Origin of the sequence: Nostoc sp. KVJ20 (genome assembly GCF_001712795.1) — a bacterium.
Taxonomy (GTDB): domain Bacteria; phylum Cyanobacteriota; class Cyanobacteriia; order Cyanobacteriales; family Nostocaceae; genus Nostoc.
The window spans coordinates 57,672-115,342 of sequence record NZ_KV757572.1; the positions used below are offsets into that span (position 1 = coordinate 57,672).

The 57,671-nt window shown below is 39.7% G+C and carries 49 protein-coding genes and 1 pseudogene (2 of these 50 cut by a window edge); 29 read left to right on the plus strand and 21 right to left on the minus strand.

The window, feature by feature from the left end; translation table 11 throughout:
* From A4S05_RS06430 to A4S05_RS06465, 8 genes are all read right to left on the minus strand, one after another.
* Positions 1 to 500, minus strand: the start of a protein-coding gene (locus tag A4S05_RS06430) for a PQQ-dependent sugar dehydrogenase (RefSeq protein WP_069068996.1). The gene continues 844 nt to the left of window position 1, outside the view; only the first 500 of its 1,344 coding nucleotides appear in the window; the start codon lies at positions 498 to 500; its stop codon lies beyond the left edge, outside the window.
* Between the two features lie 243 nt (positions 501 to 743).
* Positions 744 to 1,955, minus strand: a complete 1,212-nt coding sequence (locus tag A4S05_RS06435) for an EAL domain-containing response regulator (RefSeq protein ID WP_069068997.1) — start codon at positions 1,953 to 1,955, stop codon at positions 744 to 746.
* Positions 1,956 to 1,981: 26 nt separating this feature from the next.
* Positions 1,982 to 3,145 carry an ATP-binding protein gene (locus tag A4S05_RS06440; protein WP_084227011.1) on the minus strand — a complete coding sequence of 388 codons (1,164 nt, stop codon included), beginning with the start codon at positions 3,143 to 3,145 and terminating at the stop codon, positions 1,982 to 1,984.
* Between the two features lie 280 nt (positions 3,146 to 3,425).
* Entirely contained in the window at positions 3,426 to 6,194 is a 2,769-nt protein-coding gene (locus tag A4S05_RS06445) for a family 10 glycosylhydrolase (protein ID WP_141699654.1), read from the minus strand.
* Between the two features lie 233 nt (positions 6,195 to 6,427).
* Positions 6,428 to 7,561 (minus strand): mechanosensitive ion channel family protein, encoded by a 1,134-nt coding sequence (locus tag A4S05_RS06450; RefSeq protein WP_069069000.1) that lies wholly within the window; start codon positions 7,559 to 7,561, stop codon positions 6,428 to 6,430.
* 5 nt (positions 7,562 to 7,566) lie between these two features.
* Positions 7,567 to 8,664: a mechanosensitive ion channel family protein gene (locus A4S05_RS06455; RefSeq protein WP_069069059.1), complete on the minus strand. Its 1,098-nt coding sequence runs from the start codon at positions 8,662 to 8,664 to the stop codon at positions 7,567 to 7,569.
* A gap of 1,140 nt (positions 8,665 to 9,804) precedes the next feature.
* Positions 9,805 to 11,130, minus strand: a complete 1,326-nt coding sequence (locus A4S05_RS06460; protein ID WP_069069060.1) for a TIGR03279 family radical SAM protein — start codon at positions 11,128 to 11,130, stop codon at positions 9,805 to 9,807.
* Positions 11,131 to 11,220: 90 nt separating this feature from the next.
* Positions 11,221 to 12,045 (minus strand): undecaprenyl-diphosphate phosphatase, encoded by an 825-nt coding sequence (locus A4S05_RS06465; RefSeq protein WP_069069001.1) that lies wholly within the window; start codon positions 12,043 to 12,045, stop codon positions 11,221 to 11,223.
* A gap of 452 nt (positions 12,046 to 12,497) precedes the next feature.
* Between A4S05_RS06465 and A4S05_RS06470 the strand changes: the two genes are divergently transcribed.
* The 3 genes from A4S05_RS06470 to nadB all read left to right on the plus strand — a co-directional run bounded on the left by A4S05_RS06470 (position 12,498) and on the right by nadB (position 16,294).
* Entirely contained in the window at positions 12,498 to 13,277 is a 780-nt protein-coding gene (locus A4S05_RS06470; protein WP_176726934.1) for a DUF3120 domain-containing protein, read from the plus strand.
* 717 nt (positions 13,278 to 13,994) lie between these two features.
* Complete coding sequence (psbU, locus tag A4S05_RS06475; RefSeq protein WP_069069002.1) at positions 13,995 to 14,423, plus strand: photosystem II complex extrinsic protein PsbU; 429 nt, start codon at positions 13,995 to 13,997, stop codon at positions 14,421 to 14,423.
* A gap of 200 nt (positions 14,424 to 14,623) precedes the next feature.
* Entirely contained in the window at positions 14,624 to 16,294 is a 1,671-nt protein-coding gene (gene nadB / locus A4S05_RS06480; protein WP_069069003.1) for an L-aspartate oxidase, read from the plus strand.
* Positions 16,295 to 16,376: 82 nt separating this feature from the next.
* Here the strand turns inward: nadB and A4S05_RS06485 are convergent, their stop codons facing one another.
* The 4 genes from A4S05_RS06485 to btpA form a co-directional block, all read right to left on the minus strand.
* Positions 16,377 to 16,616, minus strand: a complete 240-nt coding sequence (locus A4S05_RS06485) for a hypothetical protein (RefSeq protein WP_069069004.1) — start codon at positions 16,614 to 16,616, stop codon at positions 16,377 to 16,379.
* Between the two features lie 546 nt (positions 16,617 to 17,162).
* Positions 17,163 to 19,367, minus strand: a complete 2,205-nt coding sequence (locus A4S05_RS06490; protein ID WP_069069062.1) for a CHASE2 domain-containing protein — start codon at positions 19,365 to 19,367, stop codon at positions 17,163 to 17,165.
* Between the two features lie 681 nt (positions 19,368 to 20,048).
* Positions 20,049 to 21,032 (minus strand): vitamin K epoxide reductase family protein, encoded by a 984-nt coding sequence (locus A4S05_RS06495; RefSeq protein WP_069069005.1) that lies wholly within the window; start codon positions 21,030 to 21,032, stop codon positions 20,049 to 20,051.
* Positions 21,033 to 21,203: 171 nt separating this feature from the next.
* Positions 21,204 to 22,052: a photosystem I biogenesis protein BtpA gene (gene btpA, locus A4S05_RS06500; RefSeq protein WP_069069006.1), complete on the minus strand. Its 849-nt coding sequence runs from the start codon at positions 22,050 to 22,052 to the stop codon at positions 21,204 to 21,206.
* 758 nt (positions 22,053 to 22,810) lie between these two features.
* On the opposite strand from btpA, the gene rimO reads away from it, so the two are divergent.
* The 3 genes from rimO (at position 22,811) to A4S05_RS06515 (ending at position 26,934) form a co-directional block, all read left to right on the plus strand.
* The gene (rimO, locus tag A4S05_RS06505; protein ID WP_069069007.1) at positions 22,811 to 24,130 is read left to right on the plus strand and encodes a 30S ribosomal protein S12 methylthiotransferase RimO; all 1,320 of its coding nucleotides are present in this window, start codon (positions 22,811 to 22,813) and stop codon (positions 24,128 to 24,130) included.
* 275 nt (positions 24,131 to 24,405) lie between these two features.
* Entirely contained in the window at positions 24,406 to 25,938 is a 1,533-nt protein-coding gene (locus A4S05_RS06510) for a DEAD/DEAH box helicase (protein WP_069069063.1), read from the plus strand.
* A 417-nt stretch (positions 25,939 to 26,355) separates the two neighbouring features.
* A complete protein-coding gene (locus tag A4S05_RS06515) occupies positions 26,356 to 26,934 on the plus strand; it encodes a Uma2 family endonuclease (protein ID WP_069069008.1) in 579 nt (192 codons plus the stop codon).
* Positions 26,935 to 26,944: 10 nt separating this feature from the next.
* On the opposite strand, the gene A4S05_RS06520 is transcribed toward A4S05_RS06515, so the two are convergent.
* From A4S05_RS06520 to A4S05_RS06525, 3 genes are read right to left on the minus strand one after another with little or no spacing between them, the layout of a single operon-like run.
* Complete coding sequence (locus tag A4S05_RS06520; protein ID WP_069069009.1) at positions 26,945 to 27,892, minus strand: aldo/keto reductase; 948 nt, start codon at positions 27,890 to 27,892, stop codon at positions 26,945 to 26,947.
* 49 nt (positions 27,893 to 27,941) lie between these two features.
* On the minus strand, positions 27,942 to 28,100 hold the full coding sequence (locus tag A4S05_RS41385) for a hypothetical protein (RefSeq protein WP_176726935.1): 159 nt from the start codon (positions 28,098 to 28,100) through the stop codon (positions 27,942 to 27,944).
* A gap of 49 nt (positions 28,101 to 28,149) precedes the next feature.
* Positions 28,150 to 28,374, minus strand: a complete 225-nt coding sequence (locus tag A4S05_RS06525) for a hypothetical protein (protein WP_069069010.1) — start codon at positions 28,372 to 28,374, stop codon at positions 28,150 to 28,152.
* A gap of 342 nt (positions 28,375 to 28,716) precedes the next feature.
* On the opposite strand from A4S05_RS06525, the gene A4S05_RS06530 reads away from it, so the two are divergent.
* Both A4S05_RS06530 and A4S05_RS06535 read left to right on the plus strand, forming a co-directional pair.
* The gene (locus A4S05_RS06530; protein WP_069069011.1) at positions 28,717 to 28,947 is read left to right on the plus strand and encodes a hypothetical protein; all 231 of its coding nucleotides are present in this window, start codon (positions 28,717 to 28,719) and stop codon (positions 28,945 to 28,947) included.
* A gap of 231 nt (positions 28,948 to 29,178) precedes the next feature.
* Positions 29,179 to 29,889 (plus strand): AbiU2 domain-containing protein, encoded by a 711-nt coding sequence (locus A4S05_RS06535; RefSeq protein ID WP_069069012.1) that lies wholly within the window; start codon positions 29,179 to 29,181, stop codon positions 29,887 to 29,889.
* 327 nt (positions 29,890 to 30,216) lie between these two features.
* Here A4S05_RS06535 and A4S05_RS06540 read toward each other — a convergent pair whose 3' ends face one another.
* Both A4S05_RS06540 and A4S05_RS38595 read right to left on the minus strand, forming a co-directional pair.
* Positions 30,217 to 30,423 (minus strand): hypothetical protein, encoded by a 207-nt coding sequence (locus A4S05_RS06540; protein WP_069069013.1) that lies wholly within the window; start codon positions 30,421 to 30,423, stop codon positions 30,217 to 30,219.
* Positions 30,424 to 30,441: 18 nt separating this feature from the next.
* A pseudogene (locus A4S05_RS38595) lies at positions 30,442 to 31,239 on the minus strand (Rpn family recombination-promoting nuclease/putative transposase).
* A gap of 272 nt (positions 31,240 to 31,511) precedes the next feature.
* On the opposite strand from A4S05_RS38595, the gene A4S05_RS06555 reads away from it, so the two are divergent.
* The 4 genes from A4S05_RS06555 (at position 31,512) to A4S05_RS06570 (ending at position 35,820) form a co-directional block, all read left to right on the plus strand.
* A complete protein-coding gene (locus A4S05_RS06555) occupies positions 31,512 to 32,945 on the plus strand; it encodes a BCD family MFS transporter (RefSeq protein ID WP_069069016.1) in 1,434 nt (477 codons plus the stop codon).
* A 77-nt stretch (positions 32,946 to 33,022) separates the two neighbouring features.
* On the plus strand, positions 33,023 to 33,829 hold the full coding sequence (locus tag A4S05_RS06560) for an inositol monophosphatase family protein (RefSeq protein ID WP_069069017.1): 807 nt from the start codon (positions 33,023 to 33,025) through the stop codon (positions 33,827 to 33,829).
* 216 nt (positions 33,830 to 34,045) lie between these two features.
* Positions 34,046 to 34,618: a hypothetical protein gene (locus tag A4S05_RS06565; RefSeq protein ID WP_069069018.1), complete on the plus strand. Its 573-nt coding sequence runs from the start codon at positions 34,046 to 34,048 to the stop codon at positions 34,616 to 34,618.
* Positions 34,619 to 34,863: 245 nt separating this feature from the next.
* A complete protein-coding gene (locus A4S05_RS06570; RefSeq protein ID WP_069069019.1) occupies positions 34,864 to 35,820 on the plus strand; it encodes an MDR/zinc-dependent alcohol dehydrogenase-like family protein in 957 nt (318 codons plus the stop codon).
* 106 nt (positions 35,821 to 35,926) lie between these two features.
* Here the strand turns inward: A4S05_RS06570 and A4S05_RS06575 are convergent, their stop codons facing one another.
* The 4 genes from A4S05_RS06575 to A4S05_RS06590 all read right to left on the minus strand — a co-directional run bounded on the left by A4S05_RS06575 (position 35,927) and on the right by A4S05_RS06590 (position 38,840).
* Complete coding sequence (locus tag A4S05_RS06575; protein WP_069069020.1) at positions 35,927 to 36,214, minus strand: hypothetical protein; 288 nt, start codon at positions 36,212 to 36,214, stop codon at positions 35,927 to 35,929.
* Positions 36,215 to 36,297: 83 nt separating this feature from the next.
* Complete coding sequence (chlG, locus tag A4S05_RS06580) at positions 36,298 to 37,335, minus strand: chlorophyll synthase ChlG (RefSeq protein ID WP_069069021.1); 1,038 nt, start codon at positions 37,333 to 37,335, stop codon at positions 36,298 to 36,300.
* Between the two features lie 92 nt (positions 37,336 to 37,427).
* Positions 37,428 to 38,528, minus strand: coding sequence for a Get3/ArsA fold putative tail anchor-mediating ATPase NosAFP (locus A4S05_RS06585; protein WP_069069022.1), 1,101 nt, complete (start codon positions 38,526 to 38,528; stop codon positions 37,428 to 37,430).
* A 120-nt stretch (positions 38,529 to 38,648) separates the two neighbouring features.
* On the minus strand, positions 38,649 to 38,840 hold the full coding sequence (locus A4S05_RS06590; RefSeq protein WP_069069023.1) for a cytochrome b6f subunit PetP: 192 nt from the start codon (positions 38,838 to 38,840) through the stop codon (positions 38,649 to 38,651).
* A 169-nt stretch (positions 38,841 to 39,009) separates the two neighbouring features.
* Here A4S05_RS06590 and A4S05_RS43025 point away from each other — a divergent pair, with 169 nt between their 5' ends.
* From A4S05_RS43025 to A4S05_RS06670, 17 genes are all read left to right on the plus strand, one after another.
* Complete coding sequence (locus A4S05_RS43025; protein ID WP_256090848.1) at positions 39,010 to 39,132, plus strand: hypothetical protein; 123 nt, start codon at positions 39,010 to 39,012, stop codon at positions 39,130 to 39,132.
* 18 nt (positions 39,133 to 39,150) lie between these two features.
* Positions 39,151 to 39,969 carry a Uma2 family endonuclease gene (locus tag A4S05_RS06595; RefSeq protein WP_069069024.1) on the plus strand — a complete coding sequence of 273 codons (819 nt, stop codon included), beginning with the start codon at positions 39,151 to 39,153 and terminating at the stop codon, positions 39,967 to 39,969.
* Positions 39,970 to 40,130: 161 nt separating this feature from the next.
* Positions 40,131 to 40,976: an ABC transporter permease gene (locus A4S05_RS06600; RefSeq protein WP_069069025.1), complete on the plus strand. Its 846-nt coding sequence runs from the start codon at positions 40,131 to 40,133 to the stop codon at positions 40,974 to 40,976.
* A 49-nt stretch (positions 40,977 to 41,025) separates the two neighbouring features.
* Positions 41,026 to 42,408 (plus strand): ABC transporter ATP-binding protein, encoded by a 1,383-nt coding sequence (locus A4S05_RS06605; protein ID WP_069069026.1) that lies wholly within the window; start codon positions 41,026 to 41,028, stop codon positions 42,406 to 42,408.
* A 28-nt stretch (positions 42,409 to 42,436) separates the two neighbouring features.
* Positions 42,437 to 43,186 (plus strand): class I SAM-dependent methyltransferase, encoded by a 750-nt coding sequence (locus A4S05_RS06610; protein WP_069069027.1) that lies wholly within the window; start codon positions 42,437 to 42,439, stop codon positions 43,184 to 43,186.
* 8 nt (positions 43,187 to 43,194) lie between these two features.
* On the plus strand, positions 43,195 to 43,878 hold the full coding sequence (locus tag A4S05_RS06615) for an acetyltransferase (RefSeq protein ID WP_218107932.1): 684 nt from the start codon (positions 43,195 to 43,197) through the stop codon (positions 43,876 to 43,878).
* A gap of 4 nt (positions 43,879 to 43,882) precedes the next feature.
* Complete coding sequence (locus A4S05_RS06620; RefSeq protein ID WP_069069028.1) at positions 43,883 to 44,797, plus strand: glycoside hydrolase family protein; 915 nt, start codon at positions 43,883 to 43,885, stop codon at positions 44,795 to 44,797.
* Positions 44,798 to 44,810: 13 nt separating this feature from the next.
* Complete coding sequence (locus tag A4S05_RS06625) at positions 44,811 to 45,806, plus strand: GNAT family N-acetyltransferase (RefSeq protein WP_084227012.1); 996 nt, start codon at positions 44,811 to 44,813, stop codon at positions 45,804 to 45,806.
* Between the two features lie 7 nt (positions 45,807 to 45,813).
* A complete protein-coding gene (locus A4S05_RS06630; RefSeq protein WP_069069029.1) occupies positions 45,814 to 46,227 on the plus strand; it encodes a sugar 3,4-ketoisomerase in 414 nt (137 codons plus the stop codon).
* Positions 46,227 to 47,327 (plus strand): DegT/DnrJ/EryC1/StrS family aminotransferase, encoded by a 1,101-nt coding sequence (locus tag A4S05_RS06635; protein WP_069069030.1) that lies wholly within the window; start codon positions 46,227 to 46,229, stop codon positions 47,325 to 47,327. The genes A4S05_RS06630 and A4S05_RS06635 overlap by 1 nt, the downstream gene beginning before the upstream one ends.
* A 1-nt stretch (position 47,328) precedes the next feature.
* Positions 47,329 to 47,796 carry a hypothetical protein gene (locus A4S05_RS06640; protein WP_069069031.1) on the plus strand — a complete coding sequence of 156 codons (468 nt, stop codon included), beginning with the start codon at positions 47,329 to 47,331 and terminating at the stop codon, positions 47,794 to 47,796.
* A 5-nt stretch (positions 47,797 to 47,801) separates the two neighbouring features.
* Positions 47,802 to 50,888 carry a glycosyltransferase gene (locus A4S05_RS06645; RefSeq protein ID WP_069069032.1) on the plus strand — a complete coding sequence of 1,029 codons (3,087 nt, stop codon included), beginning with the start codon at positions 47,802 to 47,804 and terminating at the stop codon, positions 50,886 to 50,888.
* Positions 50,885 to 52,234, plus strand: coding sequence for a glycosyltransferase family 4 protein (locus A4S05_RS06650; protein ID WP_069069033.1), 1,350 nt, complete (start codon positions 50,885 to 50,887; stop codon positions 52,232 to 52,234). The genes A4S05_RS06645 and A4S05_RS06650 overlap by 4 nt, the downstream gene beginning before the upstream one ends.
* Positions 52,225 to 53,565 carry a glycosyltransferase family 4 protein gene (locus A4S05_RS06655; RefSeq protein ID WP_069069034.1) on the plus strand — a complete coding sequence of 447 codons (1,341 nt, stop codon included), beginning with the start codon at positions 52,225 to 52,227 and terminating at the stop codon, positions 53,563 to 53,565. Before A4S05_RS06650 ends, A4S05_RS06655 begins: the two co-directional genes overlap by 10 nt.
* A 411-nt stretch (positions 53,566 to 53,976) precedes the next feature.
* Entirely contained in the window at positions 53,977 to 56,172 is a 2,196-nt protein-coding gene (locus tag A4S05_RS06660; RefSeq protein WP_069069035.1) for a hypothetical protein, read from the plus strand.
* Positions 56,173 to 56,205: 33 nt separating this feature from the next.
* Positions 56,206 to 56,964 (plus strand): class I SAM-dependent methyltransferase, encoded by a 759-nt coding sequence (locus tag A4S05_RS06665; RefSeq protein WP_069069036.1) that lies wholly within the window; start codon positions 56,206 to 56,208, stop codon positions 56,962 to 56,964.
* Between the two features lie 3 nt (positions 56,965 to 56,967).
* On the plus strand, positions 56,968 to 57,671 hold the 5' portion of the coding sequence (locus A4S05_RS06670) for a class I SAM-dependent methyltransferase (RefSeq protein WP_069069037.1). Its footprint extends 34 nt past the window's final position; only the first 704 of its 738 coding nucleotides appear in the window; the start codon lies at positions 56,968 to 56,970; the stop codon falls past the right edge of the window.

The window sequence follows — 57,671 nt, forward strand, 5'->3', positions numbered from 1 at the left end:
TCTACAAAAGCCATACCAAAGGGTCTATTGAGTCCGTTTTCCCCACTAGCAAAGGTTTCTCGAACGTCGGCTATACCATCGCCATTGCTGTCACGTAACAGACGAATCCGATTTTGCCCGGTTTCAGTCACCAATACATCCCCACTGGGGGTTAAAGCTAGCCAGCGTGGCGCATCTAAACCTTCGGCAAAAACGTTTACTTTAAATCCTGGCGGTACACGCAGCACCGGGTTTTGCGGAATCGGTACAACCTCTGGCCGCTTAGAGGCACTTTCTGTTGCGAAGGGTGCTGGTAAATTCTTCAGATTGATGCGGATGGGTGTAGGTGAAAGTGCTTCAGTACGGACAATATTTTTTGGCTGTGTAGGATTCTGTGTCAGTTGGGCAGAAGGTACAGATTTTTGAGGTGTAGGATTATCTGAGTTAGCGCGAGTCTGATTACAGGCCGCTGCCAAGGTCAGTAAAAAAACTGGCAGCAAGAAACGCGCAAGGACTTTCATGGCGGTAGAAACTATACACAATTTTTTTACTTTAGACTTGAGATTAATAATTGTCGCCAGTCTAAAGTTTGATTTTTCTTAATTAGTTAAGGTACTAGAGACTGGGGATTGAGGACTGTGAAGATGAGGGGGACATGGGGAATGGGGAAGAAGCAAGGGAGCAGGGAGCAGGGAGTAAGGGAGAAGAGTTCTCCCCTCTGCTAAAAGCACCCCGCCCCTCTGCCTCTTTTCAATGCCCAATGTTTAAACATATAAACATTTGTTAGTTAACAAAAAATTTTCAAACTCTGCTGCTGGTAAGGGACGACTAAATAGAAAACCTTGCATAGAATTACAGTTGTGTTGGCGTAAAAAAGCCAGTTCTGCTTCCGTCTCTACACCTTCGGCAACTACATCTAGATTGAGATTGTGAGCCATTTGAATTAATGCTTTAGTAATGGCTGACTTCTGTGGATCGTTAGCAACATTATGGATGAAATAACGATCGATTTTTAAGGTGTTAATTGGTAAATTTTTTAGATAAATTAAAGAAGAGTAGCCAGTTCCAAAATCATCGATCGCAACTTTCACACCCAAAGATTGCAATTTGCTCATAGTAGCGATCGCACTATTTACATCTTGCATAATCATACTTTCAGTGAGTTCTAGTTCTAAGTAATGTGCTTCCAACTCATTGACAGCTATCAAATTGATAATGTTATGAATAAAATCTGGTTGATTAAATTCAATTACTGACAGATTTACAGCAAAGATCAAGGAATTTATTCCGATATCACGCCAGCTTTTAATTTGTTGGCAGACCCTTTTTAATACCCATTTACCAATAGGAACAATTAAACCTGTAGACTCTGCTAACGGAACAAACTCTGTTGGGTAAATCATCCCCAACTCTGGACTTTGCCAGCGCAATAAACTTTCAGCAGCTACTATCTTCCCAGAAGCAATATCAACTATTGGTTGATAATAAATTTCAAACTCTTGAAATTTATGTTGCTTGATAGCCCGATGTAAGCTAATTTCTAACAACTGCATCTTTGGAGACAAGTTGTTAATTACAGTCTGAGGAGATAAATACCTTTTTAAGGTAGCGTATTTTTCCAGCCTGTTCATGATGGCACTTAATAACTCAGCCCTAGTGAATGGCTTAGTTATATAGTCATCAGCACCCATATCCATACCTTGACGGAAGTCAGATTTTGCAGATTTGGCGGTTAGAAAAATGAAGGGAATTGTTGCCGTTGATGGATCTTGACGCAACGCTGTTAGCACGCCATAACCGTCAATTTCTGGCATCATCATATCACAGAGAATTAAATCGGGAACTTCGGAAATAGCCAAATTTACACCGATTCTGCCATTAGCCGCAGCAATAGTTTCAAAATCTTCAGCTTCTAGCAAATCTAAAATGTTTTCACGGACTGCTTCCTCATCTTCTATTATTAAAATTCTTGGCATAATTACCTCAATTTATATTTTATTTTTTAATGGGAAAATGACAGTAAACTTGTACCAAATTCCAGTTTACTTATTATAAAAATAAGCCTTTGTAGATATCTGTACACGTTTTTTAAAACTGCTATTCCTAATTCACTACTTAGTATATTACCGATATTACTAGCGCGATTAAAGGATTCAAAGAGATATGGTATGTCTTCTGGAATACCAATTCCCCAATATTGAATTTCAAATACTGCTTGCCCATGCTGACAAAGGAGACTAAACTTGACAATGCTATCATCTGAGGAATATTTAATCGCATTTGAGAGCAAGTTAGTCAAAATGCGTCCCAGCAGTTTTTCATCCATGCAGCAGGTTACAGAGTTATATTGACTGGTAAAATAAATCAAACGCCGATAGCCCAGATTCATCTGTACTTTTTCTAGTAATTGTCGGCTGTATTCGACCAAGTTGAAGGATGTTGGTCTATACTCTAATTTTCCCGCTTCTGACTTACCGATAATCAACACATCATTCAATATCTCACTCATGATTATGTGATAGTTGGGTGCATTCGTCTGCATCACCCTGGTATCACACTTACAATAGAAGTCCAAATCCTCCTTAGAAACTCCAATTAGGCGAACAAGTTTGCCTGTCGTATCTTTACGTACTATAGCGCGTGCTAGTAACCATTTGTACTTGAGTAATTGTCTCTCAAAGAGAATCTGATGTTCTACCTCAAAGGAACCAATACTAGGTTTGTCTCTAGTTTTCTCTATTTTTTGTGCTAATCCTTGAGAGATACTTTCAGGGGTAATATTACCAAAAATCTGACCTTGGTTATCTGTAACTGGCAATAGATCACACTGCTGCTGGCGCAAACGTGAAAATATTGAGGCTATCTCCGAAAATTCTGACACGTCCAATGTCATGACCGAGGTATGCATAACTTCAAAAATATTGGCTGTTTTCAAGCTAGTTCCAGAAGCTACAAGCAGTACCATCTCATGCTTGGTGAAGCACCCCACTATCTGCGAAGATGAAGAAATCAAGACACTCTTGCCCCGCGCTACCATCAGTGGGTAGGCGTAGCCCCTCGTAGATATTGCATCTAATAGTGATGTTTCCGGTACAACTATTGGCAACGAACAGTCAATTATTGACTCTAAGCTTTGTAGGCCGATAAGCTGAGGTAAAGCTTGCATAAATTTTTACGATAGCTATTATCAAACAATAGTTATCTAAAGCTGGTTATCTAAGTATTTTCTAATATTTTGACGCTAAATAAGTAGTAATATTCGGGATAAAAACACTACAAAAAGTGTGTTAAGAATTACAAACCAGCTTATATCCAGCTAGTTGAAAATGGGAATTGGGAATGGGGCATGGGGCATGGGGCATGGGGCATAGAGAAGAGACAAGGAAGAGACTTGTTTGATACATTCCCCCTCTCCCTCATCCACTCCCCTGCTCCCTGTCTCTTGACTAAGGACGCAGCTGCACTCGTCGTTCGCCGTAACGTAATAGCCTTTCTATGGTTACAAGCCGATTTTCCCAAGCTTTCACTTGATAGGAATTCGACTTAAGTTCTTGGCTCATCAATACCCGAAATTGAGACTGGAAACGACTTAAAGAGGCTCTCGCCACCAGTAACTTACTAGGAGAAGGGGAAGCGGCAAGCTGATTTAAAGCACTGCGTAAAACTTCTGCCTGGTTGTTAAAATCTGATATTTTCTGAGCAGGCCTTTGTACTTGGTCATTTTGGAAAATAAATTTCCATTCTCGTTGCAGCGCACTGTAACGGATGGCAGCAGTTTGAAAAGGTTGGCGGTGAGGAATCGGTTCACTTTTTGTGGATTGAACCCTACCTTGGGTACTACTAAAAACTTTTTGTAGATCGTTGTTAAAATTCTCTGCGGCAAAAAGTGCATAACCACTAACTGGCAAATCCCTTACCAATTGGAGTTGATCGAATGCCCCGATTGTTGGCAAAGAAAGTAAGCGAATTCCCGGCACTAATAAGGTAGCTCCCAATTGTTTAGATGCAATCCAGGGTTGGGCCAGTCGTTGGAAGCGAGAAGTGTCTAGAGCATAAGTCATGGGAACAATTAAATCTACATCCCCACGCCTTGCCCAAGTTTCCCAGTTTTGTTGAATTTTCTGAATCCGTTCTGCTTCCTGCAAAGGAAATACTGCAACCGACAAAATTAAATTCGGCTGCTTTTGCCGTAACTGTTGTGATGCTTGGGCGACAAAACTATCAACTTGCTCGGTGCGAAATTTTGTCCACTTTTGCCACAAATCGGCTTGGCTAGGGGAAATATTCACTGGATCTACGCCAGTAAGTTGCTGAAATTGCGCTCTTGCAGCTTTGCCATAGCCATAGATTCGACCTGCTGATGGGTCTTGGAAAGGATAGCGAATGTAGTCTAGCTGTAGACCATCCACTTTATATTTAGTGACAATTTCCTCATACAGTTTGAGCAAGTACTGCCGTACTTCGGGGTTGGCTGGATCGAAAAATGGCTTACCCTGACCAACGGGAATCATGTTGCCAAGGTTATCGTAGTTTGCCCAATCGGGATGAGCCGCCAGTACTGGCCCTGGATAATTAGGATTAATGTTGAGAATTTCATTGTGACGTTGGTTCCCAGCAGCAAAAGTCCAAACCCAAGCGTGTAATTCCATGTCTCGCTCATGGGCTAATTTCACCGCCTCTTCCAATGGGTCCCAGCCACGAATTAATGGGTTTTGCTCTTTTGCAACTTGGCTCGGATAAATGGTATAGCCAGCGTTAACAGTTTCAAAGAAGACGGTATTAATTCCAGCTTGGGCGAGGCGATCAAAAATCTGTGCCAGTCCCGCCTTGCTACCAGCACGAACAATTGTCCCTCGATCTAACCAAACTGCGCGAATTTCTGGTTGAGCTAGTTTCCGATCAACAGGAAACTGCTGCCACAAGGTCGTTTTAGCGACTAGCCACTGCTGACGAGCTAGAGCGTAGTTTTTTTGAGCAATCAATTGGGGTAAGTTTTTGGCAATTAGCCTTGCTTGTGCCAAGGCTTGCTCTTTACTCGTGCCTAGCGATCGCAGTTGGGTTGAAGCCAATTGTAACGGTTGCTCTTTGACACTTGAAGACTGCTTTTCCTCAGATATCGTTTCGCCAACATTGGCTGCATCGGCTAACACTGCTAAATGGGCACTTTCCACTCGACCAATGAGATTTTCTAGCTCTTGCTGGAGGGCGATCGCTTGGTTGTTGTCAATCGGCTCATTGGAGTTGGGTACCACATCTAAACGCACTGCTTCTTCCAATTGATCAATAGCCTCTTGGGAAGCCGGGGGTTTGACCATAGGAAGCGCTCTAGGGATGGGAGCAGTGGCAGTTTTAGGAGGAGGAGATGAGGGAGGTAAATTGCTCCTTTGCCCCCCTGACTCCCTGACCCCCTGCTCCCTCGGCGCAGCTGCCACAGTCGTAGAGCAATTTTGGGAACCTCCGGCTATTTTTTTCATACGATTTGATGGTGCTGGCGCTGTCAGATAGTGATTGACAGCAGCTTTTAACCAGGCATTATCTAACTCGGCGGCTGAGGCTGTATCTGTTCCCCAACGCCAGCCCAAAAAGGTGGAACGCTCAGTTGTCACGACTGCGGCCGGATTATCTTTGGAATTCCAAACAGCAGGAGATTGAGTACCCATATCGTTAGGAATCACAACGCCGCCGCGCACTTTGCCAAAGAGTTCAGTTTGATTTGCCCATACTGGGATCTTGGTTTTTGCAGCTTGAATCTGTTCTGTTTCACTGAGGCTGAATCCCCAATAACCTCCCAATAGCGATCGCAATAACTGTCGTACTCCTGGCGATGACAAACTACCTATGGGGCCACTAGCAATCAGGCGTCCTCCCTTACTCATCCATTCTTCTAGAGCGATCGCTTGGGTTGGTGTTAATGTCTCGACATTTGGCAAAAACAATACCCGGCGATCGCCCCAATCTGCCATACTCTTGACGTCATTTAGGGGGATTACACAATATTTCACCCCTATTGCCTCTAAGCGATCGCTGATCCCTGTCCATTGATTTGCATTTTCTTGGCCATACACTACGCTTAATATGGGTTCTTCGGTTGCTGCCGTTACTGGCAAAATACTCAAAAAATTTAAAATTACAATTTCACAACTTAAAATAAATAATCTTCTAGCTTCTTTAATTTTTAAACTTATATCTTTTTGGTTTTCTTGATGCCTCACCAGTCACTCCTCATTTTATTATTAATTAATTGAGTTATTAGTCAGAATTCATTAGTACATAATCTAGGACTCTGGCTTGATTCCTGGTAAGTTTACTGATCCTATAGCCTGAATTCCGTAAACCTACTATTGGTCTGGCTTCTCCCAGATCAAATAGAATTCCTATAGAAGTACTTAGTGAGTTACTTTCATCAATCTAGCCTATCAAAACCAATAAAAAATGCCAAGATTGATACTCAAATTGTCACAGGCGATTCTACATAAATTGTTGGCTCTTGCAGCGTGAATTTAATTCCATTAGTAACTAGCTTTTTAGAAATTTTTTCATTTGCTAATTCCAACAAGCGTTTTCTTAACTGCAAAGAGTTCTCACTGGAACCCAAAATAAAAAATGTCACTCTTGTTCTAGTGATCTGTTTTTCTGCATTGTTGTGGGTTAAAAAAGTAATACTGGTGCTGCCTGGATCGATACCAAATAGCGAATTACTACTTTCGACAATTACCTGTTGAACCAGAGCTTGTTCTCGGTCTTGCAGCAAGTCTAAAAAATCGAGGTAGAGCAGCACCATAACTTTCTTGCCTCGTGTAATATTTTCAATTTCTAAGTTTGCCAATATTGAATTGGGAATAATAAACAACGTACTTTTAGCCGCAGCACGAATTTTGGTTGAACGGATGCCAATTGACTCAACTCGCCCAAATAAACCTTCAGGAATTTGTTGAGATTTCTGTAACCGAATATATTCTCCAGGGACAAAGGGGCGATCTAAATACAACACAATTGTTCCCAACAACTGCTCTAGGGTTTTTTGAGCCGCAAAAGCTACAGCTAATCCACCAATTCCTAATCCAGTTAATAATCCAACTAAATTAAATTGTTGACTTTGGGCAAATGCCAAAACAGCAATAAATCCGATAATTACATTTGCAAAAGTTTCAAATACTAAAAGTAATTCATCTACTTCTCGACCAAATTTACGTAATATTTCAATTCCATATACTCGAATAAACTGCCGGAATAAACGAGAATATAGCCAAGCAATACTGACAATAACAGCTAAATCAACGATGGGAGAAATAAATCTGTAGATAGATTCATATTCCACAATCCACGCTAAAGATAATGAAATGAGAATTAAACTACCTGTGATTCTAAATAAGTTTCTAATTGGGTCAATTAAATTGTTATAAATACTGGCTACTTGCTGCGGTGCAAAACGTCGAATAATAATTCGTAAGAATGTAGGAGTATATCGTCCTATCAGTAAAGACAGCAAAATAAAAACTAGAAAGACTCCAAGTCTAGATAGGGCTGATATTGTGCTATCACGTTGAAGAAATTCTAGAATAATCCGTGAAATATTCGTCATTATCTCTAAATTGTAATGGGTGAATCAACATAAATTGTTGGTTCTTCTATATCAAAAGCAATACCATATTCTTTTAAACACTGCGTCATGCTTTCGGTTGCCATATTTAGCAGTTGACGACGTAATTCCATCGATACATCTCCAGAACCTAAGATAAAGAAAGCAACTTGTGCCTGGGTTTTATCTGGTTCGATGGAATTATTGACACTCTTAAAAGTCACTTCTGTATTCCGATAATCAATCCCAAAAATACCATTTGTACTGTCTAGAATAACTTGGCGAATTAAGGCTCTATCTTCACTACTGAGTGTTCGGTAGAAGGTCAAATACAGAATAGACATGACTTTCTTTGCACCAGTAAAATTTTCAATATTTACTTGAGTCAGGGAACTGTTGGGAACTATCATCACAGTTCCCTTACCGGATGTTCTAATTCGGGTGGATCTTAATCCTATAGATTCAACTCGTCCAAAAGTCCCATCGGGAAGACCAATATAATCATCAATCACGAAAGGGCGATCAAGATAAAGAACAATACCACCCAAAACTTGTTCTAGGGTTTTTTGAGCAGCAAAGGCTACTGCTAAACCACCAATTCCTAAACTAGCTAGCAATCCTAAAAGATTAATTTGATGTGTTTGAGCATAGGTAAGAATCGCTAAAAAGATAATGATGAGATTGGCAACCCATTTGAAGAGAATGAGTAACTCACTGCTGATTTTTTGCCCAGTTTTGAAAGCAGCATTTAATAAATAGAAATCAAAGAAGTTTTGAAATAATTTAGAGGCTAACCAACTGACTGCGATCGCCAGAGTTAAACTCACAATAATTTCTAATGAGTTTGTCCACTGATTTCTAGGTAAAAAAGATGTAACAACCTCAAAAATTCCAATTACAGCTACCACAATTAATAAGTCTTCATTTGGCTTAATTAACTTTTGGTAAACATCAGTAATTTGGATAAAACCCAAACGTTTCCAGAGTAAGTTTGTCAATGAAACCATGAAACGACCAACTATGAAAATAAAAAGTCCGGCTACTAGCCCTAGTAACCCAATTTGTAAGTCTCTATTTGTAAAAATTTCTGACGAAAAAATATCCATTTCGGAAATTAATGTACAAGTTGCTATCAAGAGCATCCCAAATTGGTAAATCTACTTTCAATCTCTCTACGACACTCTGTCACCAGTTGCTAAGTTCAAACACATTCAGAAAACACGATTAATCATCAGGATTGTTGACCGCTGACCATTGAAAATCAACAGGGAACAAGCTACATGATTAAATATGCAATCTTTTATGCGTAACAGCTTACAAGCTTGGTAACAAAAGCAAAGACAAAAAATATTGATGGTGGAGATTTATTCGTGTTTTTCCAAAATTGGGATGCTCCCTTGCTATCTGGCTGAACTCCTGGTATAAGTTTTCTCTAGCTGCCTTTTCCTGAGATATCCGCCCTATTTCTTGACAGATTAGATTATTAAATGATATGATTATCTTTGGTCTTAAAGACAAACTTATCACTTAAACTGTCCAAACTACTAAAATATTCTTTGGAGTGAATCTTTTAGCAGTTATTTTAATCGTTTGAATCCTGAGATAAAGATATCCAAAAATAGATGCTGGATAGATATGCTACTGCTATGATGCAGATATTTCGGATAAGGTTAAAATCAGTCATGAGATTTAATTAAGTGTAATAGTGAACAAGAAGCTTACAAATCAAAATTTGTAAACTTTGTATGTTACATCCCAATGTATGGATGCCAAAAATTTTTAGCCCAAAGAGTTGGACTAGGTAAAGTTAATTTGGTCGCTGAATCGATGAAACTTCGTATCTAGGCTATGAGCTAAATATGACTAACCTTAGAAGCTATCTATCTAAAAATTGACCACACAAACACGTGCAGTTTGTGGATTGCCCTCAATTCTATTGGGACAGTTGGCTAAAAATGGTAAGGATTTAAATTTCCCTTGTTTTTGATCAGCTTTTTGCCAGAGCTATTTTTATGTTGCTAACCCTAAACTGCTGTACATACCAGCAGCAATGCCCAGTTAGCTAGCATTGGTTAGCTGATTAGCCTAATTGCCTGCACGCTATCGCTACATTTACCTGCTGATTTTCAGTCTACACCATAAGGGATCAAAAAACTAGGTTAAAAATGCGTTCTCCCAAGCACTAAGCAAGAAGGTATTGCAGAACGTAGTTAAATTGTATAGACTAAAGAGTTAACAGAATCAGTTCAAAAAATACAGGTATTGATTAAATCTTCAACTCCTGCTACTGGTAAGATTTTTGTATCTAATTTACACGCTAATTCTTCAATACTCATATCATCTAAAAATACCAATTCACCATGTTTGAGCATTACATTTGGCAGTAAAATTCCTTCTCCCAAATCTTGCCCTTGTAAGTTCAACAACAAATCATGACCAGTTAATAATCCCGTGACAGTGATACTTTGTCCCCAATAATCACTACATAAAGCACGCATATTTACTTCTAAACCTTCAACAGAATTTAAACGTTTCAAGATAGGTTGAAATGCGTTTTCTACTGCGTTGCCTACTACCCAAGTTAATTTTCTCTGAGGATAAACCTTTGGCGGTAGTAATTCTGTTGCGGCGGCTGCAAATTGCTTGATAAACAATTGAATGGAACCAACACCATTATCAATTTGAGGATACTCTTCATACTCAGATTCAGTTGGCAATTCCTCACCTGCAATCAAAAACCACTCATCGGCTAACCAAGCAACGCTGGAACCAAATTTTTGGCGAAATTGCCCTGATAGTGTTTTGACTTGAGAAATCACTTCTTTAGCTTTTTCCCTGGTTACAGGTATGAGTTCGTCTTCTTGGGGACGGAACCGTGTTAATCCGACTGGCACAACTGCCACCGATGCCACAGTAGGCACTTCACCAGTATGAAAGGATGCTAAATCTTTGAGAGTTTGCTCCAGATGTTTGCCATCATTTATACCAGGACAAACAACTACTTGAGCATGAATTTGTAGCCGCCTTTTTTTAAACCACTTGAGTTGCTCTAAGATTTGTCCCGCACGCTGATTTTTCAGCAGTCTAATTCTAACTTCGGGTTCTGTGGCATGAACAGAAACATATAAGGGAGACAAGCGCATTTGTTCAATCCGCTGCCATTCTCTTTCTGGCAAGTTGGTGAGGGTAAGATAAGAACCGTACAAAAAGCTTAGGCGGTAATCGTCGTCTTTAAAATACAAGCTGGTGCGCTTACCTGGTGGTTGTTGGTCGATAAAGCAAAATGGACAGCGGTTATTGCATTGAATTAAGCCATCAAATAAGGCTGTTTCAAATTCTAGCCCCAAGTCTTGGTCGTAATCTTTTTCGATTTCCAGACTATGAGTTTTACCAGCAGCGTCTAAAACTTCTAGTTCCAAGACTTCATCTGCACACAAAAACTGATAATCAATTAAATCGCGGGGACGTGTACCATTAATAGCAACGATCGCATCCCCGGCTTCAAAGCCAATCTCTGCGGCTATTGAGTCTGGAAGAACCTTAGTAATTCGGGCAGGATTAATTGTATTCATTGGGAATTGGGCATGGGGCATTGGGCATGGGGCATTAGTCATTTAGTTTGGACAAATGACCAATGACTAATGACTAATGACTAATAACTATTATCCTTTCCAACCTGCTGCGATCGCAGCTAAAATAGCGCTACCGAATGCTAATCTATACCAAACAAAAATCAAAGTGTTTTTGGTTTGTAAGTATTTGATCAAAAATGCAATTGATAGGTAGGAAAAAATAAAGGTTGAAATAATCCCGACAATTAACAATCCAACAATGTTATCTGGCAACTGTTGGGCTTGAAATAAATTGAATATTTTTAGGCTTTTATACAGGGTAGCAATGGTAAGAGTTGGAAACCCTAATAAAAATGAAAATTTCGCCGCTGTATCGCGTTCTAATCCTAAAAATAAGGCAGTTGTCAACGTTGAACCAGAACGAGAAACACCGGGAATCAAAGCAAGTGTTTGTCCCAGTCCAACTAAAATACCATCCCGAATCTGCAATGAATCGAAACCTCGCTTGCGAGTGCCAATTTTTTCTGCTAACCCTAGTAAAATTGCCATAATAATTGACATAATGGCAATTATTAATGCACTCTCCGGTAGAATATCTTTTAAAATAAAACCGGTAATTAAAGCAGGTATTGTTCCTACTGCAATACCAACAAGAATTTTCCATTCCTCACGTTGCCAGTCTTTCTCTTTCAGCGCTTCGATTCCACCTTTGACAATACTAGAAATTAGTGACCAAAAATACCAAACAATAGCTATAACACTACCAAATTGAATTGCATCAACAAAATCTTTAGAACCTAGCTCTTTCCAACCAAATACCTTTGTCACAATCAGAAGATGTGCAGTGCTGCTGATGGGCAAAAACTCTGTAATACCTTGAACAATACCCAAAATAAAAGCTTGAATAAACTCCATATGCAATTAATACCTTTTTTCTGTTATATACATAATTATTTAGATGATGATGTTCTTTTATATACTCTCAATAGCACCTAGTCTTGTAGAAAAGTCAATTTGACTGAATCAATAACATCATCGAAGACGCTGACTATGTTCTTACACCCATCTCAATAAGTCAACGCAATTTCGGAAATTCATCAAACTTTAATATTTAGTGGACTCATGACAGTTCACTTTTTAATTTTCAAATTTTACCGCTCATCTTTCAGTAATCGCTCATTCACAATGCACTACAGAGGAGTTCTGTAAATAGTACAACTTTGAATAAATTAAGTATGGCGCAGGACGTTTTGTTTCGTTTATGCCAGCGCTCCCCGAAATTTCAGTATAATTACAATGCCCTAGGGGGGGATTTTAAAGTGTGATATCTTAAATAAGATAAAGTTTAGTAACAAATATTAAAAACATTGATTAATAATACACTGTCCTCCTACACTGCTTCTACCCCTTCTATTGATACCGAGTTGGATTTGGCTGATACTGGGCAGAATAGTATCAGGCAATTGGAATCTACACTCTCTTTTTCTCCCTCTCTCCCTTTATCTACTTCTGAGCGACAAACTTGGTTGGTGTTTGCGGCAGCCGTGTTTTTGGTAACAGTGCCAGTATTTATAGAAGCGCCAATAGTGCGATCGCTACCAAATCTGAGTTTAGCGCTTACAGCATTTTGGGTGTGGCTAAGTTTTAGCTTAATGTCACGGACTGCAACCTACGTCTGGGGAGATTTACTCTTAGGATTTAGCGGGAGTTGGTTAGCAGGGGCGATTTACTGGGGCTGGTTACGTTGGGAACCTTTATGGCATCTGCCAGTGGAATCTATAGGTTTACCGTTTGCTTGCTGGTGTCTAATGAAGAATTGGGGCAAGGTAGGTAGCTGGTTTTATTTAGGTTCTTTACTCGGTACAGCTTTAACAGATGTATATTTTTATCTAGTAGATTTGATGCCCTATTGGCGGCAAATTATGAGAGTAGATGCAGATGTAGCACCGCAAATCTTACAAAATGCCCTCATGCAAGTACAAACACCCTGGGGACAAAGTTGGGCAATAATTCTTGCCTTAGTGCTACTAACAGTCGGGATTTTCGCTTTAGGTCGAAATCAAAGGCACTGGTATGCCTTTGGTGGCGCAGTTTTAAGCACAATTTTGGTAGATAGCCTATTTTTGTTAGCGGCGATCGCAGCCTGAAAAAGGCCGGAGGTTGTAATCATCGTCTAGCCTTCTCTTACCGAAACTTTTTCCAGCCCAGTCTACTAGTCTGGCAAATTCATATTGACCGAAGAAAGGCAGGAGGCAGGAGGAAGAAAATATATTTTTGCCCTCTGCCACTTTCTTTCCAAGCCCCTAAATTTATTTATGGGGATCACCTCCTGCCTCCTGCCTCCGTCCTCCTGCCTCCTTAAGCACTACTACGGCACATCAAAAATGAGGCTGTAGATAATTAATTGGTTAAGAAATATTACATAACAGTTCATCACCATCAAGCCTTCTTACTAGGGTTTTCGGTATTAGATATCTGACGGTTTTGTGTCTGCTTGGCAGGTAGAATCAGCCACACCGAAAAGATTTCGTCTAGCTGGGAATGCTACCAGGATGATGGATAGAAGGCGATTGTAGCTATGCAAGCACTCTGACCACGATGAATATTTTTGGCAAAATTCCAGTCAAACCCAGTAACAGTAAATATTGTGGATATTAATACGCTGTATATTAGTTTCTGATGACTGCTGTGTTAATTAAGCTATCAGCTTTTGTCCTTTGTCCTTTATCCTTTGTTCTTAGCGCTCTCACGTAGACGCATTAGCGACTTCCCGCAGAGTATGACTAACGACTAATGACTAATGACTAATGACCACTGTTAGCTTAAAAATTTTATTGCTGTTTGATGGAAAGAGGTAGAAAATCGTGAAAGGATTAGCGCGTTTATTAACAGTGTTTAGTTTGTTACTTGGTTGCTGGGGATGGTTGGGAACAACTCAGATAGCCCAAGCTGCTAGTTTCAACAGTTTTGCTTTTCCCCAAGTCCCAGTTCTGGCAATTGAGCGGCAGAATCGGGCAGATAAGAAGCTAGGAACGGAATTTGGTAAAAAAATTGATTTGAATAATACCAACGTCCGAGCTTTTCAACAATTTCCAGGACTTTATCCCACCCTGGCTAAGAAAATCATCATAAATGCTCCCTACAAAAATGTAGAGGATGTATTGGATCTTCCAGGATTGAGCGATCGCCAAAAACAAACCCTGCAAGCTAACTTGGATAATTTCACCGTGACAGAACTAGAGCCTGCCTTTAACGAGGGAGACGATCGCTTTAACAACGGCATCTACAGATAACTGTATATGCAGTAAATGTAGCAAATAGCAGCCCACTTCTGATTCTAAGAAGTGGGACATGATATGAGTTAGGAGTTAGGAGTTATGAGTTAGGAGTTATGAGTTATGAGTTATGAGTTAAAAATTCAAAACTCCTCACTTCTAACTCCTCACTTTTAACTCCTCACTCCTCACTTTTAACTCCTAACTTCCCCATTACCTTGTCTCAGATAGATATTCCTAGCCAATTTGATGTCTTAGTAGTCGGCGCTGGTGCCGCCGGACTATACACAGCCCTGTGTCTGCCAGAATCCTTGCGAGTCGGCTTGATTACTAAAGAAACTGTTACTTTGTCCGCCAGTGATTGGGCACAAGGTGGCATTGCCGCAGCGGTAGCCCCAGAAGATTCTCCGACGCTGCACATTGAAGATACGATCCAGGCTGGTGCTGGTTTATGCGATCGCACTGCTGTCGAATTTCTCGCCCAACACGCCCCTAGCTGCATTCAATCCCTAGTTAACTTGGGGGTAGCTTTTGACCGTCAAGGTCAAGCTTTGGCTTTAACTTTAGAAGCCGCCCATTCTCGCCGCCGTGTACTCCACGCTGCGGACACCACAGGGAGGGAAGTTACCACCACTCTCACCACCCAAGTATTACGTCGCCAGAATATTCAAGTCATTCAGCAAGCTTTAGCTTTGAGTTTGTGGATTGAACCTGAAACTGGTCGCACTCAGGGAATTAGCCTGTTTTATCAAGGTAAAATCACATGGGTAAAAGCTGGTGCTGTGGTACTAGCAACTGGTGGCGGCGGTCAGGTATTTGCCCAAACTACTAACCCGGCTGTGAGTACGGGTGATGGAGTAGCGATCGCATATCGGGCTGGGGCCATCCTCCGCGATTTAGAATTTGTTCAATTTCACCCCACAGCCCTCACGAAACCTGGTGCTGATCGTTTCCTAATTAGTGAAGCGGTACGCGGCGAGGGGGCACATCTTATCGATAATGAAGGGCGGCGTTTTGCCTTTGACTACCACCCTGCGGGTGAACTCGCACCCAGAGATGTGGTTAGTAGAGCAATTTTCAGCCATTTACAACGCACTGCCCTTGATCTGGCAACTGCTCATGTCTGGTTGGATATGCGCCCCATCCCCGCCGACAAAATTCGTCACCGCTTTCCCAACATCATCAAAGTTTGTCAACATTGGGGCATTGATGTCTTCCATGAACCAATTCCAGTAGCACCAGCGGCCCATTATTGGATGGGTGGAATTGTCGCGGATCTGATGAATCGCACAAATGTCCCCGGTTTGTATGCAGTGGGTGAAACTGCTAGTACGGGAGTACATGGGGCAAATCGCCTTGCTAGTAATTCTCTGTTGGAATGTATTGTGTTTGGCGCACAGATGGGCCAAATTGAGTTGGAAAATATTGGGCTGCCGTCAGAAACACCAGTGCTACCATTACAGAAATTTAGTCCTGATGCCAGTGAGTGGCAGATCCAGCAAGCACAGCTAGAAGCACTCAGAGAGAAATTACCACGTCTAGTGTGGGAAAGTGCTGGTATTTGTCGGGAACAATCAAAGTTGGAAAGTGCGATCGCTACTATTGAATCTTGGCAGCAAGATTTTGCTACTTTGCCTTTAAGTCAATTCTTGCTTGCTTTACATCCAGCAGAACCAGCTAGTTTTGACCTACCGGATGTTGAACGGCAATTGGGACTTTGGGCAGAAACCCGCAATTTATTAGATGTAGCTGATTTAATTCTCAAAAGTGCTGCTTTTAGAACCGAAAGCCGAGGCGGGCACTACCGTTCAGATTATCCGCAATCAGACCCAAATTGGCAAGTCCACACACTTGTACAAACACATCATTGGTGGAAATCTACTATATAAAAACTAGACAGGTCTGGGTACTGAATTTGTCTAAGTACTGTTTCTACATCAACACTCCACAATCTAAAATCTAGAATTGCCATCAGCGAGTGCCGCTACCATGCTGACTATCTGGTCCACCATAATTTGGTGGAATATATGTGTCTTGTGTGTCTTGTGAATTTACTTTGTGGGCGATTAAGGTGTTGCTACTACTAGTAGTGGCAAAAGTATTAGCACTTGCAGTACTGAATACACCTGTGCAAACGGCAATTTTCGGTATAAGAATGTAAGCACCTATACAGAATATCATCAACTTTGTGATTCGGAAGTTAGTTTTCATCGCTGTCAGTAAATTTACTAATTTTTCATTTCAAATTTATTTTTCTTGTCTATCGTATATTTACTGATGTTTTTGAAAAAAATATTTTAACTTTATGAGATTATTACTGTTGTGTACAAGTAATTATGGTATCTACTTGTAGATTCACTTTAAATAACTGGTATTAAATAGTCTCTATACTTAAGTAGTATGATTAATGAGCCGTTTTTACATCAGTCTAAAGTTAGATATGTTGATAGATTACTGTGAGCATTTTACCAAATTCATGATTTATTAATATTGCCTTTATGTTTGTTAAGTATAAGCACGATGTTTACCAAATCACTGCTTCAGGCAAATATTAAATAATACTTATTTTATTGTATAGCTCTAATTTGATTAGAGTAAAGAACTATAAAGATAAAACAAGATAGTTAGCATATTATAAGGATTTTTAAAATATGGAACAAAGAAACACCGCTATATTCCGATCCCGTAGAAGTATATTTTTTATCAGTAAAAATATTAACCAGAGTAAAAATCTAGTGGCTTGTAATTCTTAATTAATTAAGCAAACTCGTAGCGATTTTTACCCAGACGCTTGGCACGGTACATTGCTGCATCTGCCTGTTTCATCAAGGTTTCACTGTCTTGACTGTTGTACGGGTAAACACTAATGCCAATACTGGCAGAGACTCGGATTGTATAGCCGTCCAAAACAATTGGCTTGGTAATACTGCTTAAAATTTTCTCAGCGACTTTAGCAGCGATTTGAACATTAGGAATTGCCCGTAAAATCACAGTAAATTCATCGCCACCCAAACGAGAAACTGTATCACTAGCGCGTAAAGAGTTGCTCAGTCGTCCAGCGATAGTCATTAGCAAGCGATCGCCAGTCTCGTGCCCCAGAGTATCATTGACTTGCTTAAAGCCATCTAGATCAATAAACAGCAGTCCCAGTAACAAGTTGTTGTGTTGCGCCCAATGTAATGACTCGTAAAGTTGTTCAGCAAAAAATTTGCGATTAGATAAACCGGTGAGGGGGTCGTGATACGCTAAATAACGTAAGTGGTCTTCTTTGAGTTTTAATTCATTGTTAGAGCGAAATAGTTCAGCAGCAGTACGCTTCAGCTGCTCCTCCATCAGCTTACGCTGAGTAATATCTCGGATCACCCCAACTAAAAAGAAATTGCCAGCTGAGTCTTTGTGGAGCGATCGCTTAGTGGCAATTTGATGAGTCTTTCCATCTGCATTTGTAAATTCTTCTTCATGTTCCTGGGGTTGCTGAGTCCGAAAAACCAGATCATCCTGTTGTCGAAACACATCAGCTTCCTGTTTAGAGAAAAAGTCATAGTCTGACTTTTCAATTAATAACTTCTTCGGATAACCGATAAATCGACAATATGCCTCATTTAAAACAATCCACTGGTGTTGTTCATTTTTCACAAAAATTGGATCAGGAATCGTGTTGATGACGTGATGCAAAAATTCCTTAGAACGTTTCCACTCTTCCTGCATGTGGGCAATATGACTGATCATCCAAATAGCTGAACTGCCAAAGCAAAACAGTGAGGGAATGAGTGGTAGCCACCAACCATACAAGAAAGCAACGTATGCACTTAGGGTAAATACAAAGCAAGAAACTAGGATACTAAGCAGGCTCCTAGTTGCATGTTGCATCCGCCATGTCGTCACGGCTCCTAGATAAGACCAGACAAAAATCCACAAGTATTCCACCAAGTCAGTCCAGACTTTGAGTAATGGTCTTCCATCAACAGCAGCAGAGATTAACTCACTAATAAAATAAGCTTGCAGTTGAATACCAGGTACAGGCTTTGCCGTACCCATTAGACTGCTGGAGTAAGGAATGAATACAAAATCCTGAAGACTGGGTGCGGTGGAGCCAATAAGTATAATCCGATCTTTGATTAAGTTTTCTTGGACTTTATCTGCCAGTACATCTTTCATCGATACCTGGCGAAAACTACAAAATTCTCCAGATGAACTTTGACATTCAGGTTTGGGAAAATTAGTCAAAATTTGGTAGCCTCTAGCATTAGCTCCCACATAAGCACCATCATTAGCCTCAAAACGAGTAAATGCTGCCTTACCCAATTGCAAATACTCAGGATTACTTTTTGCTTTGCTAGGAGTAATATCTTCTGACTCTAAATACAACAAAGCCAGCTTCAGGGCAAAACTTTCGTGTACTTTATTATTGATATGCCAATATAACAAGCTGCGACGGATCTTACCATCAGGGTCATACAGTACGTTATTAAAACCCACTTGGTGGCGACTCAGCCCAGGTGGAGGTAAAACTCCAATGCTTTTATTTTTATCATTTGCCAGTAATTCAATCCCAACCAAGTTAGGCATTGACTTATAAGCATTACGCAGTTCCTTATTCCCAGGCTCCACTGGCAAATTTCTGTAGATATCTAAGCCAATAGCACGGGGTTTGTGGACATTTAATTTTTGCAACAACAGGGCAATCTTCGCATCTGGAATCGGCCATGAACCTACTTCGTCTAAATAGGCTTCATCAATCACTACAATCGTAATACGTTCTTCTGGTGGTTCATTTGGACGTAAGTGAAAAAATTGATCCAAAGCTGCCAACTCCAAAGATTGCAATAATCCGATGGAGCGCAAAAGTAGGACGCAGACTGCAACGCTGGCCGCAGTAATCAATTCTCTGTGTCCTCGACTAAGCGATTGTTTCAGTTCAAAGATTAACTTTACAAAACGCTTGCCTAGCTGCTGATTCATTCCCATTACCTAGTAGGCAGAAATATTCTCTATCTCCTCTAGCTATTAACTATCGGACTAACATAGCTCAAAGGGGAGCTAAATAGAGTTTCTAAGAGTTTTTTCAACTCAGCAAGGTTATTTAAGACATCGTAGTATTTGTGATGTAACACCATACATTGAGGCCAATTATCTGACCAAAGGGCAACCGGGACTTTTATGGCGATCAGCACAGATTAATAAATGCCGAAAACCTTGTCTGGTTAAGCTTACTCAATTAAAATTGCACATTTGTGATCAATTAGGTATTTTCCTGAGAATTATGGTAACTCCCAACAGATACACCTTTGGGTTCGGCGCTGACATGATTACATCCCAAGGTGGCTCCCAAGTGCTGTAAAAAGAAATTAAAGTATACATTGTTTTAAAGTAAAAATACTTGATTAATTTCCCTTAGCGTCAGGTGTTTGCAAATAAAAGCCGTAGGAAAATTGATAATTGAGTATCGGACAACGCTTATTATAAGAGAAACCAGGTGGGAAGAAGTAGGAATAAACTCTTACCAAAAACAAAAAAGCCAACTGGAAACAGACTTTGCTGTATTCATCCAGTTGACTATTAGATGTAAACTACACCGTACAGCTAGGTTGGTGTAGGCTACTTAATGGATTAAAAACCGCAGATGAAGTATCTGCAAGTCAATTATTTGAAATACTTGAAGTTACGAGGCCCTGTGTAGGCAGAAACTTTCGCTAGTTCCTCTAAGTTTTGAACTCCGCTATAGCTTTTACCATTGATAATCCAAGTGGGAAAGCCTTCAATTTTTGCGGCTTGACAAACTTCGGGTTGAGCTTTGAGTCCATCGGCGGCGCACTCTACCTTAATATCATTGTTGACTATTTCCTCAGCTTCTTTACCAAAAAGCAGCTTTTGTTCATGACAGTGAGGACACCAGTAAGCACTGTATTGCTTCGCGCCTACTTTCGCTAGATGGCTTGCTAAAGCTATTTCTGCTTCACCAGAAGTAGTGGTAATTTCCCAACCAAATGCTGGGTTAGGTTTGACATTGGGAGTAAAGGAAATTTTTACAGGTTGTCCAGGAGTTCCGGGTGTAACCTGTGATTGATTCACACCAGCATAGACGCCTAAAGTACCAATCAGTGTCACCATGCCGACAATCAGAGCGGTAAATAAGATTTGTCCAATATCTTCCCAAGTCCGGCCGAGAATCGTCAGTACCAAAAGACTGAGGGAGAACAAAGCTGAACCGATACAGTAAGGACAAACAGCTTTGATTTGAGATGCCAGCACGTACATTAAGTAGCCGCTAAAGACAGACATAGCGATCGCACCCACCAACAGCAACCACCATGTCCAATTTTCCAATTGTTTACGGCTATTGTTTTCCCCCGATTTAAATACCAAGGGAGCCAAAGCGAATACCACCATACTGATGTATGCCAAAAATCCAAACAAAGCTAACGGCTGACCAAAAACCGTTGCCCAAGGACTGGAAAGCACATCATTACAGCCCTTAGCACCAGCCTGTGCCACACAAGCGGCAGTGCCTCCGGTTAACTTTTCTATGGTGAGATAACCTGTGATCAGGGCACCACATCCAGCGATCGCGGCAATCAATGGACGTGACCATTTATGAATCCAAGGAGTAGAACGACGGCGAATCATAAATTGCTATTGGTTAATGGGCATTGGGCATTGGGCATTGGGCATTGGGCATTGAAAAGAGGCAGAGGGGCGGGGTGCTCTTAGCAGAGGGGAAAACTCTTCTCCCTTACTCCCTGCTCCCTGCTCCCTTGCTTCTTTCCCATTCCCCATTCCCCATTCCCCATTCCCCAATTAAGAATGTAACTTCACTTGTTCTGCTGATTTGCTTTCACCTTTGGAGTTCCAATTGCGACGGGCGGCTTCCACAAATTGACTGACGCGAATAGGGTCAATTGGTTGCTCTATCCGTCCGTGACGTTTCAGGGAACTGGAAACGATTACACCATCTGCTGCCTGCATCAATGTATCAATATTTTCCCAATTGGCCCCGCTACCGATGAACACTGGTGTGCCGTTTGCTGCGCCACAAGCTAGTTCCAAATCTTCTAGGTTAGGAGGACTACCAGTAGCCCAACCAGATAAAATCACTGCGTCTGCTAAACCTCTTTCAATGGTGTCTTTCACGGCGACTGTGAGATTTGGAGAACTCAAAGGACGGGCGTGTTTCACCAACACATCGGCCAGGATTTTAACATCAGAACCTAACTCCCGTCGATAACGGAGTAACTGATGGGCTTCTCCCTCAATTAATCCTTGGTCGGTTGCCATCACCCCTGTGAGGACATTGACGCGGATAAATTGCGCTTGCACACAGCTAGCGATCGCCATTGCACTTTTGCCATCGTTTCGCAAAACATTTAAGCCTATAGGCAAAGTCACCAAATTCTGTATCCGCTGCACCACAATGGTCATGGCACTCACAACCACTGGATCAACTTGGTTTTTGGTAAATGGCGCATCGAAAAAATTCTCGACAATCAGCCCGTCAACCCCTCCACTTGCTAAGGCTGCGGCTTCTTGTTCGGCACGATCAATCACTGCTTTTAGGCTACCTCCCCAACGGGGTGAGGTAGGCAGTGGTAGCAGGTGAACCACGCCAATAATTGGTGAGCGAGTTTTAAATATCTGATATAAGTCCACGTCTTTAATCCGCCTCGCGGAGTCCAGAGTCCAGAATTTTTTGACTATTGAACGCCAGTTCAACACCACTCCCCTGAACAGAGAAAATCTCTATCGGGAGGTGGCTCTTCAACGGGGAAAACCCCGCACGTGACTGGCTCCTCTTGACCCTTGACTCTTGACTTTTCATTAACTAGTCAAATGTGTTTTATGATAGTCGGTTTACTGCCTCCTTCCTAAGATGGAAATTGGCGTGAAACCTCCCATAAGATATGTTAAGATAAAACCTGGCTACAAGAGGAGTTTGCCACTCACTAGACGCAAGGCAGCTTTCCGTGGTTTAGGCGTCTCGTCCGCGCATTGTCGTAGGACTTGCCAATCGCCAGGTTAGCATTACTGCTTTATAGGCGTAGTCGCTTTCGTCGATTTCCCTGAGGGTAGCGACTTCTCACAACAAGCCCTTTGGGCGGCTTCCCGATGGGTAAATTAACAACGCACACGCTGTGGTAATGTAAAATACCAATAGGCGAATTGTTAAAAAAGATTACAAGTGTCAAATGTACCCAAAGACACTTCAATTTACCCTGGGGAACAGATTGATAAAAATATCATAACATGGCCTCTATTTTTATTTATTAATAGGGTCATAAGTCCACGGACAATTACTGACAGTGGAAATCTACTGCGTACTGTTATCTGAAGGATAGTGATAGAAAAAAGCGGAATTAGCGCTGCAATGTTTGACTACAAGAAGAAAAAAATGAAGATATTTTCAAAATATGGGTGATAAGCCAACAATTGCCATTTCTCACCTGGGCTGCGAGAAAAATCGAATTGATACAGAACACATGCTGGGAATGCTCGTAGAAGCAGGCTACGGCGTAGATACAAATGAAGAGTTAGCAGATTACGTTATTGTTAATACTTGTAGTTTTATTGAAGCTGCGCGGCAAGAATCTGTCAGAACTTTGGTAGAACTGGCAGAGGCAAATAAAAAGATCGTAATCACTGGCTGTATGGCGCAACACTTCCAAGAACAACTTTTGGAAGAGTTACCCGAAGCAGTAGCCGTAGTGGGTACTGGCGATTATCACAAAATTGTAAATGTAATTGAGCGTGTTGAACTTGGCGAGCGGGTCAAACAGGTTAGTATCGAACCAACCTACATTGCCGATGAGACTACACCGCGCTATCGTACTACAACCGAGGGCGTAGCTTATCTACGGGTTGCAGAAGGATGTGATTATCGTTGTGCATTTTGTATCATTCCTCATCTTCGAGGGAACCAGCGATCGCGTACTATTGAATCTATCGTCGCCGAAGCAGAGCAGTTAGTTAGTCAAGGGGTAAAGGAAATTATTCTAATTTCCCAAATCACCACTAATTACGGTTTGGATATTTACGGTCAACCAAAATTAGCGGAATTGCTTCGCGCTTTGGGGAAAGTAGATATACCGTGGATCAGAATGCACTATGCTTATCCCACGGGACTAACCCCAGATGTGATTGCGGCGATCCAAGAAACACCCAACGTCTTGCCTTACCTGGATTTGCCCTTGCAGCATTCCCATCCAGATGTTCTCCGCGCCATGAATCGTCCTTGGCAAGGGCGCGTAAATGATGGGATTATAGATCGCATTAAAACGGCGCTACCAACAGCCGTAATGCGGACAACATTTATTGTTGGTTTCCCAGGAGAAACAAGCGAGCATTTTGAGCATCTACTAGAGTTCGTTCAGCGGCATGAATTCGATCATGTTGGTGTCTTCACCTTTTCCTCTGAGGAAGGAACCCCAGCTTACAAACTACCAAATCACTTGCCCCAAGAAGTGATGGACGATCGCCGATACCAACTGATGGAACTCCAGCAACCGATTTCTCAAAAGAAAAATCAACAGGAAGTAGGCAAAATAGTCGATGTCCTGATTGAGCAAGAAAATCCTGAAAGTGGTGAATTAATCGGTCGTTCAGGTAGATTTTCCCCAGAGGTTGATGGTCTGGTGTATGTCAAAGGCCAGGCAAGATTAGGAACCATCGTGCCAATAGCGATTCACCACGCTGATACATACGACCTCTATGGTCAAGTAGTCAATAACTAAATTGTCATTTGTCTTTTGTCCAAAGTCCATTTGTTAAATGACCCTTACAGATTCATCCTTATATTAAGGTCAATGCTGCATTAATAGCAGTTTTCATGAGGGTTTACCTGAAGTTCGGAGACTCACTCGTGAGCATAGTTTCTCCAAAAATTGAGGCTTTGCTATCGCCCTTGGCTCACTAACTAGCCAATAACTAATGACTAATGACTAATGACTAAATGACTAATGACTAAATGACTAATCCAAAAATCCTTACAAAAAATTTAGGAGAATTAATGACTCTTTCATTCCAAGAACTAGGCATTTCCCAAGAACGTGTCGCACAACTAGAAAAAATCGGTTTTACCGAACCCACCAACATTCAAGTCCAAGCAATTCCCCAATTGCTGAATGGTCGTGATGTAGTCGGTCAATCTCAAACTGGAACAGGCAAAACGGCAGCATTTTCACTGCCAATTTTAGAGCGGCTAGATATTAATCAAAGAGCCGTACAAGCCATAGTTTTAACACCAACTCGTGAATTAGCAATGCAAGTTCACGATGCGATCGCCCAATTCATCGGTAATGAAGGATTGCGGGTGTTAGCAATCTACGGTGGTCAATCAATTGACCGTCAAATGTTACAACTCAAACGTGGCGTTCACATGGTCGTGGGTACTCCAGGACGGGTGATCGATTTGCTAGATCGCGGCTGTTTAAAGCTCGATCAAGTGAAGTGGTTTGTGTTGGATGAAGCTGATGAAATGTTGAGCATGGGCTTTATCGACGATGTGATCAAAATCCTCTCGCAAGCGCCCGTAGATCGCCAAACAGCTTTATTCTCGGCGACAATGCCACCATCGATTCGGATGTTGGTGAACAAGTTCTTGCGATCGCCTGCAACTGTCACCGTTGAGCAGCCAAAAGCCGCTCCCAACAAGATTAATCAAGTAGCTTACTTGATCCCCCGCCACTGGACAAAAGCCAAAGCTTTACAGCCAATTCTGGAAATGGAAGATCCAGAAACAGCTTTAATCTTTGTCCGCACCAGACGTACAGCCGCCGAACTCACCAGTCAGTTGCAAGGCGCTGGTCACAGTGTCGATGAATACCACGGTGACTTGTCCCAACAAGCGCGGGAACGGTTATTAATCAGATTCCGTAACCGTCAAGTTCGCTGGGTGGTAGCAACTGACATTGCAGCACGAGGGTTAGATGTCGATCAACTCTCCCATGTAATCAACTTCGACTTACCCGATAGCGTAGAAACTTACGTTCACCGCATTGGTCGTACTGGTCGTGCTGGTAAAGAAGGAACAGCAATTTCTTTAGTACAACCATTTGAGCGCCGCAAACAGCAAACATTTGAACGTCATAACCGCCAAAGTTGGCAAGTGCTGACGATTCCCACACGCGCCCAGATTGAAGCAAAACACATTCTGAAATTGCAAGAACTGGTGCGGGAAGCTTTGACAGGTGAGCGTTTGGCTTCATTCTTGCCCATTGTCAGCGAATTGATTGAAGAATACGATGCTCAAGCGATCGCCGCAGCTGCACTACAAATCGCTTACGATCAAACTCGTCCCGCTTGGTTGAGTTCAGACGTGGAAATTCCCCAAGAAGAATCCTCTGCTCCCAAACCCAGACTTGGCAAGCGTCGTGAATCATCTTCTAGCGATCGCCCCCGTGCTGCGTGGAAATCAGATAGTAACAATGGTGAAGAAAGACATTCTTCTCCCAAACCAAAACTGCGGACAAGTGGACAGGATTCTTCTGCATCCCCTAGTAAAAAGATAGGTTCACCTATAGCTAGAGAATCAGCTTCTTAGTCAACAGTTAGAAGTTAATCAATTTTGGATTTTAGATTTTTAGATTTTTTCTTCAATCCAAAATCCAAACCTAAAATTGGAGAGTTGAGAGTTAGGAGTCAAAATTTTGACTTTGGCTCTTGACTTTTTGGCTTTTTGGGTAATTTTTTCTACTAGTTTGTAGGAAGATAAAAGAGGAGTCAGAATTCAGAATTCAGAATTGGTGAATACTCTACCCATAAAGGGATAAAGCAATAATCAAGGAAAAATATTTAATACTAGTTTCGCCCACCAGGGGCGTTAGCGTAGCGGGACGTTCGCGGTAGCGTCTCGTAGAGAAGTACGGTTTTAAACCAATATTCATAGAATTCATGCTGAATTCTGACTCCTGAGTTCTGAATTATTCTTATAAATTACAGATGCATTCTTAGTGGTCTTATGTTCACTATTCCAGACTTAGAGCAATTACAAGCAGAGCATCCAGAATGGCAGATGGAGCTAGTAGACGGAAATATATTTCTTGTGGGGCCATCAGATTATGAGTCAGAGGAAATTGGTGCTGAGTTAGTTAGACTACTCGGCAACTGGGTACGCCCACAAAGACTAGGACGGGTAACAGGTTCTAGCGCTGGCTTCATTTTGCCTACATTAGAAACTGAAAACGGGAAAGAAGCTGATAACGAAAAACGAAATCTCCGCGCTCCCGATGTGTCTTTTGTTCGTGCTGATAGACTGAAAACAAGCAAGCGCGACTTTGTAGAACTCGTACCTGACTTGATGGTAGAGATAAAATCTAAGTCAGACCGGATCAAACCACTGGTAGAAAAGATTCAGCTATTCTTACAACTCGGATCTACAGTTGGTATCCTGATTGATCCTGACAAATTGACGCTTACAGTTTATCGACTCAACCAAGAACCAATAGTTTTGCAGGATAACGATGAACTGACACTACCAGACTTATTACCAGGTTGGGAGCTAGTAGTGTCAGAAATTTGGCCTCCTGTGTTTGAGTAGTTCAAAAATACTACAGCCAAGGACGACTAACTAGTTCTAACTCTGCAACTTCATCGTCGCTCAATTTCCAGCCTAAAGCACCAGCATTTTGTCGCACGTGTTCGGCCGTTTTCACCCCAGCAATGGGAATAACGTTCCCCTGAGCAATTAACCAGTTGAGAGCAACTTGGGCAGGGGTGCGATCGTATTTTTCCCCGAAATTGCGTAGCAAAGATATCACTGGGGCAATTTTTTGCAGACCTTCTTTCTTAAATCGCGGGTCTATTTTCCTCGCACCAGTGGGGGTTTCAATACTCTCAATGCTGTACTTTCCAGTGAGTAATCCTTGTGCTAAAGGACTATAAGCCAAGATAGTCACACCCAACTCACGCGCAGTTGTGATAATACCTTGGCTTTCAACTTGACGACTGAGTAAAGAATAGCGCACTTGGTTCACAGCCAAAGGCACTCCACGGGTAGCTAATATTTGATGCGCGTCTCGCATTTGCTCTGCGGAGTAATTACTTACACCGACTGCGGCAATTCTGCCCCGCTTTACTTCATCTGCTAGGGCATTCATCAAAGTTTCTTGACTTAAAAAGAAGGCAAAAGGCCAATGCACTTGATACAGGGCGATTCGCTCTAATTGCAAGCGTTTGAGGCTGGCTGTTAAAGCATCAGAGACGGATTGGGCTGTAAATCGCCACGGTAGAGGGCCAAATTTTGTGGCAATTTCTACAGATTGTTGTGTCTGTTGCAGAAATTCTCCCAAAAATTTCTCTGATAATCCCATTCCGTAGACTTCAGCTGTATCAAAGAAGGTAATACCAGCTTCTAAGGCTGCGGTAAAGGCCTCTTGTAACTGTTCTGGGCCATAGCGATCGCCATAATTCCAAAATAGTTTATCACCCCAAGCCCAAGTGCCGATGCACAAGGGTGTAACAGATGGGCCATTTTGCCCCAATGTGATGTTTTCCACGGTTGCAAAATTTGATTTATTTACATTTCTTTACTTTTATAGTGTATCGTTATAGACAAGATTGGGTGCGATCGCCACCACTTGGACGCAACTCTTGTTGTGCGTAGTCGTAGACATCGCGCCTTGCATAAAAATTTAAAACCTGAATCAAACGTGCATAAACAAGATCCCCGACTTCTCGAAGAAGTCGGGGATCTGCGACCTGCAATTCTCACAAATCAAATAGGATTGCTATAGTTGAGTGTATTTACTTGTATTTATGAATTAGATGATTTATCCTGCTTGGGTTTTTTGATTAATTCCATGTAGACATTAATCTCACTAATTTCGATATCATGCTCAACTCTAGTTACTTTCCATTTCTCCTTTTTTAGGTAAACTTCCTCTCCTACTCTGGGAGTAAATTGGAGATCATAGAACTTTTTGAGAAAATCTTTTTGATTTTCTTCCCATAATATTACTTTGACTGGTTCTTTACTCATTGCTTATGCCTTTTTGATTACTAGATGAAGGTAGGTAGTTCGATGACATACATACAGCAAGTTTATCTTACTAATTCAATGGAATAGCGTAGTTAAAACCACATTTTAATATTGATATTTTTATGTGGCTTGATTGTGTGCGATAAAGTTACAGCGCAATACCAGAACTTTAATAAATATTACTATCTCAATGTTGCAATCAGTCTTTGTTCAAGCTTTTTGACTTTTATAGTGCATCTAGTGTAATTCTGAAATGTAATTAAGTAAGTAAAAGTACGGTATTTATATTTACTAAGTCAATTTAGTATAGAGTTTATCACTAGGTTGAACAAGCAAGTAAAAATGAATCCGCAACAAATAGATCAATTCATAGATCAAATAGATCAATTATTAGATAATGATGAAGTTAGTTTTGTATATTTACTTGACGTACTGGCTAATTATTGTATGAGACAATCCCAAAAATGTGATGCACCTGAGTCATCCGTAAGTGAAAAATATAGATACGGCTATTGGAACCGTTCTAAGGAAACACTAAGAGAGATAAAAGGAAAATTTCAATCAATGGAATAGAGCTAAAAGCTTGCAGTAATGGTTAATAGAACTGGTTCTCAGAACCATTGATATAGGTTATTTACTAATGCATTTCACAAAGAATAAAGACAGGGAAAAACGAATTTTTTAAAAATATTTGATATTGATGGGATAATTCTGATAAATAGTGGTATAAGATGGAATTTTCTTAGATAATCAAGTTAGAGTTTGGTCTAATAATAAGTAATTAATCTCGTACTTAGTAATAACATGAATTGTAGTAGAGCGGATTTTGAATCAAAAGTAATTGCTCTTGGAAACATTCTGGAGCAGTCATCTTCACATTTAAAACTTTCTAAATGGATAAGATATACATATACTAACAAGTCTTTAGAAGATTATCCATCTTTTTATCATTTGTCATACATAGCTAATTATGAAATTGGATTATTAAAACTCTCTACAGTATACGATGAAGATGAGGACTGTCTAAGTCTTTTAAAATGCTTGAAAATTTTTGATAGTCATTATAAAAAATGGGGCTTAACAAATGTTGACAGATCAATTTTAGAGCAAGACAAAAATGATATATCAAGTAAAAATAATCCTTTAATTAACCGCCTAAAACATCTAAGAGATAAAACTCTTGCCCATACAGACAATAAGCTATACCCATCACCATTAATAAAAGATTTAAATTATGTATGTGAAAATCTTACTGAGGGTGGAGATAAATTAATTTGGGTAGAGGATCGTATTACTACAAAACGAATAGAAGAATTGCCTACTCTTGAGAAAGAAATACGTTTAAAACAAATAAGTATGAAAATTAATGAAGCTTGGGATAAAGATGATAGCAAACTTTTAGGAAAGGATATTTTAAAATTAAATGAAATTGATCATTTGATAGAGAAAGCTGTCAATATTTGTAATAGATATAGGAAAATTTTATCCATTTATCCCATAGAATTAAAACTTTAATAAATTGATTACTTAAAAGTAAAAATTCCTACAAAAATTATTTAATACATTCTTACTTAAAATAAATTTGTTTTTCTTTCAAACCACAACAGCCTCACAAGAAAGGTGAGCAGCACACGGCTATCATAAGCATTGATATCGTTGGGCTGTACCAACTATCGGCAAGAAATGCTGTGGAAAAGTTTCTTACTTTAGTCTTTGTTCGAGCTTTTTTATCATTTGCTGCTTTGAGATGATCGCTCTGGAAACCATAAAAGGGCAATTGAGGATTTTAATCAAGCTCTCCTCATTTTGCAAAAATATGACAACAGACATGAAATATCAATTCTATGTATTTTGCTGTGCGGCAAGTTGGACAGCTTCTATATCAACATTGAGATGTTGAGCAATCTGCTCCACACTCATCCCTGTTTTTAGTAACAGAGGGACGGTAAGTTTCAACATTTCAGCTTCCCGTTCTTCTCGACCCTCTTCCCGACCCTCGGCTTTCGCTTCCTGATAAACTCTTGTTTGCTCCAAAGTCAATCCCAGCATAGCTTCCACTTCCTCATTCTATGTGCCTGACTGTGCGGCAATCTGGACAGCTTCTATATCAACATTGAGGTGTTGAGCAATCTGCTCCACACTCATCCCTGTTTTTAGTAACAAAGGCACGGTAAGTTTCAACATTTCAGCTTTTTGTTCTTCTCGACCCTCGGCTTTCGCTTCCTGATAAACCCTTGTTTGCTCTAAAGTCAATCCCAGCATAGCTTCAACTTCCTCTCTACTCAAGGTCGAAAACTTATAAACGGCGATTGTGGTGATGATGTCTAGTATTTCGTTTTGCGGCAGTGTGTCCGTTTCCTATAATTTTACCCGCTCAATCAATTGCTTCGCTTGCTCGGCCATCACTTCATCCGATGCTAGAGTCAACTGCATCAAGTTGATGCCTATTGGCTGCTGATTAGTCGCGCCTAACTCATCTAAATAGATTCGCTGCACTTGGTCGCTGTTGAGAAATATTCTATGAGTTTTTTGATCCCTTGGCTCCAAAGAGCGTGATGAAAAAATTACTACACAGAACCAGTCATCGTACTGAGAGCGATTTCGGTTCAGCTACATCAGCGACTCGGTAAAGAACCGATGATAGAGGGCTTCATCTCTTTGGAATTGAACTTCAGCAAAAAAGATCACTTTGGATGTTGCATTCTCTGGAGGTAAAAATACACCATCGATGCGAAAAGCGGTTTCTTTGACTTCAAGTGATTCAAATCGATAGTTTTGCCCTTGCAGAGGAGGATTATCAACCAGTTCAAAGAGTAACCGAGGAAAGCGCTTAAAAATTTGATAGTAAATGGAGTCTCGTTTCACTACTTCATCCTAAAATTCTCTCGTTATGCGTAGGCGTAGCCCGTCGTAGACATCGCAGATTACAACCAAGCTCTAAAGATTAATCCTAACTTGGCTGAAGTTTATGCTAATTGAGGTGTATAGTTATTTGCCAAATAACTGCGATCGATCGCCTCTGGCGGCGCAACGCCATCGCAACTTCCATTTTTCATTCGCTGATTTCGAGCGGGTAGGGTTTATCTTTATTAAAAGAGAGAGAGATTAAATCCTATAAACTATACGAAAAAGTAGCTATGGCAAGCGGTGAAGTATTTGATACCAAAACAAAATCCCTATCTGTGCCAAGAGTAAACCTGCTGACCATGTTCCGCCTGGGTTTATTTCAGATGGGGTTGAGCATGATGTCAATCTTGACTCTGGGGGTACTCAACAGAGTCATGATTCAAGAAATAGCAATTCCGGCGACGCTGGTATCAGTAGTTTTAGCACTGCCTTTATTTGTTGCTCCTTCACGGATCTGGTTTGGCCAGATTTCCGATGCTAAACCTTTATGGGGATACCACCGCACAGCCTACGTTTGGGTAGGCGCAGCAATATTTGCGATCGCAGCATTTTTAGCTGTACAAGTAATGTGGCAGATGAATCTTGCTGGAAATAGTGCAGGTAGTTGGGTATGGACAACCCAAACAATGGGCTGGACAGGACTTTTGGCTTTAGTTTTCGCTATATACGGTCTAGGAATTTGTGCTAGCGGTACTGCCTTTGCTGCTTTATTGGTGGATATATCTGAAGAAGATAACCGTTCTAAAGTAGTCGGTGTGGTTTGGTCGATGCTCATGGTGGGGATTATTGTTGGGGCGATTATTAGTGCCAGCTTGCTGAAACAATTAACACCAGAAGCAACTGTAGAAACCTTACAGCCAGCAATCAACAGATTATTTACTATCGTCCCAGCAATTGTATTTGGTTTAGCGATCGCAGCAACATTTGGCGTAGAAAAAAAGTACTCCCAATACTCAACCCGTTCCACACTGGTGAACCGGGAAGATAGCATTACTCTGGGCAATGCTTGGAAAATCTTGACAGCTAGCCCACAAACAGGTATATTCTTCGCCTTTTTATTGGTGATGACTATCAGTTTGTTTATGCAAGACCCAATTTTGGAACCGTATGCGGGTCAAGTGTTTAAAATGCCCCTAGCGGAAAGTACCAAATTAAATATTTTTTATGGAACGGGTCTACTGATTGCTTACGGCGTTACGGGCTTTTTCATAGTCCCGCGTTTGGGTAAGCGCAGAACTGCACGTTTAGGCTGTATGTTGGTGGCATTCTGTGCAATATTGCTCGGCATATCAGGATTTACGGCTAATGCAGCAGTTCTCAAACTAGGTTTGGTCTTATTCGGTTTAGCCACAGGTTTCTTAACAACGGCTGCAATTAGCTTGATGTTGGATCTTACCGCAGCGGAAGCCGCAGGTACATTCATTGGGGCATGGGGATTAGCGCAGTCCCTTTCTAGAGGTGTGGCGGTAGTAATCGGAGGTACAGTTTTGGATATTGGACGCCAGCTGTTACCTAGCCCAGAGTTAGCTTATGGACTGGTATTTGCTCTAGAAGCCTTGGGAATGGTGGCATCGATTTGGTTTCTGAATCGGGTGAACGTCACAGAATTTCAAACAAGTGCCAAACAAGCGATCGCATCTGTTTTAGAAAGCGATTTAGACTAAACTGTATAGGGCATGGGGCATGGGGCATGGGGCATAGGACAAATGACAAATGACAAATGACAAATGACAAATAACCAATGAATGATTTTTGGACAACAATTCTGGATTTTGCCCAAACTACCACTACTAGGGTGGGCAAGCAGCTAATGCAAGATTTTGGGAAAGTACAGGCTGACCAAAAAGCTGATGGTAGTTTGGTGACGCAAGCAGATAAATGGGCAGATCAGGAAATTCGAGATGCGATCGCTTCTAATTTTTCTGGTTATGGCATTTTGAGCGAAGAGAGTGATCAGTCGTTTCCCGGTACTGAGTGGTGCTGGGTAATTGATCCTCTCGACGGTACAACCAACTTCACACGCGGCATTCCTCTCTGGACAATATCTCTGGGTTTACTGTATCGAGGCACACCCATTTTTGGGTATGTTTACGCACCAACCTTGAATCAAGCTTTTCATGGTTTCTGGGCAGGTTCATCTGGTTTGGCAACACCAACAGGAGCATTTCTCAACCACCACCCCATCCACACAAGTGTTGATAGTCCCAGCAATAATCACTTTTTTAACCTCTGTTCTCGCAGCACCGCAGTTATCAAAAACGGCTTTCCCTGTAAAATTCGGATGTTGGGTGTAGCTAGCTATAACTTTTTGACAGTTGCTACTGGGGCTACTCTCGGTGGGATTGAGGCGACACCAAAAGTTTGGGATATAGCGGGGGCTTGGGTAATTGTTCAGGCTGCTGGTGGGGTATGGTCATCGCTGAAGTCAGAACCGTTTCCGTTGTCACCAGGAGAAGATTATAGCGATCGCTCTTTTCCTACCCTTGTGGTTAGTCGTCCCGAATTAGTTCCGGTATTTCAACCTTTTCTCGAAGGTGTAAAAATTTAATTTGCTGCCTCAATATTTGAAAAGAGTAATTTTGTCAACCAGCCTAGTGGATAATAGCATACTCGATATTAAACTTAACAAAACCCTAGTTCAACAAAGAATTGAGTATAAATAAAGCTGGTAATAATCCTGATTTAAGTGCAAAACCAGTGTAGTTATTAATTTAAGTAGTGTTGTGACTTTCATTACACTGGTTAATTTAGTATAAAAAATTTTATGTTGTCTAATCTAGATTTAATTCGAGAGTTTGTGCAAAACTCTATTCAAAAAAAAGATATTTTGTTGTCAAATCCTGCTTTGACAGCGCAAACAGTGTATAAAATCAACCAACTGACAGCAAAATCTGAAGGCGTAATTGCCACTGTTCAACTATCTAACACCTTATCTGAATTCTCGATTTCTCCAAAATCAACCCAGTGGGAATTGATCAATCAGGCATTAGCAGAATATAGTTATATCCTCAAAGGAGAAGTAGATAGTCGGGGTTTCTATCAGTATCAATACTGCGAAGTTCCCAAAGGCTATCAGATGAACTGTACTAAATGTGTCATTCTATGGCGAGCCTGGTGGAAATATTGCAAGCATAGTTCAAGATCAGGGATTCCGTTAGAACTTCTGATTAGAACACGAGATTCATGGTATCCAATTAGAGATTTAATTATCAGTGACGGACTTCTCTATATCAAAACCTTGGGAAGTGAGATTGCACTTGGCTCAGAAGACTTAGTTACTTGGTTAAGCAAAGTTGATGTAACCAAAATTAAAGAAATACCTTCTACAGAGACATAGGTATGGGTATATCAGTACAAATGTTTGCCCTTATATTTGTAAACATTTTTCAAAGTGATTATGACAACATAATTAGGCAAAGGATTTGACATACTCACCGACCTAAAGGCGCTCTTAAGAAGGAGTAATGAGTAATAAGTAATAAGTAATGAGTGAATACCCATTTTTCATCCACGATGAAACTCATTACTTTAAAGCATTGCGTGAAGCTTTAGGATTCAGACCCAAATATGTGGTGAAAAAGAATGAAAGGACTTTGGCTCGAAAATAATCAGTTGCAATTACGTACAGATATTCCCGTTCCTGAACCGCCACCAGGAGAAGCTTTAGTACGCGTCTTGCGTGCCGGTATCTGTAACACTGACCTGGAATTACTCAGAGGCTACTATCCTTACACTGGTATTTTGGGGCATGAATTTGTCGGCGTCGTTGAACAAGGGCCAGAACACTTAGTTAATAAACGCGTAGTTGGAGAAATCAACGCTGTGTGTGGGCATTGTCGCTTTTGTTGCAGCGGACAATCAACTCACTGCGAAAATCGTACAGTTTTGGGTATTGTCAACCGGAATGGAGCCTTTGGTGAATATCTCTGTTTGCCGATAGAGAATCTGCATCTCGTACCTGAGAATGTGCCAACAGAAGTAGCAACATTTACTGAACCTGTAGCAGCAGCTTTAGAAATTCAGCAGCAAGTGCCGTTACATCCAAATAATCGGGTGCTAGTGGTTGGAGATGGCAAACTAGGGCAGTTGGTAGCCCAGACATTAGCCTTAACCGGCTGTGAACTCTTAGCTGTGGGGCGTCATCAAGACAAACTGGCTAACTTAGAGACACGGGGGATTAAAACTGGTTTAGCTAATGCTGTGAAAGATGGATATTTCGATATCTCAGTAGAATGTACTGGTAATCCAGAAGGATTTGCGATCGCTCGCCGCGCCCTACGTCCCCGTGGTACGCTTGTACTGAAAAGTACTTATTCTGGCAAACTCAGCCTGGATGCTTCTTCTTTAGTAGTAGATGAAATCACCCTCATCGGCTCCCGTTGTGGCCCTTTTGCCCCGGCCCTTCAGCTACTAGCCACAGGAAAAGTTGACGTGCAACCCCTGATTCATGCCACTTACCCTCTTATTGAAGGGCTTGCAGCTTTTGAACACGCTCAGAGTCGGGGTGTTTTGAAAATATTGTTAGATATTAGTCATTAGTCATTTGTCATTGGGCATTGGGCATTGGGCATTGGGCATTGGGCATTGGGCATTGGGCATTGGTTATTAATTCTTCTTCCCCTGCTCCCTCTGCTCCCTCTGCTCCCTAATAGAGATAAGGATTAGTCTTCGGTTGATAGTCAGAACAATCGATCGCTTCTTCTGTATTGGCAATATATGGGCGTACAGTACATTTAAGACGATAATTGTCGGTAAAAAATTGGCAACCAGTACAAGGAATTTGATGCATTTGCTTGGCTGTTGTCAAACTATCTCGCGCCGCCGCACAAAGACTCCAAACAACGAGAATAATTACAGTCCAAGCTACAACAAAGCAAATCGGGACTAACAAAGGCTCAATCCCATGAATGAGGAAAGATATCAGTTTAAACACGGCATGTCCTGATACAAATTAGGAGTTAGAAGTATATTACCTCCTAACTCCTAATTTCTAACTTCTCACTATAGAAGTAGAAGTTAAACGCCAGCATGACCCAGCGCTAAACCAGTGACGAGCATTCCTAGAACAAGGAAAGGTTGGGCGCTGGCTTGGTACTTAACATCATTCTTAACGGGGTCGCGCAAGAAATACATATCCTGCAAAGTGATTTGCGGGATGATTAACAGTACTAGTATTGCTGCATACAAATTCTCATGAATGCTGACGAGATAAGCTGCAATCAATCCTTGAAAAACATCAATTGTCACTACACAAATCCAAGATGCGGCGGTGATGCCAAACATTACAGGTAGTGAATTTAATCCTAACTGGCGATCGCCTTCTACACTCTTAAAATCATTCACAATAGCAATGCCCAATCCAGCCAAGCTGTAGAACATTGTCAAAATCACAATTGTGGAATTCAGTTCGCCAAACAAAGCGTGTCCTGTAGACCAAGGTAGGGTGATATAACTTGCACCCAAGGCATAGCTACCTAGCCAGCCGTTTTGTTTGAGTTTCAGGGGAGGTGCAGAATAAATGTAGGCGATGAAAGAACCGATAATTGCGATCGCTGTAATTGTCGGGAATTCATGACCAGACCACACATCCAGCACAAATGCTAAACCATAGCCAGCAATCAGTAATACCCAAATCTGAATAATTACCTGGGGTAGGGGAATTGCGCCAGAGGGAATGGGGCGATAGGGTTCATTGATGGCATCGATTTCGCGATCGTAGTAATCATTGAGGATTTGGGTGTAACCTGTCATCAATGGCCCAGCCAGTAACATACAGGCTGCTACCTTCAATACATTTTCCAGTGTCCAAGTATAGTTACCCGAAGAAGCCGCACCACAGACTACACCCCAAATTAGGGGAATCCAGGTAATCGGCTTCATGAGCTGCAAACGGATTTTCCAAATTGAGGTTTCCCCAGCAGATGCACCTTTCATCCCCAGTAGTTGCCTAGTTTTCGCACTGCGATCGCTAGATGCTATTACTTGCTCACTGGGATTATTTGCTAATGCCTCAGATGGGTTTGGGTCTGGGGTAATGGGAGTTGATTCTGACATAATGCCTATTTTTTTTAGAGTGAGGAGTTAAGAGTTAGGAGTTATGAATTATTGTTTTATTCCTAACTCTTCACTCCTAACTCCTAACTAAATTAAAACGAAATTATCAAATAATTATTCTGAAACTTTGCTCCAGCAACGGGTCTGCCACTCAGAGCCGGGGGTAAGGGGATATTGCGTCGCTGATCTCCTGCTTCCACAGTGACTTCTGGCCCATATTGAGTAAGCTTGACCTGCTTTTTGTCAAATCCTGGCAAGAATAGGCGTACCTGACGATTGTGGATGTCTATTTCAATTGGTTTAGGAGCTTGTAGCGCTTGTGCTTCAAAGTTGGGTAGGGCGTCTATCAATGGTTGCCAGTCACCTGTTGGCGAGTCGGGAACGACGCTCACAGGTAGAGGTATAAATTCCTCTGACAGGTTGACATTCGTTTCAGTAGACACAAGCAGAACACCACCGACAGTTAAACCGATTTGTTGAGCGCTACCCCACAAATAACGAGCATTTGCTACCTCAAGGGGATCTCCTGTAGTCACTAAGAAAGCAGCGAGACGCTTAGGATCGGCAAGAGCGGCTCTCCCTTTTTCTAAGAAATTATTGACTTGGTTAGTGGGCGCTGCAAAGTTATCTGCTGTCCAATTTACATTGAAAAAACTGCTAATCAGCGGTTGAATCAAGGGCGATTCAGTAATCGTCTTCCCCAAATCGGAGTTGACAAACAATTGCCGAAATCGCCGGACATACCAACTCAGAGATTCTGGCAAGCCCAACATTCGCAAGGTTAAAGAGTCACCCGTGCCATCGTAGACGATCGCATCATATTTGCCACTGGCATCATATTCGCGGATAGCATTCAGTACCAGGGCGTTGTCCATCCCTGGTAATACCACCAGTTCTTGACCAAAAACCTCTTTGAAGATGGGGGTGCGGAGATATTGCGCCTCAAGCTTCTTTACTTCGTCCCAGTTGCGCTCAAGCAGTACAGATGCTTGAAACTGTACCGCCTGTAACTTGGGAGCGATTTCTTGAGGATCGGCAGCAATGGGAGTACCCAACAGGATTGACAATGTTGGTTCTGCTTGTCCTGCTAGGAGTACACGCTTGCCTTGACTTGCCAATAATTTGGCGGCGGCGATCGCAATTTTGGTACGAGCGGTGCCGCCTTTGCCCAAAAATGTCAATATTAGAGCCATTACTTGATTCCTATTTTCACCGCCGAGCTTTTCAATTCCAACTTAGCACTCAACAAAGACTCTCAACCTGTGCTTTAAAATTCAGATGCCAAGAAAAACCCGGCTCTAAGTTTTTCACAACTACACAGGTTTGATTTCATCTTCAAAAAACCAAGTGGAATAATTATCGTCAAAGAGCACCACTACACCGATTCCACCACCATCGGTGACTTTGTAGCCTTGGATGATACCCACTTGTCCGAGTTTTTTCACAACTGGGGGAGAAACGCGATCGCGCAAACGATAGACTTTAACCTTTTGTCCGATTTCCATGCCTGATTACAATGCAATAAACCAAGTCTCAGTGTAGCGGAAACCGTGACTCTGCTCTCACAAATTCAGTAGAGATGAGGGAGATGAAGAAGAAAATTCCCAATTCTTGACTTCTAACTCCTGACCTAACAGCTTAAAATTAAATCAACAACCAAGCAGGTCGATACCCATGTTTGTCACAGTGCAAGAGGCATTGGAAGCGCAATTGTCCTTGAAACAAGAACAGATGCGATCGCAACGGTTGGCGGAACATTTGCGATCGTTAGGAGTTAATCCAGATAGCTTGAGTTAAGCAACGAAGGTAGTAGTCATGTATCAAACAGATCCACCGCGTCCGCCACAGGAAACCATGCCTACGATGTATGATTTACCCAGTGAATTAGTTGGGGAATCAGGTTTGCCAGATGAATTTCACCGAATTCAGGCTGATTTACTCAGTGAAACTTGTCAGCCTTTGACTTATCCATCTGAGGAAATTTTACTTGCTAGCGACTTAAATCTTTACTATGATCCCCGCCATACTTTGTGGTACAAGCGTCCTGACTGGTATATGGTTTTAGGATTACCTAGTGCTAGCCAACAGCAAGACCTACGCTTAAGTTACGTAATTTGGCAAGAAGGAATTGATCCATTTTTAATAGTTGAATTACTTTCACCAGGTACAGAACAAGAAGATTTAGGAAAAACACTGCGGGAAGTAAACCGACCTCCAACCAAGTGGGAAGTATACGAACGCATTTTGAGGGTTCCTTACTACATTGTCTATGATCGCTATAAAAATCATTTGCGTGCCTTTAAACTCACAGGCACTCGCTATGAAGCAATATCTTTACCAGAGAACCGCTTATGGTTGGAAGAGTTAGAACTCGGATTGGGTCTTTGGCAAGGTTCTTATCAACAGACAACAGGTTTGTGGCTGCGTTGGTATAATTCAGCCGGTTGGGTGTCTACGCGAAAAGAACAAGCAGAACAAGAACGTCAACGGGCTGAACAAGAACGCCAACGGGCTGAACAAGAACGCCAACGGGCTGAACAAGAATATCAACGGGCTGAACAAGAATATCAACGGGCAGAGCGATTGGCAGAATATTTGCGATCGCAGGGAATTAATCCAGATAGCTTGAGTTAAGCAAAAAAAGAAAGCAGCGTTGCCAACATAATTTCGGTACGATTTTATAGTTAATGATGTATTCTCCAAAGAAGACAAGGTTACTCTCATGGCTATGAAGCCTTATAAAGAGAAATTGGGTGTATGAGTAGTGAACAAGGAAGCAGGATTTATTACAAACAATGCAAGGATTTGTACGTAAAGCAGCAAGACTGAAGCGCATACTGCCAGTCAATCCAAAGTGGTGGACAAAGTTTGACTTGCTGAGAACTTTGGTTAGGCGAGATTTAGAATCACGATACAAGGGTTCTATTTTAGGAAATTTGTGGCCTTTGCTAAATCAACTCTCACAATTGTTAATTTACACTTATGTATTTTCAGTTGTGCTGAAGGTAAAGTTGAGTATCAAAAGCTTACCAGAAAATAACTTCACCTTTGGGTTATGGCTGTTTGCAGGTTTACTTCCTTGGCTTGCTTTTTCAGGGGGTTTAACACAGTCTGCTAGTTCAGTAGTAAAACAGCATAATTTAGTCAAGAAGGTGGTATTTCCCCTAGCTTTGCTACCATTAGTACCAATTTTATCAACGTTTGTTGAAAGTACTTTTGGTTTAATAATGTTGATTTTTTTTGTAGCAATAAATGCTCATACTTTACATCCTACCTTGGCATTATTACCCTTGATCTGGCTCACACAGTTATTATTAACAGCAGGTTTAGGCTATTTAACAGCAGGACTAACGGTATTTTTGCGAGATATTCCCCAGACTTTAGCAGTAGTTTTAAATATTTGGATGTATTTGACACCGATTATTTATCCGGCATCGTCAATTCCAGAGGAATGGCGAAGTATGGTATTTTGGCTCAATCCCATGACAGCCATAGTTGAAGTTTATCGTGATTTAATTTTAGTTGGAAAGGTTGAACATTGGGGTGAATGGGGAGTGGCCTCAATAATTGCATTTGTGACGTTTTGTAGCGGATTTTATGTGTATAAACGTTTGCGAACAGCATTTGCTGATGTATTGTGAAACATTGGTGCTTTAATAACTAGAAATTGTGAGGATTGATAATAAAACTATGGGAGAAGAAATTGCAATTTCCCTCAACAATGTCTCGAAATGCTACAAGCGATATACTCGACCAGCTGATCGGTTAAAAGAAATTTTATTACCAGAAAGAACCTATGCTCAAGAGTTTTGGGCATTGCAAGATGTTTCCTTCCAGGTGATGAAGGGTGAAACTATAGGCATCATTGGACGTAATGGTGCAGGTAAATCCACTCTGCTCCAAATGATTTGCGGTACTTTAACCCCCAGCAGTGGAGTAGTTCAAGTGAATGGACGTGTTGCTGCCCTGCTGGAATTGGGCGCTGGCTTCAACCCAGAATTCACGGGACGAGAAAACGTCTATATGAATGGGGCAATCATGGGGCTTTCCAGACAAGAGGTGGATAAGCGCTTCCATCAAATTGCTGCTTTTGCTGATATTGGAGATTTTATCGACCAGGCTGTTAAAACCTATTCCAGTGGTATGTATGTCCGGTTGGCTTTTGCCTCAGCGATTCACGTTGACCCAGATATCCTAATTGTGGATGAGGCTTTGGCTGTAGGGGATATGTTTTTTCAGGCGAAGTGCATGGCACGAATGCGGCAGATGATGGAAACAGGGGTAACGGTGCTGTTTGTTAGCCATGATACTAGTTCAGTTAAAAGCCTTTGTCAGCGATGTGCGTTTCTCGAAAAAGGAAAACTGCTGAAAATTGGTAAAGCTTCAGAGGTGGTAGATACTTATATAAGTATTATTAACAGTGAAATGAATCAGGAGTTGAAGCAACAAGTCGAACTAATAAATAAGAATATTCTAGCTATTACTCAAAATGAAAAAGCAACGCAAGATAATACTTTAGATCGGCAATCTACTGTATCTGAAATATTTGTATCTACTGTTCAGGAAGGCAAGTTTGCTGAAGGTGCTCACCGCTACGGTGATGAAAGTGCAAAAATATTGGATATTAAGCTGCTCAACAGCAAGTATCGTCCCACTGAACAACTTGACTTTAAAGAAGACTTTACTATTCAGGTTTCTATTCTCTTTAAAAAAGACCTACCCTCATTTTGTGTTGGGTATTCATTGAGAGATTTAAAAGGACAAATGCTGATTGCTTATGTTACCACAGCTAAGAGAATAGAAATGCCTTCAGCAAAAGCAGGAGAGGTTTATGTTATCGAAATAAAAGGTACAAATATTTTAAACTGCGGAGTATATACTATTACAATTGGCATAGAATTACCTGTATTTATCAATCAACAACATATTTTTATAGATATTATAGAAAATGCTCTTGTTTTTCAATCCAATTTAGCACAAGATCCACTAGATCGTTTTCCAGGTATGGTGTATGCAAATGTAGAATTTGATTTTTTAAAAATAACCAATCCTTTGAATTACACTCACTCATGATCAATTCATAATATTAAATTACTCAAACATGAATGATTACAATAGATTTGCTAATTTGTCATTTGGCGATTTTCGGAAAATGGCAAAAGATGATTCTTTAAGCTGCTATGAAAAAATAGGTTTTCCTAACTCTTATCGACAAGGTAAAGAGCATTTTATATTTGAGGATATTATTAGCAAATTGCCCTTGTTATATACACAGAATAAAGTGGTTCTTGATATTGGGCCTGGTTGTAGTGAATTACCTCTCATGCTGATTGATTTATGTCGAAAAAATGAACACACTTTGATTCTAATTGATTCAGATGAAATGCTATCTCATTTACCAAATGAACCATTTATAAAAAAAATTATTGGTTATTACCCTGATTGTAATGATTTATTTAATAAATATAGAGGTAAAGTGGATGTCATATTAACTTATAGCGTACTACATTATATCTTTGTTGAGTCAAATATATGGAATTTTTTGGATAGCTCCCTTGAATTAATGTCTGATGGCGGGGAGATGCTAATAGGAGATATACCCAATATATCTAAAAGGAAGCGTTTTTTTAGTAGCCAAAATGGAATTAAATTTCACCAAAATTTTACAGGTAAAGAAGAATTGCCAGAAGTATCATTTAATAAAATTGAGCACCATCTAATTGATGACTCCGTAATTTTAGCTTTAGTTACTAGAGCGAGAAATCAAGGCTTTGATACCTATATTTTACCTCAAAAATCAGATTTACCGATGGCAAATAGGCGGGAAGATATTCTCATTAGAAAACCTTGATTTAAGTTATGAAAATAAATAAAAATCGCAAATTAATAATTGTGGGTGACAGTGCTTTTGCTGAAGTTGCTTATGAGCATTTTACTTATGATTCAGAATACGAAGTAGTAGCATTTAGCGTAGAAAAAGATTATCTCAAGAAAAATAGTTTATTTGGAATACCTGTAGTTCCCTTTGAATCCATAGAAGAAGTTTATAGTCCCCGTGAATATGAGATATTTGTAGCCATTGTCTATACCCAGTTAAATCGGTTAAGAACTAGGCTATGCAAGCAGGCTAAAGATAAAGGATATAGCCTAGCAAGCTACATCAGCAGCAAAGCTTTTATCTGGAGAAATGTCAAATTAGGGGAGCATTGTTTTATATTTGAAAATAATGTTGTTCAAGCATTTGTGCAATTAGGAAATAATGTGATTCTCTGGAGTGGAAATCATATTGGGCATCATTCAATTATTCAAGATAATTGTTTTTTTTCCTCCCATGTCGTGATTTCTGGTTTTGTTGAGGTGGGAAAAAATTGTTTTTTCGGTGTAAATTCAACCATCAGCAACAATCTCAAAATTGAGAGAGATTGCTGGATTGGGCCTAATGTGACTATAACTAAAGATACAAAATTAGGAGAAATTTACCGTATACCACATATAGAACCTGCAAAGCTAACCACTTATCGCTTCTTCAAACTACCGGAGTAGGTTAATGATTTGGAAAAAACTGGGATTAGTCTATGTAGCTAACGGGGAAAAGGACTGGGCTATTTCCCATGCTTATATTCCTACTTCCATGATGCTAGATGAGGAAAGGATCAGAGTTTATGTAGCATTTTTAGATAGTCATAAAGTTGGACGTGTTGGATTTGTCGATCTTGAAGCAAGAAACCCACTTCAGATATTACAAGTTTCTGATAAACCTGTGTTAGATATTGGTCAACCAGGTACCTTTGATGATAATGGTGTTACACCTATTTGCTTATTAAAATATCAAGAGCGCTTGTATTTATATTATGTAGGCTGGCAATTAGGTATAAAAGTTCGCTACTTCTTGTTGATGGGTTTAGCAATTAGTGAGGATAATGGTGAAAGTTTTCAAAGATATTCCCAAGTACCAATTTTGGAGAGAAGCGATCGCGAACTTTTTGTACGTACAGCAGCTCATGTTCATCTTGAAGATGGACATTGGAAAATGTGGTATATAGCTGGTAGCAAATGGATTGATGTTAATGGTAAACAAGTTCCTAGCTACAATATGCGCTACCTAGAATCGAAAAATCAAACCGACTGGGAGAAACAAGGTACTGTCTGTCTAGATTTAGCTAATGAAGATGAATATGGATTTGGTAGGCCGTTTGTAATTAAAGAAGATGGTCAATACAAAATGTGGTATTCCATCCGTTATATCAGCAAGGGCTATCGATTAGGATATGCTGAATCCCAAGATGGTAAAACCTGGCTGCGTAAAGATCAGCAAGTTGGTATTGATGTGTCTGATAGTGGTTGGGATTCACAAATGATTAGTATGGCGTGCATCCAAAAAACAAAATACGGCACTTATATGTTTTACAACGGAAATAACTACGGAGAAACAGGATTTGGAGTTGCAATCTTACAGGAGTGAGAGACAAATTACTATGGATATAGCTGAGGAGTATGTAGCAGACAATAGTTCTCTAAAAATTTTCCCTTACTCCGAAGATAACTTTGCTATGTGGGATGAATTTTTAGCTACCGCACCAATGGCTACATTCCTCCAAACTCGTCGCTATCTTTCCTACCATGCTGATCGATTTCAGGATGTATCCTTAATTATTAAGGATGAGAAAAATCGACTAGTCGGTTTATTTCCAGCAGCGATAGATCCATCTAATAGTAAAAGAGTAGTTAGTCATCCTGGCATAACTTACGGTGGTTTGTTGCATACAGGTAGTTTACGCGGTGCAAATATGCTTGAGGCTTTTAAAGCACTGCGGCATTACTATGCTAGTCATGGATTTGAAGCACTTAGATATAAGGTAGTGCCAAACATTTACCATCAAGTACCATCTGCTGATGATTTGTATGCACTTTTTCGTATGGGCGCAGTGCGCTATCGTTGCGATCTTTCCTGTGCTATTGATCTGACTAATCAACCAGAGCCAAGCCTACGACGAAAGCGAGGACTCAAGAAAGCTCAAAAAAACGAAATTAAAGTAGATTTTGGCTTTGAATTGGCTGGGCATCTTTGGTCAGTTATAGAAGATAATTTAGCTAAAAGATATGGGGTGCAGCCTGTTCATTCAGCCAAAGAAATTATTCATTTATATTCATTGTTTCCAAATAATATTGAGTTTATTGTTGGTTTGTATGGAACTCAGATACTGGGAGGTGTTGTCTTATTTTTATCTCCACAAGTAGTACACGCCCAATACATAGCTTCAAGTCCCAAAGGTTATCAATTGGGTCTGCTAGATGCAATTTTTCAAATCTGTATTGACAAAGCTAAAGATTTAGGTAAACGTTATTTTAGTTTTGGCATCAGCACTGAAAATGAAGGTAAATATCTTAATACTAGTCTTTATCAATTTAAATCCGAATTTGGAGCTAGTGGTGTAGTGCATGAATTTTACGAAATGAATTTAAGAGGATGATGTATAAATGGGCGTTGAGAGCTGTAAACTGATTACTCTTCCCAAAATTACCGATCCTCGTGGCAACCTTACTTTTATTGAAGGTGGGAGACATATTCCTTTTGAAATTCAGAGAGTTTATTACTTATACGATGTACCTGGAGGTGCAGAACGAGCAGGTCATGCTCATAAGCAATTACAACAATTGTTTATCGCCATGTCTGGTAGCTTTGATGTTGTCTTAGATGATGGAACTCAGCAAAAAAGCTTCCACTTAAACCGTTCTTATTATGGTCTTTATGTTTGCCCTATGATATGGCGAGAACTTAATAACTTCTCTTCTGGTTCTGTATGCATGGTTTTAGCTTCCACCATTTATGATGAAACTGATTATTACAGAGATTATCAAGGGTTTTTAACATCTGTCCGGGGTGAGCAATAATGAGAGTGTCTTTTCTCAATTTTGAGGCTTCCTATTTGGAACTTCAAGAAGAACTTGATGCGGCTTACCAACGAGTCATGAAAGCTGGCTGGTATATTCTTGGTAGAGAAGTCGAAGCTTTTGAAGTTGAATTTGCTGCTTACTGCCAAACAAAATATTGCATTGGTGTAGGTAATGGTTTAGATGCTTTGCATCTCATCTTGAGAGCAATGAACATCGGTAATGGTGATGAAGTAATTGTGCCAACCAACACTTATATTGCCAGTTGGCTAGCAGTTTCCTACGCTGGAGCAACACCTGTACCAGTGGAACCAGATGAGAAAACGTATAATATCAATCCTCAACTTATTGAAGCTGCAATTACTGAACGCACAAAAGCTATTTTGGTAGTGCATCTTTATGGTCAACCAGCAGACATGGATGCTATAAACACAATCGCACACCGATATAATCTCAAAGTGATTGAAGATGCTGCTCAAGCTCATGGAGCACGATTTAAGGATCGTCGTGTAGGTAGTTTGGGGGATGCAGCAGGTTTCAGTTTTTATCCTACCAAAAACCTGGGAGCGATCGGCGATGGAGGAGCAGTAACAACTAACGATGTAGATTTAGCTGATAAAGTTCGCTTACTGCGTAATTATGGTTCCCGTGTAAAGTACGAAAATGAAATTCAGGGTTACAATAGCCGACTGGATGAATTGCAAGCGGCATTCTTGAGAGTGAAACTAACTAAACTAGATGAATGGAATTCTCGTCGCGTTTACATAGCGGAACAATACTTGCAAAGACTAGTCAAAACTGCTAACCTAACCTTGCCTTTTGTACCTAACTGGGCTGAGTCAGTATGGCATTTATTTGTTGTACGTCACCCCAAAAGATACGGACTAGAGCAACATTTGCGCCAAGCTGGCATTGGTACACTGATTCACTATCCAATTCCACCCCATCTGTCAGGTGCTTATATTGGTAGTGGATGGCATGAAGGAAGTTTTGCGATCGCAGAACAACTAGCCAAGGAAGTCCTGAGTTTACCCCTACATCCCCATCTCACAGAGGAGCAAGTATCAATAATTGTAAGTTATTTCAACAAGGATTTTTAAAGTGAATTTTTACTCGTCGTCATTAGTTACTAAAATTTTATCTGAAAAACAGCTAAACAACGTTCAATTCACTTTGCAACTATTATATGCAGATACATTAGATTTTCAGGAATCTCACAGCTTATTAGTTTCAACCATTGTTGGATTTGGTGAGCTTATTGATATTAAAGTTAGGTTATCCAAATCACCGAAATACTTACGGATAGACCCTGGCTTTTTATTTTCTCTCCATAAAAATCCTAACTTTGAAATTATCCGTCTTCAAGAAACAGAAGCATTGGAATTGGAGAGAATAAACTGTAATCCAGGGGATAACTCAATTAATCAGCATCAGATACATATAGATTTAAAAAATCAAGAAACTTGGATGGTATGTGGTTACGATCCTTATTTTGTTTTCCAAAATCCTTTTCTTGGGGATGATATTTGTATTAAATTTAGCAGTCAATTGATTTTAGCGATTTTGTAGTATTTATGTATAACAATTATATTTTGAATATAGAATCTAAAGTAGCTGAATATATTAAATCGGGAGATTTAGAAAGTCCTCTGCGTTTCCTTATTAACTTTGTTGAAAAAATTATTAGAGATGAGCGAGCCACAGCTAAAGTATTTGGTTCGGCAACCTTAGATAAACTATGCCAGCAGATTGGTGCTAAAGCTTTAGAATATCAAAAACGACTATTGACAATCGACTCACACTCTAATAATAACAACGAAAACATTATATATATAGCTACCGAACTTTATAAAACAGGTGGACACACCGCAGTCTTAGAAGATTTGATTAAAGCGCAGCCACATAAAAAACATATAATTTTAATTACAGATATATTTAATACAGTTAATCGTAAAATTATTTTAAATCGGTTTTCATCCCTAAATGTACAAATCGAGTGGGCCCCACAAAGTAGCTTGCTAGAGAAACTTCTTTGGTTGCAAGATCAGTTAGCAGAAAAGCAATTAAGTCAGGTGTTTTTGTTCAATCATTGGCAAGATGCTGTAGCTATTGCAGCTGTACAACCCAATCTTGCCCAACAATTAATTTTTTACCATCACTGCGATCATCAACTGTGTTTAGGCTTATATTTATCTCACGCAAAACATATTGATCCACACGCTTTTGGTTTTTACAACTGTCGGCATAATTTGGGTGTTGCCAATACTATATATATACCTTTGGTAGTTGAAGATTCCGGGACACGTTCAACTGAATTACCATTTATAGCAAATGCCAAACTCAGAACTTGCTCTTCAGGTAGTGGTAACAAGTTTGAGCAAAATTATCAATACAGCTATATTGAAGAAGTTGCAAAAATTCTAGATGTTACCCAAGGAACACATATACACATTGGGGAACTATCGCATTACAGTTTGGAGCAAATTCGGCGAGGTTTAGAAGAAAGAGGTATTGCCCAAGAATCATTCATTTATATTCCTTGGGTAAAAAGTTTATGGCAGGCTATACATGAGCAAAAGATAGATGTTTATATTAATTCTTTTCCTTTAGGTGGTGGCAGAGCATCTATTGAAATCATGGGTTCAGGTACACCATTTATTGGGCATAAAAACTATAATTCTCGTGTACTAAGTGGGATTGATATCGTTTATCCAGAAGCTTTTTTCTGGCAAAAACCCGATGAGTTATATAGTTATTTACAAGCATTAACTCCTGAGATTTTGAAGGAACAAGCGGCTTATTCTCGAAGGCATTATGAACTCTACCATACACCAAAAGTTTTACAACAATGTCTAGAAAATTGTAATGAAGAAGAAGGTCTGTTTCCACCACCGCTAAGAAATTATGTTACAGACGAACTACAAAGTTTCATTGATAACGTCAATTCAGATTTAACAAAACAATTTCTAGATATAGTAGATTCGATGTATCCTATTTGGGACACGAGTCAATTTGAACTTGACAAAAGCAAGATATCAGATTTTCTTTACAAATTGACTATTTCTCAGTATGGAGAAGCAATTTCCATGTCTAAATTGCAACAGACTCAAGCAGAGGTCGAAAATTTAAAAGTCGCAATGCTGTCTAAACTGCAACAGACTCAAGCAGAGGTAGAGCAATTAAAAGCTACAATGCTGTCTCAATTACAACAACCTCAATTGCAACAGACTCAAACAGAGGTAGAGCAATTAAAAGCTAAGATACTCTCTCTGCAACAAACTCAAGCAGAAGTAGATGAATTAAAAGCTACAATGTTATTTAAATTACAACAAACTCAAACAGAGGTAGAGCAATTAAAAGCTACAATGTTATTTAAATTACAACAAACTCAACCTGAGGTAGAGCAATTAAAAGCTACGATGCTGTCTAAATTGCAACAATCTGAAGCTGAAGTAGAACATCTAAAAACTACTATTGCCGCAATACGAAGTAGCAAATTTTGGACAATGCGAACCCAGTGGTTTAAGCTAAAAAGTTTTTTGGGTTTTGTGAAAAAGCCTAATAGTGTTGTAAATCTTATAAATCCCACTGTTTCATCAACAGCCTATCAAGTTAAAATATTGCAGGCTCCTCAGTCAAATCGACCTCGTATAGTTCATGCGATCGCAAATTTTATGACTGGAGGTTCCTCACGTCTTGTAATTGATTTAATTGAACACCTTGGTCATATTTATGAACAGGAAGTAGTTACAAGTTATATTCCTAATCCTCCAAGTTATACTGGATTAACTATTCATAATTTGACTGTAGAACAAGATATTTTATCATATTTAAACCAGTTTCGTCCTGAAATAGTGCATATACATTTTTGGGGAGATTGTGATACTCCTTGGTATGAAAATGTATTTAATGCTGTTCAAAAATACAATAATTGCAGAGTCGTAGAAAATATTAATACCCCTGTAAAACCTTACTTTAGTAATATTTGTCACAAATACGTCTATGTAAGCAATTATGTTAAAAATACATTTGGACTAGATCATTCTCAACATTTGACTATTTATCCTGGTTCTAATTTTGATATGTTTTCTAGAGAGAACCAGAAAAGTATTCCAAAAGATTGCATTGGTATGGTTTATCGTCTAGAAGCAGATAAGCTAAATGAAAATTCTATTGATGTATTTATTAAGGTAGCTCAAAAAAGACCAAAAACAAAAATATTAATTGTTGGTGGTGGGCTTTTTTTAGAAGTTTATAAAGATGCTGTGAACAAAGCAAAAGTTGCTGATAAATTTACTTTTACAGGCTATGTTGCCTATGAAGAATTACCTTCATTCTACGAAAAAATGAGTATTTTTGTTGCACCAGTATGGAAAGAAAGCTTTGGACAAGTTAGCCCTTTTGCAATGAATATGGGTATTCCAGTTGTTGGTTATAACATTGGAGGAATCGCAGAAATTATTAATAATAATGAATTACTTGCTCCTCCTGGGGATAGCAGTAAACTAGCTGAAATTATTATTGATTTATTAGATAATCGTGAGAAACGACTAAAAATTGGTTCTGCAAATCGCCAAAGGGCACAGGCATTGTTTTCTGTAGAAGCAATGATTAGAAGCTATAGCAGCCTCTACAGTGAGCTTTTACAGGAGAATTTATGAAGGTTGCGATATTTGTTCATTGCTTTTTTCCAGAGCATTTCTATGGTACAGAGACTTACACATTAGACTTGGCAATAAACTTGCAAAAACTAGGACATGAACCAATAATAGTTTCTGCAAGATTTTCAGGTGAACCAAAGACTGATAATGTCATTACATATTATGAATATGATGGTCTACCTGTTTATTGTATAGATAAAAACTATATTCCCAATACGCGAATTAAAGATACTTATTATCAACCAGAAATAGGTCAATTATTACGACAACTATTAGTTGATATTCAGCCAGATATTGTTCATGTTACGCACCTGATTAATCATACTGCTATTCTTTTAGAAGTAATTAATGAACTGCAAATTCCTACAGTTGCGACACTAACAGATTTTTATGGTTTTTGCTTTAATAATAAATTAGAAGCAGCTGATGGTTCTCTATGTCTTGGGCCTAACCGTCAAAGGACAAATTGCTTGGCGTGTTTGTTGAAAGCAAGGAGTAGTTTTTCAACAGCAACTTTAGCAGAACGTTATGTAGGGCAATATCCTCAGTCTCTCATAACAGCAAAAGCACTAAATTTATTAATTAAAATTCCTGGCTTTCAACGGGGAGTAATTGCTGGAACCGTACTAGATGTAACTTGTAGGCCTGACCTTTTAAGTTATTACTATCGTTATTATCGAGCTGTAATTGCTCCGACTGTATTTCTCCGTAAAGCTTATGTGCGGAATGGGCTAACGGCACCCATTTATGACATCAAATTTGGTATTGATTTGCCAATATTGACAATATCAACTCGACCAATAAATGCACCGATAAGGTTTGGTTTTATTGGACAGATGACAGTTCATAAAGGAGTAGATATATTAGTTGATGCTTTCTGCCGTCTTCCTTATGGAGCAGCAGAATTATATTTATTCGGTTCAGAAAAGCAAGATCCAGATTACTCGCTTAATTTACATAAAAAAGCAAATGGTTATAGTGTAAAATTTTGCGGGACTTTTCCGAAAGAAGAAATGTTAAAAATATTTTCTAATCTAGATTTCTTAGTAATTCCATCCCGTTGGTATGAAAATAGTCCGCTCGTTCTATTAAATTCTTTGGCAAGTCATACACCTGTGATAGTTTCAGATGTAGAAGGAATGACAGAATTTGTTGAAGAAGGCAAAAATGGATACACATTTAAAATGGGTGATGTCCAGGAATTAGAGCAAATAATGCAAAAAATTATTCAGAATCCAGAGACATCATTAAAAATGTCGCAAACAACTGAATACCCACGAACAACGAAGATAATGACTCAAGAAGTTATCAAAGTTTATCAAGATGTATTGCAATCATGCGTATAGCTATCTTGGTGCATCAATTTCTTCCTAAATACTCTGGCGGCACAGAAATTTTAACTTTGCAGATGGCGCGAGAGTTAATGCAAAGAGGACATGATGTTGCAGTTGTTTGTAGTGAGCCATCTTTGCAAGTAGGAACTTCAGATAAGTTTAGCGTTGAAGATGAATATGAAGGTGTAACTGTTTTGAGGATTTGCATAACTCCTCAAAAGAAGTATCCCATTGTAGGTGATTTTAAGTCTGTAGGACAAGTGGAGATAATTTTGAGTTTTTTAGAAGCTTGGCAAGCAGATTTAGTACATATTAATCATTGCTTGCTTCTCTCCACTGAAGTGATTCCGGCAATTAAATCTATAGGAATAGCTGTAGTTTATTCTGCTACAGACTTTTGGCTGGTTTGTCCAACCATTCAGTTACTTAAATATAATAATCAGTTATGTCAGGGGCCAGATACAGATGGTGTAGAATGCTTGCGCTGCTATTTGAATAATAGTTCTCAACCAGAAATTATCAAGTGGAGTCGCCATTTGCCAGATGAGGTGCTGAAAGCAGGAATGGCGATCGCTTCTAGTTTACACTCAAAATTAGCAACATCTAAGGCTGTGAATGCTTTAAAAGCTTTACCTAGACGCCAACAGAGGATACTTGAGCATGTAAATTTCGCAGACTTGATTATCGTTCCTACTGATTTGATGCGGGAAATATTTACTCGTAATGGTCTACCTTGTGATAAATTAATCAAATTACCCTACGGCATTGAACCCTTACCAAAAATAGAGCGATCGCAACCAAGAGATACCGTAAATTTCGGTTTTATTGGTACTCTTTCTCCACACAAAGGTGCAGATTTGCTGATTCAAGCATTTCAACGACTCCAGCAGTCATCAAAAGCCAAACTAATAATTTATGGAAACCTAAGCCATTTACCCAGTTACAGTAAGCATCTTCAGCATTTAGCAGCTAGCAATCCTAATATATTTTTTGCGGGGACATTTCCAGCCTCACAAATGGCCAATGTGCTTGCAGAGGTGGACTTTTTAGTAGTACCATCCAGATGGTATGAAAACACCCCTTTAGTTATATATGCTGCATTGCACCTAGGTTTACCAGTAATTGCCACAGATTTGGGAGGTATGTCTGAGCTAGTAAAAGATGAACACAATGGATTATTATTTGCACTGGGTGACTATTGTCATCTTGCTCAACAAATGCAGCGATGTTTAGACGAGCCAGTGTTAATTGATAATCTACAACGTAATATTCAACTACATCCTAGCAAAACAATGTTTCAATATATTAATGATCTGGAGTATATTTATCAAAGTCTAAAATAGGCTTAAATAAATTCATACACCGCATAGTCACAAGAATGAATATTTCCATTACAGCTTCTAAGCTCGACTTTATCCATTTTTGTCGCAACAGGAATGCCTAAGCTGAAACCTTTGTGAGACAGCAGTTTTACTTTTTTAACTTCATTGATAATCGATGACGTGGAAAAAGTATTAAATCTGTGCATTAAATTGATACACACAACAATTGTAAAAATTGGCAAGCTATTGTAGTTCTCAAGCCTCTAACATAGATACTTAAACTGTTATTAAATATAAATCACTAGTTAATGTGGTGTAACTAAAATCAATGGATTTTTAATTCTTGTTAAAAATCATTATTTATTGAAATGGGAATAATGCTAAAAAAATAGTCATAAATAATATCTATTTATCCTTCCCCACCATGTATTTATGAAAAGAAAATATTTACCTTTACTAATTCTAGTTTTAACTTTAGCAACGCTAGGAATTTTACTATTTCAGCATATTTCCTTAACCAAGCAAACCCCTATCTGGGACTCATTTACTTATGCACAGAAAGCTAAAAACTTTTGGGATGCAGTTCAAAAATTTCAATTTCTTGAACCTCAGACTTGGGTTTCTCCTCTCAATATTGAACCGACAACAAGACCTCCCGGAACGATTTTAATGTCCTATCCGTTTGGTTTCTCGGATAATCCAGATGAATTTTTCTTTCGATCTATCTTTTTACCCATTATTTTATTTGTAGCAGCGCTATGGATAATTGCAAAGCCTTATTGTGTAACTTTAAAAGACCAATGGTTACTAGTCGCTTTATGTTTGGCGTTTGCTACGCTCCCCTTATTTTATCATTTTGAACCGAGTATAGACAGCAGACTTTCTTCGCCTACATACTGGGGACTTGTAGATAATTTTATTGCCTCTGTAGCAGCTCTAGCAACAGCCTTAGTTATACGGGGTGTTCAGGAAGCCTCTATGCGGTTAACGTTTGCTGGAATTATTACCAGTACATTCTGTTTATTTATTAAGCCATCAGGTGGTTTGGTGATGGCTACCATTTTTTTTGTTTGGGCAATATATGCGATTGTCCAATATAAATGGCAACGAAATATTAGTACTCGTAAGTATTTAATCTTAAGTGTAAGTACATTTTTTTTCGTTTATGTACTTGGATTATTATTATCTTTAACATCTCATTATTTCTCTACTAGAAACATGGTTTATGGTAGAAATGCTGTAAAAATATTAAAGCAAGAATCAATTTTTGATAAAGATTATTTGCAAGTTTTAATTGCACAAATACACGTGTCTTTTGGTTGGCATTGGTTGACATTCATTTTTTTGAGTGTAATATTTAGTTTTTGGGGTATAAGCAAGCAGTCTAATATCAAGTCTTTCAAAGCATTACCAGTAGATTTAATCAGTGCATTGGGTGTTTTGTTAATTGGTTTATGGTTTTGGTTGCTAGGAACTCACCAATCACAAATTCGTTACTTTTTCCCATTTGCTCTAATTTGTATTGTCTTATTATTTCCAAGAATCAAAATTTTATGTAGTGAAATATCTCATAAATATTTCAAAATTATGATATTTCCATTGGTTTTTCCAATGTTATTATTGTTATTTTTACTTACTTCTAATCCGCCGATTGAGTTACAACGTATTTTAGGTGTTAACCTCACCTCTGGTTCTTTAGCTAATGAGATAAAGCAAGCTAAATCATTGCTAGAAGATGCTAATAAAAAGAAAGTTGATTTAAATGTTTATTCTGTAGGCACAGGTTATATAACTGGTATATTTGGAGGTGTTGGTTTGTATGAGAAAATGTTGTATCCTCATCTGAACTCTTTTAATCTTCAATATCCACTAAATTGGATTACTGAATCTACTTTTAGATTTTCTGAGATACTTTCGAGCGATTATTTGCTGATAGATAATCCAATCAAAAACCAACTGGAAGGAATTAACATCCTTAAAAATACAGAAGTGCCTGACTTTGCTATTGAAACTAATCTTTTTCATGCTTGGTTAAGTACTATCAATTATGATAATGCCGGTTTAGTTGTTGAATCTGAGACATCATTAAGGTTGTTAAAAATTATTGACAACGTAAAACTTGAGAAGGCTCTGAATGAATTAAGAAGTAAATATAAATGGAGACAGGTTTTTCTTAATGCTAATCCGGCCAAATGGATAAATGCTGATGCAGCAAAGACGCTAATAGATAAAAGCTATCCTGAATTTCGAGATATTGGTTTTAGTAACCAGTTTATTCTGTTGGGGGCTTTTACTAAGCGTACAGAAGATGGCTTAACAATCGAGCTTGTTTGGCAAAGCTTAAAGGATCAGCCTTTGAAATATTTTAATTTTGTTCATATTCTTGATGCATCACAAAATATCATATCTCAGGCAGACTATGAACAAGATGATGCGAAAAACATGGTCACTAAAGGTACAATTTGGCATGACACAGTAAAAATTAAAGCTAATCAACTTAATGGCGCAAAAGCTATTGGTTTAGGTATTTATTTACCACAGTCTACATTATTGGTTACTGATCGTGGCCCAAGTGATTGGAACAAGCATCGTTTACTCCTTAACCTAGATATGAATCAAAGCCAATAAATAGTCAGAGTCAAGATATACAACAAATTAACAATGTCTAAGTTTTTTACAAGAGATCAAGACGATTATTTTGCTCAGTCTTGTCAACAACGATTTAGATGGCAAACCGAAAACGCATTTATTTCTAAGGCAGAACGAAAACTGTTAAACTATTTGCCCATTATCCCAGATTCTCAAGTTTTGGAAGTAGGATGCGGCACTGGTAGCAATTTATTTAACCTGAAAGCTATTGGTAACAATTTTGCCTTTACTGGTATTGATATTAATTATGAGGAAATTGAACTAGCTAAACAAAACTTTCTTGATGCTCATTTTATGGTAGGTGATGCGACTAATGTTCAGCTTCCTGATCAATCTTTTGATTTAGTTTTTTGCCGAGACGTAATTCATCATATTAATCCATCTGAGCAAATTAAACTGATTCAGGAGATGACTCGGCTCACCAGAGTGGGGGGACAGGTTGTTGTTATTGAATCAAACGGTCTAAATTTTGTCGTTTGGGTTTTTGGCAAGTTGGTTAAAGCTGAAAAATATGTGATAAAGTCTACTCCAAAGCGCATTACTAGGTTAATTCAACAAATAGACAATCTAGAAACTTCTGGGCTTGCACCTAAATTTGTAGAACCTTGGAACTTCTTTCGGTTTATACTACATCATAATTTCGGCTTGCCAAAGCTGGCTGAGAGTAAGCTAATTTGTGGTTTGCTTACACAGATGATTCGTTTGTTTAGCAAAATAACCCCTCCTCATAGGTGGGCTTATATGGTTTTCACAATGGTTAGGAAAGACTAAATTATGAGCGTGAATAGTCGGAGCGATCGCGAAAGAGAACATTTTAATGCTTTAGCGACAGATTTGGGCAGTGTTTGGTGGGGATCAATTACGAAAGCAGGGCAGCTTCGCCTAGACGAACGAGCCAAATTAGCTATCCGTTACGGTGGTTTAAGCCCTGGTAAAGTTGTGCTTGAGCCTGGTGCTGGCAATGCTGAGTTTACAAAACGTTTGGCTACCTCTGGTGCTACTATCGTTGGGGTTGAGATTTCGCCTAATCAAGTGGCGATCGCCAACGAACGCCTAATTGAATTTCCCAAAGCCAAAGTAGTAGTGGGGGATATTAACAAGCTCGACTTTCCTGATGGGACATTTGATGCAATTGTAGGGAATGCTGTTCTTCATCATTTTGATTTAATAACTGCACTCCCAGAAATGCTGCGAGTCCTGAAACCTGGGGGATCTTTCTTCTTTACCGAACCCAATATGCTCAATCCTCAAATTGCTGTAGAGAAAAATATTAAGTTTATTGGGCGTGCCTTGCAAAATTCCCCTGATGAAACAGCCTTTTTCCGATGGCAAATTGATTCTATTCTCAAACGCAATGGTTTTAGTCGAATATGGGTCAAACCTTTTGACTTTTTACATCCGGGTGTTCCTGACAGTTTGATTCCATTCTTTCAAAAATTTAGTCATTTCCTCAGCAATATTCCAGTGATTAAAGAAAT

Excerpts from the sequence above, each read along its gene's own strand:
- A4S05_RS06620 (WP_069069028.1), top strand. The coding sequence starts at position 43,883 with ATGATTTGGAAAAAACTGGGATTAGTCTATGTAGCTAACGGGGAAAAG.
- A4S05_RS06450 (WP_069069000.1), bottom strand. The coding sequence starts at position 7,561 with ATGACGAATATTTCACGGATTATTCTAGAATTTCTTCAACGTGATAGC.
- A4S05_RS06440 (WP_084227011.1), bottom strand. The coding sequence starts at position 3,145 with ATGCAAGCTTTACCTCAGCTTATCGGCCTACAAAGCTTAGAGTCAATA.
- A4S05_RS06465 (WP_069069001.1), bottom strand. The coding sequence starts at position 12,045 with ATGGAGTTTATTCAAGCTTTTATTTTGGGTATTGTTCAAGGTATTACA.
- A4S05_RS06625 (WP_084227012.1), top strand. The coding sequence starts at position 44,811 with ATGGATATAGCTGAGGAGTATGTAGCAGACAATAGTTCTCTAAAAATT.
- A4S05_RS06460 (WP_069069060.1), bottom strand. The coding sequence starts at position 11,130 with ATGAATACAATTAATCCTGCCCGAATTACTAAGGTTCTTCCAGACTCA.
- A4S05_RS06645 (WP_069069032.1), top strand. The coding sequence starts at position 47,802 with ATGTATAACAATTATATTTTGAATATAGAATCTAAAGTAGCTGAATAT.
- A4S05_RS06600 (WP_069069025.1), top strand. The coding sequence starts at position 40,131 with ATGCAAGGATTTGTACGTAAAGCAGCAAGACTGAAGCGCATACTGCCA.
- A4S05_RS06610 (WP_069069027.1), top strand. The coding sequence starts at position 42,437 with ATGAATGATTACAATAGATTTGCTAATTTGTCATTTGGCGATTTTCGG.
- A4S05_RS06570 (WP_069069019.1), top strand. The coding sequence starts at position 34,864 with ATGAAAGGACTTTGGCTCGAAAATAATCAGTTGCAATTACGTACAGAT.
- A4S05_RS06515 (WP_069069008.1), top strand. The coding sequence starts at position 26,356 with ATGTTCACTATTCCAGACTTAGAGCAATTACAAGCAGAGCATCCAGAA.
- chlG (WP_069069021.1), bottom strand. The coding sequence starts at position 37,335 with ATGTCAGAATCAACTCCCATTACCCCAGACCCAAACCCATCTGAGGCA.
- rimO (WP_069069007.1), top strand. The coding sequence starts at position 22,811 with ATGGGTGATAAGCCAACAATTGCCATTTCTCACCTGGGCTGCGAGAAA.
- A4S05_RS06485 (WP_069069004.1), bottom strand. The coding sequence starts at position 16,616 with ATGAAAACTAACTTCCGAATCACAAAGTTGATGATATTCTGTATAGGT.
- A4S05_RS06590 (WP_069069023.1), bottom strand. The coding sequence starts at position 38,840 with ATGGAAATCGGACAAAAGGTTAAAGTCTATCGTTTGCGCGATCGCGTT.
- A4S05_RS06650 (WP_069069033.1), top strand. The coding sequence starts at position 50,885 with ATGAAGGTTGCGATATTTGTTCATTGCTTTTTTCCAGAGCATTTCTAT.
- A4S05_RS06560 (WP_069069017.1), top strand. The coding sequence starts at position 33,023 with ATGAATGATTTTTGGACAACAATTCTGGATTTTGCCCAAACTACCACT.
- A4S05_RS06565 (WP_069069018.1), top strand. The coding sequence starts at position 34,046 with ATGTTGTCTAATCTAGATTTAATTCGAGAGTTTGTGCAAAACTCTATT.
- A4S05_RS06540 (WP_069069013.1), bottom strand. The coding sequence starts at position 30,423 with ATGCTGGGATTGACTTTGGAGCAAACAAGAGTTTATCAGGAAGCGAAA.
- A4S05_RS06595 (WP_069069024.1), top strand. The coding sequence starts at position 39,151 with ATGTATCAAACAGATCCACCGCGTCCGCCACAGGAAACCATGCCTACG.
- A4S05_RS06635 (WP_069069030.1), top strand. The coding sequence starts at position 46,227 with ATGAGAGTGTCTTTTCTCAATTTTGAGGCTTCCTATTTGGAACTTCAA.
- A4S05_RS06525 (WP_069069010.1), bottom strand. The coding sequence starts at position 28,374 with ATGAGTAAAGAACCAGTCAAAGTAATATTATGGGAAGAAAATCAAAAA.
- A4S05_RS06510 (WP_069069063.1), top strand. The coding sequence starts at position 24,406 with ATGACTCTTTCATTCCAAGAACTAGGCATTTCCCAAGAACGTGTCGCA.
- A4S05_RS06530 (WP_069069011.1), top strand. The coding sequence starts at position 28,717 with ATGAATCCGCAACAAATAGATCAATTCATAGATCAAATAGATCAATTA.
- A4S05_RS06455 (WP_069069059.1), bottom strand. The coding sequence starts at position 8,664 with ATGGATATTTTTTCGTCAGAAATTTTTACAAATAGAGACTTACAAATT.
- A4S05_RS06660 (WP_069069035.1), top strand. The coding sequence starts at position 53,977 with ATGAAAAGAAAATATTTACCTTTACTAATTCTAGTTTTAACTTTAGCA.
- A4S05_RS06535 (WP_069069012.1), top strand. The coding sequence starts at position 29,179 with ATGAATTGTAGTAGAGCGGATTTTGAATCAAAAGTAATTGCTCTTGGA.
- A4S05_RS06490 (WP_069069062.1), bottom strand. The coding sequence starts at position 19,367 with ATGAATCAGCAGCTAGGCAAGCGTTTTGTAAAGTTAATCTTTGAACTG.
- A4S05_RS43025 (WP_256090848.1), top strand. The coding sequence starts at position 39,010 with ATGTTTGTCACAGTGCAAGAGGCATTGGAAGCGCAATTGTCCTTGAAA.
- A4S05_RS06555 (WP_069069016.1), top strand. The coding sequence starts at position 31,512 with ATGGCAAGCGGTGAAGTATTTGATACCAAAACAAAATCCCTATCTGTG.
- A4S05_RS06630 (WP_069069029.1), top strand. The coding sequence starts at position 45,814 with ATGGGCGTTGAGAGCTGTAAACTGATTACTCTTCCCAAAATTACCGAT.
- A4S05_RS06655 (WP_069069034.1), top strand. The coding sequence starts at position 52,225 with ATGCGTATAGCTATCTTGGTGCATCAATTTCTTCCTAAATACTCTGGC.
- A4S05_RS06495 (WP_069069005.1), bottom strand. The coding sequence starts at position 21,032 with ATGATTCGCCGTCGTTCTACTCCTTGGATTCATAAATGGTCACGTCCA.
- A4S05_RS06605 (WP_069069026.1), top strand. The coding sequence starts at position 41,026 with ATGGGAGAAGAAATTGCAATTTCCCTCAACAATGTCTCGAAATGCTAC.
- A4S05_RS06615 (WP_218107932.1), top strand. The coding sequence starts at position 43,195 with ATGAAAATAAATAAAAATCGCAAATTAATAATTGTGGGTGACAGTGCT.
- A4S05_RS06585 (WP_069069022.1), bottom strand. The coding sequence starts at position 38,528 with ATGGCTCTAATATTGACATTTTTGGGCAAAGGCGGCACCGCTCGTACC.
- A4S05_RS06435 (WP_069068997.1), bottom strand. The coding sequence starts at position 1,955 with ATGCCAAGAATTTTAATAATAGAAGATGAGGAAGCAGTCCGTGAAAAC.
- A4S05_RS06665 (WP_069069036.1), top strand. The coding sequence starts at position 56,206 with ATGTCTAAGTTTTTTACAAGAGATCAAGACGATTATTTTGCTCAGTCT.